The organism is Mucilaginibacter pineti, assembly GCF_900101875.1.
GTDB lineage: Bacteria > Bacteroidota > Bacteroidia > Sphingobacteriales > Sphingobacteriaceae > Mucilaginibacter > Mucilaginibacter pineti.
Window position 1 is genome coordinate 1 of sequence record NZ_FNAI01000009.1, and the last position, 57,671, is coordinate 57,671.

48 protein-coding genes, 2 tRNA genes and 1 pseudogene (1 of these 51 running past the window's edge) are annotated in these 57,671 nt (G+C 43.1%); 29 read left to right on the forward strand and 22 right to left on the reverse strand.

Annotated features, from left to right (window positions below):
- The 4 genes from BLS59_RS32040 to BLS59_RS18315 all read left to right on the forward strand — a co-directional run.
- Positions 1-290, forward strand: a 290-nt coding sequence (locus BLS59_RS32040; protein WP_205411305.1) for a hypothetical protein, incomplete at its 5' end; no start/stop codon positions are given.
- Positions 291-440: 150 nt separating this feature from the next.
- Positions 441-902, forward strand: coding sequence for a hypothetical protein (locus tag BLS59_RS18305; RefSeq protein ID WP_091151275.1), 462 nt, complete (start codon positions 441-443; stop codon positions 900-902).
- Positions 902-3,832 carry a type IV secretory system conjugative DNA transfer family protein gene (locus tag BLS59_RS18310; RefSeq protein WP_091151276.1) on the forward strand — a complete coding sequence of 977 codons (2,931 nt, stop codon included), beginning with the start codon at positions 902-904 and terminating at the stop codon, positions 3,830-3,832. Before BLS59_RS18305 ends, BLS59_RS18310 begins: the two co-directional genes overlap by 1 nt.
- Positions 3,833-4,039: 207 nt before the next feature.
- Positions 4,040-5,146, forward strand: a complete 1,107-nt coding sequence (locus BLS59_RS18315) for a hypothetical protein (RefSeq protein ID WP_091151278.1) — start codon at positions 4,040-4,042, stop codon at positions 5,144-5,146.
- A gap of 162 nt (positions 5,147-5,308) precedes the next feature.
- Here the strand turns inward: BLS59_RS18315 and BLS59_RS18320 are convergent, their stop codons facing one another.
- Positions 5,309-5,668, reverse strand: coding sequence for a helix-turn-helix domain-containing protein (locus BLS59_RS18320; RefSeq protein ID WP_091151279.1), 360 nt, complete (start codon positions 5,666-5,668; stop codon positions 5,309-5,311).
- A gap of 137 nt (positions 5,669-5,805) precedes the next feature.
- On the opposite strand from BLS59_RS18320, the gene BLS59_RS18325 reads away from it, so the two are divergent.
- From BLS59_RS18325 to BLS59_RS18355, 8 genes are all read left to right on the forward strand, one after another.
- Positions 5,806-6,231, forward strand: a complete 426-nt coding sequence (locus tag BLS59_RS18325; RefSeq protein WP_091151281.1) for a hypothetical protein — start codon at positions 5,806-5,808, stop codon at positions 6,229-6,231.
- A gap of 665 nt (positions 6,232-6,896) precedes the next feature.
- The gene (locus BLS59_RS31260) at positions 6,897-7,298 is read left to right on the forward strand and encodes a hypothetical protein (protein ID WP_143014163.1); all 402 of its coding nucleotides are present in this window, start codon (positions 6,897-6,899) and stop codon (positions 7,296-7,298) included.
- 175 nt (positions 7,299-7,473) lie between these two features.
- Positions 7,474-7,692 (forward strand): hypothetical protein, encoded by a 219-nt coding sequence (locus tag BLS59_RS18335; protein ID WP_091151284.1) that lies wholly within the window; start codon positions 7,474-7,476, stop codon positions 7,690-7,692.
- Between the two features lie 335 nt (positions 7,693-8,027).
- Positions 8,028-9,614, forward strand: a complete 1,587-nt coding sequence (locus BLS59_RS18340; protein WP_091151286.1) for a vitamin K epoxide reductase family protein — start codon at positions 8,028-8,030, stop codon at positions 9,612-9,614.
- A 488-nt stretch (positions 9,615-10,102) separates the two neighbouring features.
- A complete protein-coding gene (locus BLS59_RS18345; RefSeq protein WP_162842688.1) occupies positions 10,103-10,276 on the forward strand; it encodes a bacteriocin-like protein in 174 nt (57 codons plus the stop codon).
- Between the two features lie 107 nt (positions 10,277-10,383).
- Positions 10,384-10,548 carry a bacteriocin-like protein gene (locus BLS59_RS32710; RefSeq protein WP_143014165.1) on the forward strand — a complete coding sequence of 55 codons (165 nt, stop codon included), beginning with the start codon at positions 10,384-10,386 and terminating at the stop codon, positions 10,546-10,548.
- Positions 10,549-10,635: 87 nt separating this feature from the next.
- Positions 10,636-12,813: a peptidase domain-containing ABC transporter gene (locus BLS59_RS18350; RefSeq protein ID WP_091151289.1), complete on the forward strand. Its 2,178-nt coding sequence runs from the start codon at positions 10,636-10,638 to the stop codon at positions 12,811-12,813.
- A gap of 107 nt (positions 12,814-12,920) precedes the next feature.
- On the forward strand, positions 12,921-14,099 hold the full coding sequence (locus tag BLS59_RS18355; protein WP_205411306.1) for an HlyD family secretion protein: 1,179 nt from the start codon (positions 12,921-12,923) through the stop codon (positions 14,097-14,099).
- Between the two features lie 110 nt (positions 14,100-14,209).
- Here the strand turns inward: BLS59_RS18355 and BLS59_RS32715 are convergent, their stop codons facing one another.
- Positions 14,210-14,686, reverse strand: a complete 477-nt coding sequence (locus BLS59_RS32715) for a helix-turn-helix domain-containing protein (RefSeq protein WP_143014175.1) — start codon at positions 14,684-14,686, stop codon at positions 14,210-14,212.
- Here BLS59_RS32715 and BLS59_RS18365 point away from each other — a divergent pair.
- Both BLS59_RS18365 and BLS59_RS18370 read left to right on the forward strand, forming a co-directional pair.
- A pseudogene (locus BLS59_RS18365) lies at positions 14,674-15,159 on the forward strand (magnesium chelatase subunit ChlI family protein); the annotation flags it as partial. The gene BLS59_RS32715 and the pseudogene BLS59_RS18365 overlap by 13 nt on opposite strands.
- A 4-nt stretch (positions 15,160-15,163) precedes the next feature.
- Positions 15,164-15,484: a MafI family immunity protein gene (locus BLS59_RS18370; RefSeq protein WP_091151295.1), complete on the forward strand. Its 321-nt coding sequence runs from the start codon at positions 15,164-15,166 to the stop codon at positions 15,482-15,484.
- 39 nt (positions 15,485-15,523) lie between these two features.
- Here the strand turns inward: BLS59_RS18370 and BLS59_RS18375 are convergent, their stop codons facing one another.
- Positions 15,524-17,299, reverse strand: coding sequence for a cellulase family glycosylhydrolase (locus tag BLS59_RS18375; RefSeq protein WP_240315274.1), 1,776 nt, complete (start codon positions 17,297-17,299; stop codon positions 15,524-15,526).
- Between the two features lie 180 nt (positions 17,300-17,479).
- Here BLS59_RS18375 and BLS59_RS18380 point away from each other — a divergent pair, with 180 nt between their 5' ends.
- Entirely contained in the window at positions 17,480-17,854 is a 375-nt protein-coding gene (locus tag BLS59_RS18380; protein WP_091151297.1) for a response regulator, read from the forward strand.
- A 67-nt stretch (positions 17,855-17,921) separates the two neighbouring features.
- Here BLS59_RS18380 and BLS59_RS18385 read toward each other — a convergent pair whose 3' ends face one another.
- Both BLS59_RS18385 and BLS59_RS32620 read right to left on the reverse strand, forming a co-directional pair.
- Positions 17,922-20,855: an outer membrane beta-barrel protein gene (locus BLS59_RS18385; RefSeq protein ID WP_091151299.1), complete on the reverse strand. Its 2,934-nt coding sequence runs from the start codon at positions 20,853-20,855 to the stop codon at positions 17,922-17,924.
- Between the two features lie 211 nt (positions 20,856-21,066).
- A complete protein-coding gene (locus tag BLS59_RS32620; protein WP_091151301.1) occupies positions 21,067-21,858 on the reverse strand; it encodes a collagen-like domain-containing protein in 792 nt (263 codons plus the stop codon).
- Between the two features lie 197 nt (positions 21,859-22,055).
- Here BLS59_RS32620 and BLS59_RS18395 point away from each other — a divergent pair, with 197 nt between their 5' ends.
- Positions 22,056-22,328, forward strand: a complete 273-nt coding sequence (locus BLS59_RS18395; RefSeq protein WP_091151303.1) for a hypothetical protein — start codon at positions 22,056-22,058, stop codon at positions 22,326-22,328.
- A gap of 135 nt (positions 22,329-22,463) precedes the next feature.
- Here BLS59_RS18395 and BLS59_RS18400 read toward each other — a convergent pair whose 3' ends face one another.
- Both BLS59_RS18400 and BLS59_RS18405 read right to left on the reverse strand, forming a co-directional pair.
- Positions 22,464-25,097: a zinc-dependent metalloprotease gene (locus BLS59_RS18400; protein ID WP_162842691.1), complete on the reverse strand. Its 2,634-nt coding sequence runs from the start codon at positions 25,095-25,097 to the stop codon at positions 22,464-22,466.
- A 91-nt stretch (positions 25,098-25,188) separates the two neighbouring features.
- Positions 25,189-26,436 carry an aspartyl protease family protein gene (locus BLS59_RS18405; protein ID WP_091151305.1) on the reverse strand — a complete coding sequence of 416 codons (1,248 nt, stop codon included), beginning with the start codon at positions 26,434-26,436 and terminating at the stop codon, positions 25,189-25,191.
- 58 nt (positions 26,437-26,494) lie between these two features.
- On the opposite strand from BLS59_RS18405, the gene BLS59_RS18410 reads away from it, so the two are divergent.
- Positions 26,495-27,820, forward strand: a complete 1,326-nt coding sequence (locus tag BLS59_RS18410) for a D-alanyl-D-alanine carboxypeptidase (RefSeq protein WP_091151306.1) — start codon at positions 26,495-26,497, stop codon at positions 27,818-27,820.
- 93 nt (positions 27,821-27,913) lie between these two features.
- Here BLS59_RS18410 and BLS59_RS18415 read toward each other — a convergent pair whose 3' ends face one another.
- Both BLS59_RS18415 and murQ read right to left on the reverse strand, forming a co-directional pair.
- Entirely contained in the window at positions 27,914-28,480 is a 567-nt protein-coding gene (locus BLS59_RS18415) for a hypothetical protein (protein WP_091151308.1), read from the reverse strand.
- Between the two features lie 90 nt (positions 28,481-28,570).
- The gene (murQ, locus tag BLS59_RS18420) at positions 28,571-29,377 is read right to left on the reverse strand and encodes an N-acetylmuramic acid 6-phosphate etherase (protein WP_091151309.1); all 807 of its coding nucleotides are present in this window, start codon (positions 29,375-29,377) and stop codon (positions 28,571-28,573) included.
- A 509-nt stretch (positions 29,378-29,886) separates the two neighbouring features.
- On the opposite strand from murQ, the gene BLS59_RS18425 reads away from it, so the two are divergent.
- Positions 29,887-31,068: a S41 family peptidase gene (locus BLS59_RS18425; RefSeq protein ID WP_240315288.1), complete on the forward strand. Its 1,182-nt coding sequence runs from the start codon at positions 29,887-29,889 to the stop codon at positions 31,066-31,068.
- 198 nt (positions 31,069-31,266) lie between these two features.
- On the opposite strand, the gene der is transcribed toward BLS59_RS18425, so the two are convergent.
- Positions 31,267-32,568, reverse strand: a complete 1,302-nt coding sequence (gene der / locus BLS59_RS18430; protein WP_091151312.1) for a ribosome biogenesis GTPase Der — start codon at positions 32,566-32,568, stop codon at positions 31,267-31,269.
- Between the two features lie 133 nt (positions 32,569-32,701).
- Positions 32,702-33,577, reverse strand: coding sequence for a GTPase Era (gene era, locus BLS59_RS18435; protein WP_091151314.1), 876 nt, complete (start codon positions 33,575-33,577; stop codon positions 32,702-32,704).
- A 144-nt stretch (positions 33,578-33,721) separates the two neighbouring features.
- Here era and BLS59_RS18440 point away from each other — a divergent pair.
- Positions 33,722-33,794, forward strand: a tRNA-Met gene (locus BLS59_RS18440).
- A 111-nt stretch (positions 33,795-33,905) separates the two neighbouring features.
- Here BLS59_RS18440 and BLS59_RS18445 read toward each other — a convergent pair.
- Positions 33,906-35,327: a carboxylesterase family protein gene (locus BLS59_RS18445; RefSeq protein ID WP_091151316.1), complete on the reverse strand. Its 1,422-nt coding sequence runs from the start codon at positions 35,325-35,327 to the stop codon at positions 33,906-33,908.
- Between the two features lie 570 nt (positions 35,328-35,897).
- Between BLS59_RS18445 and BLS59_RS18450 the strand changes: the two genes are divergently transcribed.
- Positions 35,898-37,046, forward strand: a complete 1,149-nt coding sequence (locus BLS59_RS18450; RefSeq protein ID WP_091151318.1) for an acyltransferase family protein — start codon at positions 35,898-35,900, stop codon at positions 37,044-37,046.
- Positions 37,047-37,049: 3 nt separating this feature from the next.
- Here the strand turns inward: BLS59_RS18450 and BLS59_RS18455 are convergent, their stop codons facing one another.
- The 6 genes from BLS59_RS18455 to BLS59_RS18480 all read right to left on the reverse strand — a co-directional run bounded on the left by BLS59_RS18455 (position 37,050) and on the right by BLS59_RS18480 (position 42,570).
- On the reverse strand, positions 37,050-37,439 hold the full coding sequence (locus BLS59_RS18455) for a hypothetical protein (protein ID WP_091151320.1): 390 nt from the start codon (positions 37,437-37,439) through the stop codon (positions 37,050-37,052).
- Positions 37,440-37,676: 237 nt separating this feature from the next.
- A complete protein-coding gene (locus BLS59_RS18460) occupies positions 37,677-39,329 on the reverse strand; it encodes a M1 family metallopeptidase (RefSeq protein ID WP_240315275.1) in 1,653 nt (550 codons plus the stop codon).
- A gap of 70 nt (positions 39,330-39,399) precedes the next feature.
- Positions 39,400-40,200: an MlaD family protein gene (locus tag BLS59_RS18465; protein WP_091151322.1), complete on the reverse strand. Its 801-nt coding sequence runs from the start codon at positions 40,198-40,200 to the stop codon at positions 39,400-39,402.
- A gap of 1 nt (position 40,201) precedes the next feature.
- Positions 40,202-40,987: an ABC transporter ATP-binding protein gene (locus BLS59_RS18470; RefSeq protein ID WP_091151324.1), complete on the reverse strand. Its 786-nt coding sequence runs from the start codon at positions 40,985-40,987 to the stop codon at positions 40,202-40,204.
- A gap of 1 nt (position 40,988) precedes the next feature.
- Positions 40,989-41,765: an MlaE family ABC transporter permease gene (locus BLS59_RS18475; RefSeq protein WP_091151326.1), complete on the reverse strand. Its 777-nt coding sequence runs from the start codon at positions 41,763-41,765 to the stop codon at positions 40,989-40,991.
- A 94-nt stretch (positions 41,766-41,859) separates the two neighbouring features.
- Complete coding sequence (locus tag BLS59_RS18480) at positions 41,860-42,570, reverse strand: pirin family protein (protein ID WP_091151328.1); 711 nt, start codon at positions 42,568-42,570, stop codon at positions 41,860-41,862.
- An 84-nt stretch (positions 42,571-42,654) separates the two neighbouring features.
- Here BLS59_RS18480 and BLS59_RS18485 point away from each other — a divergent pair, with 84 nt between their 5' ends.
- The 5 genes from BLS59_RS18485 to BLS59_RS18505 all read left to right on the forward strand — a co-directional run bounded on the left by BLS59_RS18485 (position 42,655) and on the right by BLS59_RS18505 (position 49,262).
- Positions 42,655-43,311, forward strand: a complete 657-nt coding sequence (locus BLS59_RS18485; RefSeq protein WP_091151330.1) for an oxidoreductase — start codon at positions 42,655-42,657, stop codon at positions 43,309-43,311.
- A complete protein-coding gene (locus BLS59_RS18490) occupies positions 43,308-45,167 on the forward strand; it encodes an ABC-F family ATP-binding cassette domain-containing protein (protein ID WP_091151332.1) in 1,860 nt (619 codons plus the stop codon). Before BLS59_RS18485 ends, BLS59_RS18490 begins: the two co-directional genes overlap by 4 nt.
- The gene (locus BLS59_RS18495; RefSeq protein ID WP_091151334.1) at positions 45,168-45,413 is read left to right on the forward strand and encodes a CBU_0592 family membrane protein; all 246 of its coding nucleotides are present in this window, start codon (positions 45,168-45,170) and stop codon (positions 45,411-45,413) included.
- A 230-nt stretch (positions 45,414-45,643) separates the two neighbouring features.
- Positions 45,644-47,506, forward strand: a complete 1,863-nt coding sequence (gene mnmG / locus BLS59_RS18500) for a tRNA uridine-5-carboxymethylaminomethyl(34) synthesis enzyme MnmG (protein WP_091151336.1) — start codon at positions 45,644-45,646, stop codon at positions 47,504-47,506.
- 115 nt (positions 47,507-47,621) lie between these two features.
- A complete protein-coding gene (locus tag BLS59_RS18505; RefSeq protein ID WP_091151338.1) occupies positions 47,622-49,262 on the forward strand; it encodes an Ig-like domain-containing domain in 1,641 nt (546 codons plus the stop codon).
- On the opposite strand, the gene BLS59_RS18510 is transcribed toward BLS59_RS18505, so the two are convergent.
- Positions 49,252-49,764, reverse strand: a complete 513-nt coding sequence (locus BLS59_RS18510) for a gamma carbonic anhydrase family protein (RefSeq protein WP_091151339.1) — start codon at positions 49,762-49,764, stop codon at positions 49,252-49,254. The two genes, BLS59_RS18505 and BLS59_RS18510, sit on opposite strands and share 11 nt — an antisense overlap.
- Before the next feature lie 71 nt (positions 49,765-49,835).
- Here BLS59_RS18510 and BLS59_RS18515 point away from each other — a divergent pair.
- Positions 49,836-49,908: transfer RNA gene (locus BLS59_RS18515), tRNA-Gly, on the forward strand.
- 112 nt (positions 49,909-50,020) lie between these two features.
- On the opposite strand, the gene nadB is transcribed toward BLS59_RS18515, so the two are convergent.
- Positions 50,021-51,613 carry an L-aspartate oxidase gene (nadB, locus tag BLS59_RS18520; protein WP_091151341.1) on the reverse strand — a complete coding sequence of 531 codons (1,593 nt, stop codon included), beginning with the start codon at positions 51,611-51,613 and terminating at the stop codon, positions 50,021-50,023.
- A gap of 408 nt (positions 51,614-52,021) precedes the next feature.
- On the opposite strand from nadB, the gene nadA reads away from it, so the two are divergent.
- Positions 52,022-53,014, forward strand: a complete 993-nt coding sequence (gene nadA / locus BLS59_RS18525) for a quinolinate synthase NadA (RefSeq protein ID WP_091151343.1) — start codon at positions 52,022-52,024, stop codon at positions 53,012-53,014.
- Between the two features lie 423 nt (positions 53,015-53,437).
- On the opposite strand, the gene BLS59_RS18530 is transcribed toward nadA, so the two are convergent.
- The gene (locus BLS59_RS18530) at positions 53,438-54,889 is read right to left on the reverse strand and encodes a DNA/RNA non-specific endonuclease (protein ID WP_240315276.1); all 1,452 of its coding nucleotides are present in this window, start codon (positions 54,887-54,889) and stop codon (positions 53,438-53,440) included.
- A 180-nt stretch (positions 54,890-55,069) separates the two neighbouring features.
- On the opposite strand from BLS59_RS18530, the gene thiL reads away from it, so the two are divergent.
- A complete protein-coding gene (thiL, locus tag BLS59_RS18535) occupies positions 55,070-56,116 on the forward strand; it encodes a thiamine-phosphate kinase (protein WP_091151346.1) in 1,047 nt (348 codons plus the stop codon).
- A 128-nt stretch (positions 56,117-56,244) separates the two neighbouring features.
- Complete coding sequence (locus tag BLS59_RS32300) at positions 56,245-56,355, forward strand: GIY-YIG nuclease family protein (protein WP_240315277.1); 111 nt, start codon at positions 56,245-56,247, stop codon at positions 56,353-56,355.
- Positions 56,356-56,583: 228 nt separating this feature from the next.
- Here the strand turns inward: BLS59_RS32300 and BLS59_RS18545 are convergent, their stop codons facing one another.
- A protein-coding gene (locus tag BLS59_RS18545) for a DNA recombination protein RmuC (RefSeq protein ID WP_091151348.1) crosses the window boundary here: on the reverse strand, positions 56,584-57,671 show its 3' portion. The gene runs 283 nt beyond the window's last position; only the last 1,088 of its 1,371 coding nucleotides appear in the window; its start codon lies beyond the right edge, outside the window — the gene reads right to left on this strand; its stop codon occupies positions 56,584-56,586.

A 57,671-nucleotide genomic window follows, 5' to 3' on the forward strand; every position in this document is an offset into this window, starting at 1 on the left:
GTTATGCTTTCTTAGCATTTGCTGCACTTCTATGCCAGCAAAGAGGTGGTCAATTTTGCCACGGAATAGGGTGTAACATATGCCCGGAACTTCCAATCAAGACGGCAATTCCCGAGATACGGAACGGCAGGGACCTGATCGACCACGCGACAGCGCTCTATCCGGTGCTGGCATCGGAGAGAGAAAGGGAGATTGCCAGCCGGAACAAGTACCACGACAGGATGTTCGAGGCGGTAATCGCAGCCCACCTCCACAGGCAGCGCGTTACACCTCCTAAGCCCCTTAACTAAATATCGTTACTTCGACAGCCTCGTAAAGAGGCTGTTGTTTTTTATTCCGCATAATCACCGATAAAATACCGTTAAAACACCGATTGACAGCCTCGGAGTCCGCCACGATATTTATATTCCAATTAGTTGTGAACCTAAATCCCTATCAACATGTCAAAGCCAACCGTCCGCACCCATTCCTACCAGCATTTCGAAGACCTGCAGCTTTCCTCGAAGGAGTTTTACTCCGCCCTCGAGAACCTGATCAAGGGCTACCAGTATCCCGACGTCACCCTTTCCGTCGTCGCAAAAAGGGAAGGGGGAATCGCATCAAGCAGCCGCGAATACTTGCAGGTCAGCAAGGCCCCGTACAACTTCCTGATCTGCGCCGCGCCCTTCGGCAGGAGCTTCTTCGTCAGCTGGTGGATGGAGGACGGCGACGACTGGCTTACCGCGTTCTTTCAGCGCCTTCCCCTGATCGGGAGGCTGTTCGGCCCCTACGCCAAGTCGTACTACCAGGTCGACACCGAGCTCATATTCACCCAGAGCATCGACGCCATAGTCAGGGCGGCGGTAGGAAAGCTGGCGGCGGAGCACGGGTACAGGCAGCCCGACATGAAGCTGGCAGAATAATGGCACTCTCGCTTTCGCATCGGCTCACCGCCAACTTCTACCGCTGGGAGCGGCACGGTCGGGGCTGGCACATTGCCGACCGTATTGTCGAGCTCGAGCCGCCCTTTCAGCCGTTTAGGGGGCATGAGATCGATACGCCCTACATTGACGACGGCAAGCGCCATACGGCACTAAGCACCGTTGCAAGCTGGTTCAAGGCCCAGCAAGCGGTGTCGATTCCGCCCGCTGTCAAGGACGACGCTGCGGCATACCCCGATACAGACGGGGAGCCGGAACTGGCGGTCTATTCGATAGCGCTCGCGAGGAACTTCGCGGCAAGGCCCGAACCAATGGAGCACTGCCTGACCATGCTGGCCTCGATCAGCCTGCCGATGTCGTTCGAGCTGATCGCGGAGCCGGCCGCCGTCACGATTCAGGTTACCTGCCGGCAGGCCGTCGCCGCATTCGTATACGCGCAGCTGACCGGCTATTTTCCCGAACTCTCCATACGCCGGGCCGATGCGGATGCGCTGCTTGAGTGCATAGCGAGTGCCGAAGCGGTGCATACGGTCGATATGGGGATAGGGGACGAGTTCATGCGCCCCGTTGCTGCGTTCGGCAAAAGCGGGCCTGATCCGTATACGGCACTTTTTGGCACCCTTAACCAGCTGCGCAACGGCGAGGCCGTCGTCGTGCAGGTACTGTTTTGCGGCGCGCAAAATGCCTGGGCAGAAAGCATCATGGCGTCGGTGACCGACGATCGGGGAGGTTCGTTCTTTACGGACGCGCCCGAGATGCCCGGACTGGCGAGGGAAAAGGTTTCCCGCCCGCTGTTCGGGGCGACGATTCGAATAGCCGCGTTTGCCGACCATGCAGATGAGGCAAGCGAGCTGCTGCGGCATAGTGCCCTCGCGCTGATCGTCGCATCAAGGTCGCCATCCAATGCGCTCATCGGCTTGGACGCTCCCGAATACGCGATAGAAATGCGGCTGAGCGATCTCGTCATGAGGCAGACGCACCGCGTCGGCATGCTGCTCAATACCAGGGAGCTTGCGACGTTCGTTCACTTTCCGCCGGCACAGCTGTCAAAAAAACTTATGCCGAACCACGCCGCGACCAAGCGCGCCCCCGCGTTCTTGTTCAGCCAGCCATACGTGTTGGGAATCAACGAGCACCAGGGGCAGCGGGCGGAAGTCGGGATCGATACCGAGCAGCGGCTGAAGCACCTGCACGTCATAGGCGGTACGGGCATGGGCAAGTCAACGCTGCTGCACAGCCTTGTCGGCCAGGACATGGCGCGGGGCATCGGCTGCTGCGTGCTGGACCCGCACGGGGACCTGATCGACGCAATATTAAGATCCGTTCCGCAGGAGCGCATACAGGATGTCGTACTTATCGACCCCTCGGATGGCGGGTACCCGGTCGGCCTGAACATATTGCAGGCGCACAGCGACATCGAGCGGGAACTGCTGGCCTCCGACCTGGTGGCGCTGTTCAGGCGCTTCAGCACCTCGTGGGGCGACCAGCTCCACAGCGTCCTCGCAAATGCGATCATGGCGTTCCTGTACAACACCAAGCCGGGGCACATCGGCGACCTGCGGAAGTTCCTAATCGAGCCCTCCTTTCGCGCAGCAATCCTTCAAGGCTGCGCCGACGAGGAACTCGCGTACTACTGGCAGAGGGAATATCCGCTGCTGAAGACGTCCTCCATCGGCTCGATCCTGACGCGTCTCGACAGCTTCCTGAGGCCCAAGAGCATCCGCGCGATGGTCTGCCAGCACCAGGGGCTGGACTTTCACGGGCTGATGAACGGCGGCAAAATAGTGCTGGTCAAGCTCGCGCAGGGGCTGATCGGAAGCGAGAACAGCTACCTGCTGGGCGCGCTGATAGTCGCCAAGCTTCAGCAGGCGGCGCTCGCCCGGCAGCAGCAGCAGGCAAGCAACCGCACTCCGTTTTTCTGCTACATCGACGAGTTCCACCACTTCATTACCCCGTCGCTCAATACCATCCTGAGCGGCGCCCGAAAGTACGGGCTGGGACTGGTCTGCGTCCACCAGGACATGCAGCAGCTGCTCCGCGTCGACGGCGACATCGCGAGCTCGCTCATGTCCAACGCCGGAACCCGAATCTGCTTCAGGCTGGGGGACGCCGATGCCAGGCGGATGCAGGAGGGGTTCAGCGGCTTCGGCGCGGAGGACTTCCAGAACCTGAACGTCGGTGCCGCCATTGCGCGGGTCAATACCGCCGACGCGGACTTCAATCTCTTTGTACTTCCAAGAGAGCCGCAAGGCGAGGACCGCACCACTGATATCATCGCAGCATCGCGTGAGCGCTACGGCGTGCCGGTAGCGCCGCAAGGGCCGATCCCGCCTCCGCCCAGCGCACCGCCTCCGCAAGAGCCCCCTGTTCCGCCACCGGCACCATCGCCAACCGTCGCACCGAGGCAAAGGAAGGCGGCAGGCGAGCAAGGGCCCGATACCGAGCACCGGTACCTGCAGAGCCTCATCAAGGCCATGGGCGAGCGGCACGGGTACAGGGCCAACATCGAGGTGCCGACGAAGGACGGGAAGGGGCAGATCGACGTCTTGCTCTCCAGGGATGATGAACGGATCGCGTTCGAGGTTTCAATTAATACCGATGCGGACTGGGAGATGCACAATATCGCCAAGTGCCTGGCCGACGGCTGCACGAAAGTGGCGGTATGCTCGGGCAATGCAAGAAGGCTCTCGCAGATCGGGAAAAGGGTGCGGCAAGGCTTTCCGCCCGCAGAGCAGTCAAAAATACATTTGCTAAGTCCTGATGACCTGCCGCGTTTTTTCAACGCGGCGCAGGCAGCGAAAGAGCAGGCTGCAACGATGAAGGGGTATCGGGTGAAGGTCACCTATGACCAAAAAGGTTCAAACGGCGATGCGGAAAGCGTCATCAAGCGGATTGCAAGGGGCGGGAAGTAGCTAATTAGGCAAAGCGGGATAATTTTATTTTGAAACAAACGGATTTTCCGGGTCCCCTGGACAATTTGCCCTAACGGAATGTTGCAGTATCGACCGGTATCGTTAGCGTGATTGCACACAGCTGTCAATGTGTTTTTATTTGCAAATAATTAATAACCAATTGATAACGATACGCTTTTTAATTATATTTGGTAAAACCTTATCAAAATGAAAAAGCTGCTTATTCTTTTAATTTTAGGACATTTTACTGTCTTTGCCTTTAGCCAAGGCAAAAAACCAAGCAAAGGAAGCGTTGGAATTCTTCCTTCAGATGGACAGATCGCAAAGCCCAAAAATGGCGGGGGTAAACCACCTGACGAAACCCCTGTGTATGTCCTCGACCTTTCGCAGCCAATCTTTAGCGAAAACTACCAAGTAGAGGGCGGTGAAAAGTTCAAAATTAAGATAATAAACATGGTGCCCGGTATGCGCTACACTATTAACGGCAAAACGGAGCCCAAGGTAGAACCAGCTGTAGAGAATCCAAACTTCGCGGATGACAAGAAAAAAGGGTGCATAGACCTTGCTGCCAAATTAACTGATGCTAAAACAGAGACTGCTTTTGGATTGTTAATGGAAGAGGCAAAAGACAGTTGCCGCATGGTCTATAATAGCTTTTTAGCCCTATCGTCTAAAAGCTATAAGTCTATCGAACTCCACAACGAAACTTACACGGTCAAAGTAACCAACTTACTCTCTACGACCACTTGGACATATACATTTGAAACCAAAAGCAAGGGCAAGGTCTTGACGACCTACGGATTCACTTATATTCCCTACTTGCTTTCAAAATCGCACACCTACTACGCGAAGCAGCAGGCCTCGACCACAACGACGGGTGGAACTCCATCGACATCTACCGTCTATAATATCACCCCGTATTCCTGGAATAGTGAAACTCATGCAGAGTTTGCTCCGACTATAATGTTCCATTTCCTTGCGTATGCGGATGAGAAATGGAACGCAAGTTGGACAGCGGGGCTGGGGGCAAATTTCAGTACTGTCGGAGGAAATAGCGTCTCCCCATTAGTCCTATTTGGCAGATCATTTATTTACCACCAAACGTATGGATTCAGTTTTGGTATTGCAGGACACACGGTCAACAATCTGAAAGGAAACTACAGAACAGACACGCCAATCGGCACAAATTTAGAAACAAGCGACTTGATACAAAAGCAAATTGCTTTCAATCCATTTATATCGGTAACGATCAGGTTTGCTTCGGATCCAAATAAAAAGAGCGTGGCCGACAACAAGCTTGTATCAGAACGGTGAATTAATTAGGTTAGCGATAATAAAATTGTCACACCTGTGCTTAATGTGCGGTTGTTATGAAAAAGAATGAGTAAATAAAAACACACTATAAAGGGCGTTAAGGGAAAAGTTTGGGAAGATTTTTCCAAACTTTTCAATAAGTTGTTTATTCTCCAAGTGTGCCTACCGCTTCGCCAGCAGCTTCTCGATGATCCTGCTCAGCCGCGCGATTTCCTCGTCCTTTCCGGCGATGAGCTTGTCGTACAGCTCCCTCTGTCCCGTCACCACGCTCTCAACGTAGCCGAACGACTGCTGGGTGCCCTTGTTGGACTGGAAGTTGACTATGGCGGGCTGGCCGGAAAGGATGTCCATCGGGGACACTCCCAGCACCTCCGCGAGCTTCACCAGCATGGCCGAATCCAGCCTGGTCTGGTTTGTTTCGATGCGCGAGTATGCGTTCTGCGCTATGCCGAGCTTCGCGGCGACGTTTTCCTGCGAGAACCCGCGCAGCTGCCGAATCATCTTTATCTTTTCTCCGAACATATGGTTTTGCGATGCGTTCCGTAAAGGTATGAAAATAGCGGATAATTTATCCAGGAAGCGGATAACTTATCCGCTTTACGGGTGGGAGGGACGGCGGAGCTTTCGGAAATTTGTTCCATACCAAAACCCGAAATAGCATGAACGCAAAACTACTAACGGCCGCCCTCGCGGCAGCATTATTGACCGCCCTTGCGTCCTGCAAGAAGGACGCGAACGGCCCGAGCTCGAAGGAAAAATACCTGACCACGGGAACGTGGACGCTCCAGAAGATAGAGTACCAGACGCAGGACGGCGGCTGGGTGCCCGATCCCCATGCCGCCGACATGGACCATATTGCGCTTTCGTTCCATACCGACAAGAGCGTGACCGCCGTCGACGGAAGCAGCAGCGCGATAGACCTGTGGGAGGCGACGGACGACTTCTCCCAGCTGACTGTTTCGCCCAAGTCCGGCGGCGCAGTCACGTACGGCGTCTCCGAGCTTACCGGCTCGACCATGGTGCTCGTTCCGGCGGGCGGATACTCCTCGTACTACAAGGGGGAAAGGGACACGTACGCGCATTAGCCAGCAGCCACACTATGCCTGCTTATCGGCACAAAATGGCAGAGCAGAAATCAAAATATCGGCTCTGCCATAAATCGTTGAACTTTTGAAAAGGTTGGTTAGAATTTCTCGGGTATCTCCTTAGAAATGCCTTTGGTCTTCAGTAAGCACTTTCCTGAAGACCTATAGTTGCCTAAATTATTCCATCCGGCGATAAGTGTGGGCAAGGCGGTTAATGTTGCCATCAAGTCCTTAGGCCTCATTAAGGTATTCCCATACAGGATTAGTAGTAATGTGTTTATGTGAAAGTCAGAGACATACTAACCATTTACTTTAATTTTTTACGAAAAGCCGTTCAGTGTTGGTTACATAGTGATTTAGCTGACGCTCAGGTCCGAATCTTAGCTTGATCAAATTGCGAAACTAAAATGTTTTTTAAGCAATACAATCTATGGCCGTGGCCGTGAAGTTTCTTTGGCTTTAAAGGGGTGCGCTATTTGCTACGAATAACGTAAAGTACAAGATTAGGAGCTACAACCTTTGAAACTTTTCGGAATGAATTCCAACAAGCTCCGATGTTTTGTGATAATACAGACATCTTTAATAGATATATAATATCATGCCAATAGTTATCTTTGGTAAAGTGAATTTCAAATGTTTAACCGAAACGTAACAACTCTGTTATCATGAAAAACCCATCAATTAGAAAGTTTTCACTTCAAATTGTTTTTTTATTGTTCTCGATTGTGGGGTGTGAAAAGGACAAGGCTGAAACGAATCACAATAACGTCGTTAAACCGGTAGTTGTGACTTTACCCGCTTCCAATGTCTATCAAATGGGAATTAGCTGCGGCGGCAAAGTTTCCTATGATGGAAACGCATCGATAAGCGCGGCCGGCCTATGCTGGGCCACGCACTCTATTCCTTCCATTGACGATTACAAAACCATAAAGAAGCTTGGGGTAAACAACGACTTTTTTATCGATATATCCGGACTCAGCACCAAGACTGTTTATTATATACGCTCTTTCGCCATCAACGAAGCCGGAACCAGCTACGGAAACCAAATCATCGTCAAGACGCTTTAAGCGCAAAACGGTGCCCCTTTAATGTAGCCCTATACCATAATTATTGAAGATATCAAAGAAGGTCAATTTGAATTAGTAGATACGGGTTAAACATTTTATCAGATATTCTGCAGTCGAACATCGTTTCAATCATTATATTTGTTAAAAGCAAGTAAGAATACAATCGTTTAAGCAGATGGAAGAGGAATTTTTTTTTGAACTTCTTAGAAAGGTGAGGACTAATCAGGCCACCAAGCAGGAAACTGATTTTATCGATGCTTACTATCGCTCTTTCGAAGCAAGGACCGACCCTACCACGGTACTCACAATGCCCGAGATCAATGATTTGAAAAATGATATAAAAGAGGGCTTAAAAAGTCGAATCCTTTTGCATACCACCAAAAAACGTAATTAATTAACATGTTGAACTATTTTGAGGGTTTTCTACACGCCTCGATGTGGTGGTGGTACAGTTTTGAGTGTGGCAAGCCATATTTAAATTTATGGCTCATGCATATTTCTTGACGAACAACCAACCTTAATAACCGCTAACATATTAACCGAAACCGCGCGCCGTTTTCGCCTGAAGAAATTCTGTTGCCCCGGACAAATGGGATTGTCGCGAAAGTTGCTAAAGTCATCCATCGGGTTATTTTTTTTTATTTTTATTTAAGTATTTGTTTTTTATAATAATATCTGCTTATATTTGATATAAGCCACGAATTAACCTAAACCAATGGCTTGTAGATTATGAAGAGGGATAATATTACCACTGTTCTGTCGAAATTCGCAAAGCTACTTCACCTGCCTGTCACAGATCAAACCTTTTATGAACAGCTACTGATTCATCCGGAATATCCGAGCTTGCTGGCCGTGAGTGATATCTTATCGGCATACAATGTTGATAACTCAGCCTACCGCGTTGGCCCCGAGGAATTAAAGAACGTGCCTACGCCGTTTATTGCACACACCACAATAAATGAAGGAGATTTTGTGCTGGTAAAATCTCGTGAAGATGAGCAACTCGTCTTACATAGCGAGAAGTTTAACGGTAGCAAGCTGAGTTTAAAAGAGTTCTCTGAAATATTTAACGGCGTCGTCCTTGTTGCCGAACCCCTGCCCGCTTCTGAAGGAAAAGGGACTGTTGTAGAAAATCTGAAGGGCGCTAAGAGCCTGTTAATTGGCTTTTCCGCGTTTCTGGTTTTGATTTTGGGTCTTTGCTACCACACAACTTTTTTTCACAATCTCGAATGGGCAACAACCGCGCTTGTGCTTTTTAAAATCATTGGTCTTTGTACATCAGTGTTGCTTCTTATCCAGTCGATAGATTTTGCCAATCCCCTTGTTCAAAAGCTTTGTCAGGGAGGCGGCAACTCCGATTGTAACGCCATACTTTCCTCGAAAGCGGCGAAGGTATTTGATTGGCTAACGTGGAGCGAAGTCGGCTTTTTTTATTTTTCAGGGACATTGTTGTTTGTTTTGTTTGACAACTCCGGCGCGGAAAAGTGGCACCTAATGACGCTCCTGACTATCGCAAGCCTTCCATTTACCGTGTACTCGATCGTTTACCAGGCAAGGATAGCCAAGCAATGGTGTGTCCTGTGCTGCGCCGTACAGGCCATACTGTGGCTGGAATTAATGCCGTTGCTGTCAAATAGCCCTAATTTTTGGAATCTAAGGGGTTTGCAAGATGCCGGCCTGCTAAGCAGTGCGCTAATCGCATTCTCCATACCTGTACTTCTTTGGGTATCGCTCAAGCCCTATTTAATACAGCTGCAACAGCTACATCCGCTCAGGCAACAATTGCAGAAATTCAAATACAATTCGGACTCGTTCAATCAGATGCTGACGAGCAGCCCCAGGTTCGTACAGCCAGATGAGGACTGGTCTATTGTGCTCGGAAGCAAAGATGCCAACAATGTGTTGACAATGGTGTCCAATCCATATTGCCCTCCCTGTGCGGCTATGCATAGAGAACTACACCAATTAATAGCTCAAAAGCCGGATCTCCAGGCACGGATCGTATTTACCGCCAACAACACCGACGAAGACCGGCAAACTGCGGTCAGCCGGCACATGATGACCTTAAATGGGCGTTCCGACAAAACCCTGGTTCAAAATGCATTACTTGATTGGTACGATCAGAAGCAGAAAAGCTACGATGCTTGGTCCAAGGTATATCCAGCTGAAATCAACGAAGACGACTTTAACAAATTGGAAAAGCAAAAAGAGTGGTGCCGGATGGCGGAGATAAATGCGACCCCAACGATACTACTAAACGGCTATCCGATTCCGGAGTATTATGAATTAACGAACCTCAAGTACATGCTCGATTAGCACATGATGCAAAAATAGTCTGGCATTCCATTTTGGCTAAGCTCAAATATTCAATTCACAATTAAAAGATAGTATATGAAACGTGTTCCAAAAATGACGAGAGAAGAAATGAAAACAATTAGGGGCGGAAAATCCGAGGCCTGTCTTCCGGACGGATCCCCGTGTGTTACGAATTCCCAATGCTGCGGAATGAGGTGCCTTACAAATGTCGGCGGCCCCTTAAACAACAGGTGCTTCACTTAGTCTTTGCGATTTCTTGAAGGTAATCAAGGTGATAGCAAACAAGTGCCAATATAGATTAATCCGAATTACTCAAAAGACCTTCTACTGCTGTTGAATTTCAATCCCATGAATTCACATCGCTGTCCAAGGAGGGCTTTATAGTGTTTAAGAAACTTTTCGCGAAAGTAAAGGAGCATGCACTTTAATAATACATGCCGCTAAATTATCGGGGCGTAAATCCGGAACAAACCATACAAAAACATATTATGAAAAAGTTCGAAAAACTCACAAAAAATGAAATGAAATCAGTTAAAGGCGGCGGTGCATTAGCTTGTTCGCCTGTTGGCGCACCATGTACTGGTAATGTGCAGTGCTGTAGCAATGTATGCTTGACCGGTCAGGGTGGACCCACCGGCGCGAGATGCGTTTCTGCTAAATAGTGTTTCCCCCGTTGTATTTAGATCAAATATGACGGGGGGTACTTTTATTTCCACCTAAGTTACTGGGGTGATCTATTCAGTAATGCAACAGACTTTAAAAGATCAAAATGAAAAACTTTAAAAAACTCAGCAAAGAGGAAATGAAAAAGGTAACCGGCGGTAAGGTTGCGGGATGCAAAGTCTTAGGCTCCCCATGTCTGACCAACGCTGAATGCTGTCCAAATTTTTGCAAGCCAATCGCGCCAGGGCAGGGCGTTTGCGCAAACCCTTAGTTAAGGTATGCTCCGCTCAACTGCAATCAGTTGAGCGGAGCATTTTTTTAAGAGTTTCTTAATCAATTTCTACCGCACATCTGAACTATGAGTTTCCCCTTTTATAAACAACCCGATCAAATGGATTGCGGCCCGGCGTGCCTACGTATGGTGTCTAAGTATCACCGCCGCAATATCAAACTGCAAACCTTGCGTGACCTTTGCGAGATCGATAGAGAGGGCGTATCGTTATTCGGGATAAGTGATGCTGCCGAAAAAATTGGCTTCCGTTCTTTGGGCGTTAAAATTAGCGCCTCAGAAATAAGGGAGGCCGAGCTGCCGTGCATTCTTCACTGGAGGCAGAATCATTTCGTGGTTTTATATCGCATAAGAAATAAACGATATTATATTGCTGATCCCGGAGCGGGGCTAATCGTCCTTAGCGAAATCGAATTCACCCGGAATTGGCTGGAAATGGCGGACAACGATCTCGGTATCGCCTTGTTGCTTGCTCCAAGTCCGCAGTTCTACGAACAGGACGATGAAAGGGAACCCAATATAAACTGGACGTTTCTAATGCGTTATCTCGTTAGTTACCGTAAGCTGGCTTTTCAATTGTTATTCAGTTTGGGAATAGGGAGTTTATTTCAGTTGATAACGCCATTTTTAACTCAGTCCATTGTGGACGTCGGTATTAATACCCGTAATCTGAGCTTTGTTTACATTATTATCATTGCGCAATCCGCGTTAATCGTTGGCCGTGTAAGCTTAGAATTTATTAAATCATGGATTTTGCTTCATATCAGTACAAGGGTTAATATTTCCATACTTACGGATTTTTTGATCAAGCTCATGAAGCTTCCGATCAGTTTCTTTGACAGCAAAATGACGGGTGACATCATGCAGCGTATGAGCGATCAACGGAATATTGAGATCTTTTTGACGGGCTCAACCCTTCCGGCAGTGTTTTCTATGTTCAACCTATTGGTATTCTCTGTTGTACTCGCCCATTATAACTTATATATCTTTCTGGTCTTCGTCATCAGCAGCTTTCTATACATCGGCTGGATTTGGCTTTTTTTAAATCAACGTCGGATATTAAACTACAAAAGTTTTGAGGTCATGTCCCGCAACCAGAGCAGCATGGTGCAGTTGATAAACGGAATGCAGGAGATTAAGCTTAATAACTGCGAGCAGCAAAAGCGTTGGGAATGGGAGCACATTCAGGCGCGCCTATTCAAATTCAACGTGAAAACACTCGCCCTTAACCAGTACCAGCAGGGAGGGGCCACTCTAATTAACGAAGGGAAGAATCTTTTAATCACCTTTTTAAGCGCAAGTGCGGTCATTCACGGGAATTTGACCCTGGGAGCTATGGTTGCAATTCAATATATCGTCGGTCAACTGAGCACACCCATCGAGCAGATGTTAGCGTTTATTCAGGATTTCCAAAGTGCGAAGATAAGTTTAGAGCGGCTCAATGAAATCCACCAGATGCGGGACGAGGAGCCCATAGAAAAGCTTTTCAATCACCTGATTCCGGAAAACAAGGGAATAAGCATTAATAAGTTAACATTTCGCTATCCGGGAGCGGGAAATGATCCGGTATTGGAAAACATCAATTTATATATACCACAAGGTAAAACAACGGCAATAGTCGGAATGAGCGGAAGCGGTAAAACGACAATTCTCAAGCTACTATTGCGCTTTTATGAACCTCAGGAGGGCGATATTAAGGTTGGCAATCAACTTATAGGCAACATCAGTTACAAAACCTGGAGAAACCAGTGCGGTGTTGTGATGCAAGATGGATTTATATTTTCGGATTCGATCGAAAAAAACATTGCGGTAGGCGATGAACATCCAGACCGGAGCAAACTGGACCATGCTGTGAAAGTTGCAAATATCGAAAGCTTCATCAGCGGCCTCCCGTTAGGGTTTAACACAAAAATAGGTGCGGAAGGAAACGGCCTAAGTCAAGGTCAGAAACAACGGCTACTTATTGCACGCGCCGTCTATAAAGATCCACATTATATCTTTTTCGACGAGGCAACCAATGCCTTAGATGCTAATAACGAAAAGATAATCATGGATAATCTTACTAAATTCTTCGAGGGCAGGACGGTAATAATTGTTGCCCACAGGTTAAGTACCGTAAGCAACGCGGACAATATCATCCTTCTTAATAACGGAAGGATATCTGAGCAGGGTACACACCTTCAACTCGCGGCATTGAAAGGCGAGTATTATAACTTAGTAAAAAACCAATTACAACTTGACGGATAGACATGCCAGCAACCAATTCGGAACCACGACATACAGAGGACATACAGGATATCATCACAGCAGTACCGTCATGGATACTCAGGTGGGGAACTACGCTTTTTTCAATTGTGCTATTATTGCTTATCGCCTTTTCTGCAATTATACGTTACCCGGATATTATAACCGTACAGCTACAAATTGTTTCTCCAAATTCTGCAAAGCCAATAGTTTCAAAAACAACAGGAAAACTAATCAAGCTTTTGGTTGGCGACGATAAGAATGTCAAAAGCGGCCAATCTTTGGCCTTCATGGAAAGCACCGCTAAACATACAGCGGTATTAGATTTGATCGAGGGCCTTAAACGAATACAGTATCAGGTTTTACGTGATGAAGCGTTTGACAGCCGGGTTTTTAATCGCGATGAAAACCTTGAATTAGGAGAAATACAATCTGCTTATCAGTTGTTTTTTGAGGAATACCAGAATTATATTTCAACGATTAACAGCGGTTTTTTGTTAAAGCGGAAACTCTATCTTCAGAACGATCTCGCAAATCTCGTTCAAATGAAGCATAAACTAACGGTTGAAAAAGGTTTTAAAGAGCGCGATTTGAACTTGGCAGCGGAAGAATTCGAAATGCATAAAAAACTGGAAAACTCCAGGGTTGAAACACAGGCGGAATTTCGGCAAGAGGAAAGTAAATACCTGGCAAAAAAAACCCCTTTGCTGGAAATTGAATCGGCTATAATTAGCAGCAGTGACAACTACACTTCTAAACAAAAGGAAATTCTGGAGCTCGAAAACGAGATACAAAATTCAAAAGGGAGGTTTCTACAGGCTTTGAATAGCTTTATAAGCGTGGCGGAGGACTGGAAAAGCAAATACATTTTAACAGCATCACAATCCGGAAAATTGTCATACATCGGAATTGTTCAAGAAAACCAAGTAATAGCTACCGGCCAAGAGGTGTTTTTTGTCAATCCGGGTGACGAACAATTTTTTGGAAAAATTTCAATACCTCAAAACAGCATCGGCAAAGTCGATGAGGGTCAATCCGTGCTGATTAAAATGAAAGGATTTCCTTTTGAAGAATTTGGCTTTCTCAGGGGAAAAATTAAATACATATCGAACGTACCGTACAGGGATAGCGTCTTTATAGCAAAAGTTGACCTATCACTTAATAACACGACAGATTTGAAAAAATCGATACATTTAAAACAAGGCATGACGGCTGATGCAGAAATTATAACGCAAAGCGCCACGATATTGGAAAGGATAGGAAGAAATATATTCAATAACACGCGTTAAATGTAACGGAGGGAACGAGTTGTTTTCACCTCCATAGGATCGCTGTCGAATGTAGCCTCTGCCCGCCTCGCTCGCGGCGGTAATCAATTTGTCAATGTAAAACACCGCTCTTATGAGCGGTGTGAGGGTAGCCGGTTAGGCAAATGTTGCCATGCGCGTTCGATTAGCAGTCGGGTCTTGGGATGGGCCACGGGCCTGCCCCGTTCCCACCTTCTCGCCCCGTCCTCCGAGACGCACAGCAGCGATGCGCACGCCCTGAAGCTCAGTCCGCAGCAGTATCGAATCTGCGTGAGCATTCCCGCGAGCGATTCCGTCTCGTGATCGAAGGGGTAGTAGCCGAGAAACCGGATGATTGCGGGGTAGTGGCGGACCTGCGGCGCGCTTCTCCCGTTCTCCCAGTACGTTACGCAGTCCTCGGTGACGCCGAGCGATTTGGCCGCCTCTTTCTGAGACAACCCGCCCTCGATCCTCTTCTTCCGGATGTGCCCGCCGACCGTATGCGGATTCTCATTGTATTGCTTCGTTCCGCGGTTCCTGAACGCCTTCGTGCCCGGGAGAAATGTGTACGGATGAATGTCCCTGTGGATATTATAATCATCCCGAAAAGGAGTGCATTTGCCCGCCGGGAATGGTGCAAAAGTATCTAAGCAAGATCTCGGGCCCGCTGTTGGATAGGATAGACCTCCATGTAGAAGTTACCCCGGTAAACTTTAATGAACTCTCGTCAGACAGGGCAGCCGAAAAAAGCGAGCTGATCCGTGAACGGGTAATAAAAGCGCGAGAGATACAAATTGAACGTTTTGGTGAACGCCCCGATCTGCATGCTAATGCACAAATGAGCCCACAAATGGTGCGCGACCTTTGTAAAATAGACAGTGCAGGCCAAATCCTGCTCAAAAAAGCGATGGAAAAGCTTGGCCTCTCTGCCCGTGCTTACGACCGTATCCTGAAAGTATCCCGTACTATCGCCGATCTTGCGGGCAGCGAAGATATTAAATTGGAACACCTTGCCGAAGCCATCCATTTCAGAAGTTTGGATAGGGAAGGATGGGCTGGGTAGGGATATGAAGAAATTGAAAAGCCGGATACTCTCTTTGATTGAAATAGCGAGATTATTAAAACTGAATGATCGAGATATAAACGTTTCATTGGAGTACATGGAATATAACGAACAAGGTTTGGCTTTCGATCAAATTATTACGCAGATGCACGAATATGATATCGAAATAGGCAATGACGTATACGCATTGATTCAAGATATTGCCGACATGATGCAACTGCCGGCTAAAGACTATTATTTTATGCGCGAATTAATTCGATCAGAAAATGAGATTCCAAAACCCGTCATGGATGAGATTGGAAAAATTATAGCAAGCCTGAAATAGATTTCAGTTAGTTATCTACCTAACCACAAATCAAAAAGATTATTTCCCGGCTATAATCTGTAAACTATAAAAAACGTACCCTCCCTTTTTCGCAAACACCCTCACCTTATTAATTCCTGTTTTTAACGGTAAACCATCAACAGGAATAATCTGACGGGTATTAGCACCTTTGTTGGGGATTACGACAGTATGTTCAACGCCGTTAACACCAACCGTTAATTCGGCATTATCAACACCGGATGCCACTGTTAGCTTTACCGCATATTTACCGGCCGTTTTTGCTTTAACGGTATACTGTAGCCATTCGCCCTCTTCAATATTATCTATATAGTAACCGTTTGCGCGGGTTGAATCTTTGCTGATATCCACACCATCATTGCGGTATACCCCGCCGGCGTTGCCTTTGCCGTATTTGCCGGTAGATATATGGTAATCTGCCGTGTCGGTATCAAAATAAGCAAAACCGTTGCGGCCCATATCGTAATCAACGGCATTTATGCTACTTCCGTTGGCTATATTGTTTTTAAATGGTTTTGTAGCAGTAGTAAATGGCTGCCTTAAAATAGCATCTATTACATCATGGTGAATAATGGCGTTTTCCAGCTTGGCATGTTTGGCCAATTCCATAGTGCCCGCGTAGGTTGTGGCGGCATCTGGTTGCTGTTTGCCGGTGTTCATATAGTTCGCAACCGCATCGTAATTGGGGTTTGACGGTATTTCGATTGGGTTGTTGTTGCCCATTTTTTTCAGGGGCCAAAGCGCCCAGCCAATATTATTCTTTTCCAATAGCCGGATAGCCTCGGTTAGCCACACATTGGAGTTTTCCCCGGTTTCGCCAAGCCATACGGGGATATTGTATTGATTACGTGTGCTGAGGATGTTTTTTATGGATGCCTCGTCATTATAGTTCCAGTATTTGTGGAAACTCAGCACCATGTTGTTGTCCCATGCTGGTAAAATGCCATTATAGTTATTACCCCAGCCATTGCCTTCAATAATGATAATGTGTTTTTTGTCAGCCTCGCGAATAGCAGTAGTTATATCCACCATTAATTTTCTGAGCGGCGCGTTAGTTTTTTCATTCAGGCCGTTCTTGTCTTTTTCGGGATCGTCGAAACCCCAGTTGGGTTCGTTGATGATATCATAACCGGCAATATTCGGTTCGTTTTTGTAGCGTTCGGCCAGTTTACGCCAAAGGGCAATCATTTTTTGTTTATTAGCTTCACTATTCCATAACGATGGATTATCGGGGTTCCTGTCGGATATATTCATGTCATTGCCCTGGCCGCCGGGTGTGGCGTGCATATCAAGGATGAGGTACATATGATTGGCTTTGCACCAGGCCAGCAGCTTATCGGTCATTTCAAAACCCTTATTTATCCAGGTGTTTTTCCCTGCAACGGGTTCTTTTTCAACCGGCAGGGTATACAGGTTATAATGCATGGGAAGCCTGATGGAATTAAAGCCCCACCGACGCATCGAATCCACATCAATTTTGCGTGTTCCATTTAGTAGCCACGCATCATAAAACTCCTTTGTTTTGGCAGCACCCATCAGCACTTCCAACCTTTCCCTAATACGATACTGGCGACTATCCTCATTAATATGCAGCATATAGCCCTCTTGTAGCATCCAGCCACCAAGGCCCATGCCGCGCAGTAATACGTTTTTGCCGTTTTGATTCACAATGGTTGTGCCCTTGGTTTTTAAAAAACCTTGCGCATTACTTTGGATTGAAAATATCAAAACAAATAAAAGCATCAGCAAGCCTTTTGCCGATTGCTTAAACAGGGTTGTTTTAAGCATAGGTGCCATAATACGGGCGATGATAATTGGTAAAGTAAATTTATAAATAAAAGTGTAAAAGGTACACCAAGAAGATTTTTAAATTAACGGCGAATAATACAGCCCCTTTACGCAAGGAGTCATTTAATTAGAAACTTAAAATATTTGGTTTTATTAAAAATAATTAATAGTTTCACTTGCACTATCCGCATGAAAGAGCACAATAAAAAGATCATCATTTTTGATGATGACGAGGACATCCTTTCCATTTGCAGTTATATTTTAGAAGAGCAGGGTTGGGAGGTTCATACCTATACCGACTGCAATAATATAACTGAAAAAGTTTCCGGTATTTTTCCGGATGTTATATTAATGGATAACTGGATTCCCGACGCTGGCGGAATTATTGCCACGCAAACCCTTAAAAAATCCGAAGAGCTAAAAAACATCCCCGTAATCTATTTTTCGGCCAATAGCGATATTCAGATCCTGGCAAACCACGCGGGTGCACAAACTTACCTGGCCAAGCCATTCGACCTGGAAGAGCTGGAGCGTGTTATCAATACCGTATTGGTAGCCGATTAAAAAATCAAAATAAAATATTTATCCAACAAAAAGCCCCATCTGTCAGATGGGGCTTTTTGTTAAATGATTAAAATCCTCCTCCCGGAGGGCCACCCTGGCCACCGCCGCCAGGCCTGCCGCCGCCATCGCCACCCGGACCGCCGCCATTTCTTGGGCCGCGCTCCTCATTTTGAGTTGGGGCTTTTCCTGCAAATTTTTGCAGCCTTAGCGAGAAGGTCAGCAGGAAATACCTGGCAAGCCTGTTTACACTTGATTGCGTGATTGAGCTTGCTGTAGTAGATGAAGTAAAGCCGGTATTCTGGTTAAATAAATCAAATGCTGAAGCGCGAATTGTGGCCACTTTGTTTTTCAGAAACCTGCGCTCAACATACACGTTCAGGATGTTTGGGTTGGTTATTTGAATGTTTGAAGCATAGCCGTAATTGTTTGCTTTGGTATAATCATAGCTAAATACCCAATCGCCAAAGTAATTTTTTCCGTTAAGGCCAATGTTCAGTGTTCTTACATTTGAAAGCGCTTGGGTCAGCTGGTTGTTGATAGAATTGCTGGTTTTATTGATAGAGTAGTTGGTTAAAAACTGTACATCAACTACATTTGGAATATCAACCCTGAAACGGAACTCCGGAGTGAAAACCAGGTTTTTGGCTATATTCTTTTCACGTGCAGCATCAATTTCCTGTTGCGATGCAAGCAGCGGGTCTTCATTTACAACGCTTAAATAACCAATGTTGTTATTATAGGTTGCTGTTCCGTTAAGGGTAAGTGAAAACTTACGTTCGGCCCAGGGTTTTACATAGGTTAAACGACCGGTAACATTATAAAAACCGTCGGCATTAAGATATTGTGTTAGTATCCTGTTTGATGTGTTGGACGAAATACTGTTTGTTACTACCTGGTTTTGAATTTTTTGGAAATTGAAATTTGCGAAAAATACATTACCTGTAGCAAAACTGAAATTATTATACCTTATAGATACATTGTTGGTGAAAGCCGGGTTCAGGTATGGATTACCTTGAACAGGATAATACGCGTTGGACTGATCAACAACCGGTTGTATCTGGGTAAATGTCGGTGCGGCATTAGACCCGTTATAGTTAACACTAAATGTTTGACTGCGCGAAAAATTATAAATAAAGCGGGCTGTTGGTATAAAATTGAAAGTGTTTTTATGTGTTGAAGCACCTGTGTTTTCAGAGAAACCGTCTAACGTTGACGGTTGCACGGCAAGTCCTAACGTATAGTTGTATTTTTTTTCTATAAAACGATAGTTTAATCCAAACCGGTTTGTTGTAAAGGTATAGTTGTAACGATTGCTCAATAAACTATCCCTCATGAAACTAAACTCAATAGGGTTGAATAGCGTATCGGTTTCTTTATTATTATTGGTTGTAGAGTAGTTAAGCGCATAATTAAATTCAAAGTAGGAGCGCTTGCCAAGTGGTTGGAGGTAAGACACGTTGGCCCCGTAGCTGTTAGTACGACTATAGGTAGCGATAGACTGATTTTCCGGAGCCGTATGCTCGGTATTTGGTGCAAAATTATAAATAGGGTTTTGGTATGACCAGCTTGGGGCCGAATTTGCATTAACCAAAATGCTTAGATTTCTGCGTTGTTTAAATTTATGGTTATATAAACCGGTGATACCGTATGTTGGCGATTGAGAATCTCCATTGGTATTGGATGTATATGCAGATGATACTGTACCTTTCCTGGTGAGACTTACGCTATCGGATTCAATGGTATTGGTACCAGCGTATGAAAAACTTGGTGTAAATTTAAAGTAATTAACCGTATCGGGTTTATACTCCATATTCCAGTTAAAGCGGTGGTTTATCTTCTCATCCTGTTCAAGGCTAAGCTGGTGTTGCTCGCTTGGGTTTGCCGATGAAGTATTTTGCTGAAAAATGTTATTGCTGGTATTGGTGGTGTTATCTGCAAAGCTGTAGCTTCCATAAACAGCAAGGTTTTTACCCCATTGATCGCGGAAGTTAAGGCCGATTGATTTTGCATCGGTGATACCGTTTTGGGTAGTTATCAGGCTACCAGTAGCGCCACCGCCACGTCCGGCGTTTCCACGACCGCCGCCGCCGCCAAAGTTGCCGCCTCCACCACCAGAACTACCGAACGAAAAAGTATTTACATTGGTGTTATTTATACTTCCCTGAACAGCAATTTGCTGATCACCTTTAAAATTGAAAATATTTAAAGAGCCTAAATAACGGTTTTTATTGGGTACGCCCTGGTCCTGCGGTAATGCGTCGCGTCCATCGCCAACAGTTCCTTGAGCCGTGTAGCCATAGTTTTTATCTTTTCTGATAGTGATGTTCAGGATCTTGTCGGGCTCGCCAGATTTAACACCGGTTAAATTTGCCTGATCACCGTAATCGTCAATCATCTGTATGTTTTCGATTATATCTGCGGGCAGGTTTTTGGTAGCACTTTGAACATCGCCGCCCATATAATCTTTGCCGTTGATACGCACTTTTGTAACCTGCTTACCCTGTGTTGATACGTTGCCGTTTACATCAACATCTACACCCGGTAGCTTTTTTAGCAGGTCTTCTGCAGGCGCATTCGCCCTTACTTTATAGGATGATGCGTTATATACAACGGTATCTTCTTTAAGCGTAATAGGGTTTGGCGCGCCCACTATGTTCACCTGGTTAAGCATATTGGTTTCTGCTTTCAGGACTATCGAACCCAGGTCAACAGGTTTGTTGTTATCATCAAGCGCGAAATGTTTTATTAGCGATGTGTAACCAATAGATGATATGGTAAGTGTTATTTTAGAACCCTTAACGGCCGAAAAAGTAAATTTTCCGTCGGCATTGGTGATCGATATTGTGCTATCGCCGGTGTTCGACACTAATTTAATACTACTACCCGGAACAGATAGTTTAGTGGAGTCGATAACTGTTCCGCTAATGTCGCGTGCAGTCTGCGCTTTTACGCCGAGGGCGCTTAAAAAGGTAAAGGTTAAGATTAATAAAAGGGGCTTCATAGTGATATTTAAAACGTACAATTGTTATCGAATTTAGCTATAAGACGTAATTCGAACGCAAATGTTCAACTTATAACGTAACAATTACTTAATAAGCATACAATTGTTACACATATAGCGGCTAAACATCTATCAATCATGTTATTGTTACATATCATAAATGCAAAAAGCCGGTTTTTGCCGGCTTTTACAATGATAAGGTTATTGTTACTTAGTTTATGTGCAGGGCCGCTGCAACGTCGCTATAGTTTTTAAGGTTAAGGCCCGGATGTGTGGTGCCTAATGTTACAACTGTTCCGCCCGGTATAACTACAACTTTAAAGTCATAACCAGGTGAGTTAAAATTGGCTGTTATACGCACAGCCCCAACACTAACATCAGACTGATATATGGCATTTGTTGTAACCACATACGGCAATGATGAAAATGAAGTTGTACCTGAAACTCTTACATATACTATAACAATGCCTCCGTTAACAATTTCCTGTGTAATTGCCGGTACATTTAACGTAAGCCCTTGCGGAGTGCTGTTAACAGACTTGTTGTTAAGGATATAGCTTTTAATGTTAGTTGTTCCATCTTTTCCGTCGGCACCATTAGCACCAGTTGGTCCTGCCGGCCCCTGTGCGCCTGTGGCCCCTGTTGTACCAGTAGCTCCTGTGGCCCCTGTTTGGCCTGTTGGCCCCGCCGGACCTTGTGGGCCGGTAGCTCCCGTTGCGCCGTTGGTTCCATTGCTTCCATTAGCGCCTGCTGGTCCCGCCGGTCCTTGTGGGCCTGTGGCTCCTGTTGCACCCGTTGCACCGTTAGCTCCTGTTGGTCCGGGTATGCCGGTAGTTGCGCCCTGGGGGCCTTGTGCGCCGGTATCGCCTTTGTCGCCTTGCGGGCCTTGAGCACCATCGGCGCCGGTAGCGCCTGTTGGCCCGGGTGTTTTATCCTTTTTACAAGCATTCATGCTAAACATGCATAAAAGTAAAACAGGAAATAAAAGTCGTAGTCTTCTCATAAAAATATGATTTTAGTTATAGTGACTTATTACGGATGTGTTGATAATTAGTTTCATAAAATATTGATAGAAACACAAATTATTACTATCGACGCCACTTTTGACTGTAGTAATCAAGATATTTATTTAACAAATGTGTGTAAGTGACGACAACAAAACGCATAAAAATTTCGTTGTACTTAAAAATAAATTAACCCATGAACAAGATCGGCAGTACACTACACTCAAAAGTGCATAATTGGATAGATGCAATTGGTTTCCGGCTCAACGCCTCACAAACCGATGGTAAAAATAATATTACCACCAATCATTATTTTTTTGAAACCTTCAATTTTTTTGAAAAAGCGAAGAGAAACCATCCCGAAAGCAGTAAGTTCCTATGTTTTGATGCTTATGGTGAAAAGATAAACGTAAAATCGCTGCTTGATTTACAGGTTGCATTTTTTGAGAATATTAGCCAGCTGAAGTAGTTTTTATTGCCAATCCTGTTCAGGTAATTCATTCATCTATATAGCTCCAAGCCGCTTCATGGCTTCTTCAAAATAAAAGAACCCGCTTAAATAAAATTTAAGCGGGTTCTTTGCAGTAAAAATTAGTGGTTAAGCTTAATAGTTATCCACATTTGTTTTTGGCCAGCAATTCATATAGCCGGCACCGGTTACGTCTTTAATATCGGGGGTGTTGATGCCGCGACCACCTGCAGGCAGGTTAACAATTGGGCGGGTTGGGTTTAACGTTTCTTTTATCCGCAGGTGCAAATCTGCATAGTGTGCAGCAGTTAATGCATCGCCACCTTTAGGTAAGCCGGCATCAATTTTCTTTAACTCTACGCGCACCATCGGTCTGATATCAGATAGGCTCATGTTTATAGGAGTAAGCCCAATAGATGCCAAAAGTTGTGCAGGGAAACCAGGATATCCTCTGAAATCGTCTGTTAACAGGCTTTTCAAGTTATCAATATAACCACGTTGCAGGTTACGGCTATAGGCATCTGGTTTGGCACCTACAAAAATGCTTCCCCGTACATCATTAAATAGTTGCGATACGGTATAAGCATTTGCACCATTTTTTGCTTCGTTATCATACATACGCGCAAGTCTTGACTGGCTGAATAAGTTAGTCAGGATTGAAACCTGCATACCTTTAACGCGGTTGATCATAACACCATTGTCGAACTTGCTCAGTTCTTGTTTGTTGATCAGCCAAAGCGGGGTTGTAAATACCTGTTTATTAAGGAACGCTACAGCATCATGCTGAAGATCTTTGCTCACAAAATCATACACGGCGCCTTTTTGATCATAGGTTTTAAAATTCTCGTTCATACCGCCTACGTTGGTAATTACGTGGCCTGCATAACGGTAATACTGACCTAACACTTCGTTATAAAGTTCTTCAACTTCGCTATAATCCTCTCCTTTTTCGTAGCTCCATTTTTCAAGGTTAGGTAATATACGTTTCAGGTTGGCAATACCATAGGTGTTTGCTTTCATCGCGTTATCGCCCAAATCTTCGTTTTGTAAGCGAGGGTCGATAGAAGTGCCTTGTCTGCCAAAATAATAAAGTGGGTTTCCTGCTCTTTTTGTTGTCCAGTCGCCCAGGATCTCTTTTTCCTGATCGGGAGTTTTATTGCCCGGGAACCAGCTGTAGCCCCATTTCACTGACCACAAATCATATTCGCCAATTTGCGGATACAGGTGTGTAACACCATCGCCCGGTTGAGCAATGTAATTGAAACGGGCATAATCCATAATTGATGGCGCTGTACCATGTTTGTCGGTAAACGTTTTTGAACGCAATGAATCAACAGGGTAAGCGTAGCTTGAACCAAAGTTATGCGGTAAACCTAAAGTATGGCCAATTTCATGCGATGATACAAAGCGAATAAGTTCGCCCATTTGCTCATCGGAGAATTGCGCTTTATGTACTGCCGGGTTAACAGCTGCGGTTTGGATAAAATACCAATCGTGTAATAAGGTCATTACGTTGTGATACCAGCCAACATGGCTTTCCAGTATTTCGCCGGTACGTGGGTCAGATACGTGCGGGCCATAAGCGTTTTCCACATCTGATGCAAAATACCTGATCACGCTGTAACGTGCATCTTCGGTGCTAAATTCAGGGTCTTGTTTGGCGGTAGGGGCTTCTTTGGCAACAATAGCATTTTTAAAACCGGCGGCTTCAAAAGCTTTATTCCAATCGTTTACACCGGCTATAAGGTATGGTACCCATTTTTTAGGTGTAGCGGGGTCAATGTAGTATACTATTTGTTTTTTAGGTTCTACAAGTTCGCCTTTGGCATAAGCGGCAGGGTCTTTTGGCTCCAGTTTCCAGCGATGGATATAAGCCGTAACATCTGATTTTTGTTTCCCCGTGCCGAAATCTGTTTGCTGCTGACCAAAAAAGCCAACCCTTGCATCCATTAAACGCGCTTTCATGGGCACCTTAGGAAGCAACAACATCGAAGTGTTTAATTCAAAAGTAACCGCGCCGTTGCTGTTATCGGTAGGCGATTCGCCAGAACGATAGGTTTTTAAAGTGCGGGCTTCGGTATTTATAGGGAAGCTTTTAATCGTATCAATATATGATCTTGAATTATCAACACCCATAACCTTGTACGCTTTTTTTACATCGTCGCTTAGGCCAATGGCTGCAATATCGCCGTTGAAAAAATCGGTAACATCAATTAAAACACCTGTAGTATCTTTATTAAATGCTTTAATATCAAACGATGCCAATACTGCATCAAGGTTTGAGTTTTTTACAGATTCATACATATCTGATGTACTATCGGCACGTATGGAGTAGCTGGGCACGCGTATAAACACCTGCTTATCGTGTTTTTCCCATTTCCAAACCTGCTGGTTTAGTTGTTCGCCGCCATACTGCTGTCCAAAAGTTCTTAACCCGGTTGGGGTTTTAACGTAACGGGTTACCACCAGCATTTCGCGGTTAAGTAACGAGTCGGGAATTTCATAGTAATATTTACCGTCTACCTTGTAGGTATTAAAAAGTCCGGAATCGGCCTTTGTTTTGTCGGTAATTACTTCACTAAATTTTTTGATCCCCTCTTTTTTAGGGCCGCCAACGGTAGCAGTGGCTGTTGCACCGCCCGGGCCGGTAGTTTTAAGTGTTAGGGTTTGATTTGCTGCGTGTTTTTTACTGGCACATGAGCTGGCCAAAACAGCTAACATAAATGCAGCGCCACGTAGGTAATGGCCTGCTACAGGTGTTTTTTTCATTGATTAATAATAGTTTAAACGTAAACTTATACAAAATTCTCCGTTTGATAACACGGAAGCGCTTTTGTTACATAAAAAAGGAGTATTTATGTTAAATACGGCGCTTTAGGGTAAGTACAACCTTGTCCAGTTTTTTATCGTGATATACATCAAGTAAAAGACTGCGATCGTCTTTTGATTTTAGCAGTTCATCAATTTCCTGCATGCTCATCTGTGCTACAGACTTGAAGTTTATGGCTACTATTTCGTCATCCCGTTCCAATCCAACCTCGTCGGCTGCCGATCCCGGCTCAACCCTATTAATGATAATGTGTTCAAGATGGTCGCCGGCGGCGTAATATTCAAGCCCGCTCATATCGTGCTCAAACGGTTCTTTAAAATTAGAGTTGGGTTTCAAGTACATTGCATTAGCCGCATAATCAAATATTACCGAAAACCGCTTAAGTATACCTATTCCAAGGTTGCCATCTCTTTTTACAGATAGCTCTGCCTGATTTTTGTTTATCTCAGGGAGAGAGGCAATAACATTTTTTATTTTAAACTTGCCAATTTCAAGTGCACCTAATCTTATTATATAGCCGTTAATTTGCCCATTAAGACCAACACCAAGGTTGGCTGCGGCTATGAATTTTTGTGGAAGGCCATAATGCTGAACGATATTTTCTAATGAAACCGGGTGCCCTGCCCCCAAGTCAATTATCAATTTGCTGTTTACAACCTGGCCGGTTTGTAAGGATACCTTTGAGTCAACATATGGTTTTCTGTCTTCAACGGTTATGGGCACGAGGGAGCCTTTTCTGAAAACCTTTAAATCTTTTGGGCGACTAACAGATATGGTGCTATCCTGAAAATCTATTTTAACAGCCAGGTTGTTAAAAAACTCGTAACCCAATAGCCCATGAATTGGCATCCCGGCATAGCTCGACAGGCTAAAAAGATCGGTTTTAAGTATGGCCGCCGCCACATCATAACTTACAAGCCCGGGTATATCAATATTTAATGATGATGTTACGTAGGCTTCGGTGTCTTCTCCTTCGCCAAGGCCGGGTATTTTTAACGTGCGTTTGTTAGGAATGCTAATGGAATCAACTAATTTGGGGTCGGTTATAATCATGAGGCCCACACCGGTATCCAACACAAAATTAAAGGGACCTTTATTATTGATGTTTAATTTTATGATGATAAGGTTACGAACAAGCTTAAATGGGATATTGACCTTTTTTTTACGGGCATCCAAATCAAAGTATTGGGCACTTGCAGATATAAAGCAGAACAGCAGTAAAAAGGTTAGCCCAAATGCCCGGAATTGTTTTGTTTTATGATATTGTGTAAGTAACAAGTTATTATAATTGGTATATTAAATTTACAACATTAATTGGTTAATTAAATAAATATTTATGCTTAAGGCAACATTTGCGTTTATGATAATAATTGGCGGGTTATTACTTGGTAGTAATACCGTTTATAGCCGTTCAATTAAAAAACGTAAGGTAAAAAAACTGTTTAAGCACTCGCAAATAATGAAGGATCATTTTACCGGCTTTGCGCTGTATGACCTCGACGAGAAGAAAATGATATTTGAACGGAATGCAGATAAGTATTTTACTCCGGCATCAAACACCAAGCTATTTACCTTTTATACCTGCCTTAAAATACTTGGGGATTCGATACCCGCTTTGCGGTATGTGGAACATGCCGATTCGCTAATATTCTGGGGTACTGGCGATCCTTCATTTTTGCATAGCAGCCTGAAGGGGGTAAATGGACTGGCATTTTTACAGCGCAGCAATAAAAAACTTTATTATTCAACCGCTGGTTTTACAAATGAACTATTAGGGCCAGGATGGGCCTGGGACGATTATAACGATTACTACCAGGCCGAGCTTACCGCCCTGCCAATTGAAGATAACGTAGCCCTGCTATATGCCGATAAAGATGGTAATTTGCAGGTAAAGCCCAATTACTTTAAACGATTCCTGAACCCTGACGCTAATTATAACCCCATCGCATTTAAAGTTAAACGCGATGTTGCCGGAAATAATTTTACTTACCCGGTAATACCGATCCCCGAAGGATACAAACAGGAGATTCCCTGGAAAACAAACCGGGAACTTACCATTGCCTTGTTGCAGGATACGTTAAAGAAGCCGGTATGGCCCGTTAACCTGCCGATGACCGCCAACAGTAAAACAATTTATAATACCAATGCCGATTCTGTGTATCGCCAAATGTTGCAGCCGAGCGATAATTTTATTGCTGAGCAGTTGTTGCTGGTATGTTCGTCGGTAAAGTTTAACATGCTTAATACCGATTCGGTTATTAGTTATTCAAAGACCCATTACTTAAACGATTTGCCGGATGCGCCCAAATGGGTTGATGGCTCTGGCCTATCGCGCTATAATTTGTTTACACCCCGCAGCATCGTGGCGCTATTGTGCAAAATTAAAGATGAGGTAAAAGATGAGCAGTTATTACACAGCATGATGCCGGCTGGCGGCGTATCGGGGACTATTAAAAACGCGTATAAAACCGATAACGGGCAAGTCTTTATCTGGGCTAAAACAGGCAGCATGTCAAACAATTATAACCAGAGCGGCTACCTGGTAACCCGTAAAGGCAAGCGCCTGGCATTCTCGTTCATGAACAATAATTTCATCAGGCCAACAAAAGAGATCAGGGACGAAATGGTGAGAATGATGACTTATATACATGAGGAGTTTTAGGAAGCCCCATAAAAATAAATTCGCAACCTATGTTTGCGTAGATTGCAGACTTACGAAGTTTTTAAAGCTTCATAAGTCTTTTGGTACCTCAAATTAACTCAACCGCTTTACCAGTTGTTCTTCAACCAATTTAAATACCTGTATGGGCTTTAAACTGCGCCAGCCGAGGTTATCAAGCACCCCGCCGAAGTTGATGTAGTAATCAATATTATTGCTCTTAAACTCATCTATTACATGATCGCGGAAGTTGATACCGGCTATCCAGCCATCTTCCACATCCTGAAACCATTCTTCGTAATAACAATCATCAGAAGAGTGAAAATTGAGTACGTTTTCGCCTATCAGTATAAAATGGTTGATGCCGTTATCAATCATTAGTTCCAGGATCTCGCGTTTAAGCAGCATGATATCATTGTTGATGGCATCATTCCATTCGCCAATGAGTTCAATTATGGTATAACCCTTTTCATAATCAGCAAAAAGAACTTTCAGGTATAAGGTGTTTGATCCGAATGAATCCCATTGCGGGTGCAGCAGATAGTTATATACCTGCTTGTCAAACTCAAACTCACTATACTCCGTAGCATAAAAGGGCGAATACTCGTCCTCGGCTGCTATGTAATCGTCCCGCCAGCGGTAATATGGTTCTATCTCGTGCATATCTTGGATTTCAAATGTGCAGATATGCAGATTTCAGATAGATAGAATAATTTGCATATCTGCACATCTGAAAATCTGCACATCAAAAAATTATTTATTAAACGCTTCTACCGCATTTCTTACACTTCCGTATTTTTTCAATAGCGCTTCGGCTTCGATCTCGTTAAGACCCGTTTCATCCATCACCATTTTGACTCCGCGATGAACCAGTTTGTTATTGCTTAACTGCATATCAACCATTTTATTTCCCTTAACACGGCCAAGCTGTATCATAACGCTGGTGCTCAGCATATTTAAAACCAGCTTTTGCGCAGTACCGGCCTTCATTCTTGTGGATCCAGTTAAAAACTCGGGGCCGGTAACTACCTCAACCGGGTATTGGGCTACTACTGCAACCGGGCTGCCGCCATTGCATACAATGCAGCCAGTAACAATATTTTGCTGATTAGCTTTCTTTAGGCCGCCAATAACATATGGCGTAGTGCCCGAAGCGGCTATACCTACTACCACATCCTTATCATTTATATCGAATGCTAAAAGATCTTTCCAGGCTTGTTCGGTGTTGTCCTCAGCAAATTCAACGGCTTTGCGTATGGCGGTATCGCCGCCGGCAATAATGCCTACCACCATATCAAATGGTACCCCAAAAGTAGGAGGGCATTCTGATGCATCAACCACGCCAAGCCTGCCGCTGGTGCCTGCACCTATGTAAAACAAGCGACCGCCAGCCTTCATACGGGCCGCGGTTATAGCTGCCAGCTGCTCAATTTGAGGCAGTGCTTTAGCTACAGCAAGTGGAACAGATTGATCTTCCCGGTTAATGTTTTCCAGGATTTCCCGTACCGATTGCAGCTCCAGGTTTTTATAGTGCGATTCCCTTTCGGTAGTGGTTTCCATTTAATGTAAAATAGTTTATAACAAAATTCGGTAAAAAACATCAAATGCAAGGGTGATGATAAAAATTATTGATACTGCAATGATTAACTTTGTTTGCGTAATATGAAAAAGACTGCGGGTGTTATTTTCCGGACATTGATACTGTTGCTGTTAGGGATTACTATTGGTATGCTGATAGGCGATAAAAACTTTGCCGACCGCAACCTTGGCTTTTCATTCTCGGGCGCCGATAAGATCTCGAAAGTGCTGCAGCTGGTTGACGAAAATTATGTTGACAGTGTTAATATCGACAGTATAGAGGGAGCATCGGTTAATCAATTGCTCCAAAACCTCGATCCGCATTCACTTTATCTTCCGCCTCAGCAGGCGCAATCCATTAATGAACGTTTGGATGGCGGTTTTAACGGTATCGGTATCGAATACCAGTTGCTGCGCGATACGCTGATAATTACCCAGTATATGCCGGTGGCCCCGCAGCAAAGGCAGGTTTATTTGCCGGGAACCGGGTTATTAATGTTGATAATAAAAAATTCTCGGGTACTAAACTCACCAACAATAAGGTTGACAAAATTTTTAGGGGCGATAAGGATTCACCGATTGTTATGGAGGTTGAAAACCCTGCCGGTAAAGGGACAAAAACACTTACCATTAAACGCGGCCGGGTTGATCTCAGCAGCGTAGATGCGGCCTATTTGGCCAATGCAAACACAGGCTATATCAAAATAAGCAAGTTTGCAGCCACTACTGATGTTGATTTTAAAGTGGCTTTAAAAAAGTTAAAAATAAACGGAATAAATAAACTGGTGCTTGATTTACGCGGCAACGGCGGCGGCTACCTAAGTGCCGCAACATCCCTGGCCGACGAATTCTTGGACAAGGGTAAGCTGATTGTTTATACCAAAGGTGTTCATGAACCGCGCACAGATTACTTTGCTACAGATTCCGGCTTGTTTCAGCAGGGTAAGGTTACTGTGCTTATAGATGAGTATTCTGCATCGGCAAGTGAGATATTGGCCGGCGCGTTACAGGATCTGGATAGGGCCACTATTGTTGGTCGCCGGTCGTTTGGTAAGGGGCTGGTACAACAGCAATATCCTTTTGGCGATGGATCGGCCGTTAACCTAACCGTGGCAAGGTATTACACACCATCGGGCAGATCAATCCAGAAATCATATAAGGGGGGATTAGATAGTTATCGTAATGAACTTGCGCAACGCATGCGCAAAGGCGAATTATTCTCTGAGGAAAGCAACCGGAAAGACACACTGCTTTTTAAAGGCTCGTCGTTCCACACCAGCAGCGGCCGAAAGGTTTACAGCGGGGGAGGTATAATGCCCGATGTTTTTGTGCCGGCCGATACTACCGAAAACTCAATGGTGGTACAAAACCTGAACGATCTGCAACTTTTTACCGCATACGTGATAGATAAAATGCTGCCCGTGTTAAACAAATATCCAACCAGCGACGAGTTTGTAAAAAACTTTACAGTGAGCGACGATGAGTTTGATAAGTTTATCCTGTATGCGTCCAAATCATTAAAAGAAATGGATTCGCGCGAATTGCTGGTATCTAAAAACTATATCAAGAGTATCCTGAAAGCCAATGCTGCCCGCTTTAAATGGGGCGACAACGCATTTTTTGAAGTGATGAACGTGAATGATGTAGCGTTTAAAAAAGCATTGGCTCAATAGGATAGATGTGCCGATTTCAAATGCGCAGATATGCAGATGAAAGCCGGTGTAATTGGAGTCACAAAAAACATAAGTAAAAAAGAAGCGTCATTCCTTTTAGAGAATGACGCTTCTTTTGTTTTAAAACAGCTTCCGAAAATTAGATAATCAAAAAGTCATCTGCATATCTGCACATTTGAAATCTGCACATCCGAAGCTTTATTTCTGCCTGAACCACACCTGTATTGGTGCGCCGGAAAACTCAAAGTTCTCTCTTAATTTATTCTCAATAAAGCGGTAATACGGTTCTTTTACATACTGTGGTAAATTACAGAAGAATGCGAACATGGGCGATGTACCGGCAATTTGAGTGATATATTTAATTTTCACGTATTTACCTTTAATAGATGGCGGCGGATAGTTTTCAATTATCGGCAGCATTATTTCGTTAAGTTTTGAAGTAGGGATTTTGCGGGCGCGGTTTGCATAAACCTGGTTGGCTACGTCAATCACCTTCAACACTCGTTGTTTTTCGGTAACAGATGTAAATACAATAGGCACATCGGTAAATGGCGCTATCTTTTCCCTTATCATTTCTTCAAAAACCTTAACGGTTTTGTTGTTCTTCTCAATTAAATCCCACTTGTTCACCACTACCATAATGCCTTTCTTGTTCTTTTCGGCAAGGTGAAAAATGTTGATATCCTGCGATTCGATACCCTCAACAGCATCAATCATCAGGATGATCACATCTGCCTCTTCAAGGGCCTTAATAGTACGCATAACCGAGTAAAATTCGATATTCTCCTTTACCTTGGTTTTTTTACGCATCCCAGCAGTATCGATCAGCATAAAATCATGACCGTACTGGTTGTAGTGTATGTGGATAGAATCGCGGGTAGTACCTGCTATCGGGGTAACAATGTTACGGTCTTTACCAATAAGCGAGTTAATGATAGATGATTTACCCACGTTAGGCCTGCCAACAATGGCGTATTTGGGGCGGGTGTTTTCTTCCAGCACCTCGTCATCAAAATTCTTAACAACATCATCAAGTAATTCGCCGGTTCCAGAGCCTGTCATTGATGAGATACTGTAGATCTCGCCCAGGCCCAGGCTATAAAACACCATGGCATCGGCTACCTGGTTATTATTATCAAGTTTGTTTACCACAACAAAAACGGGTTTTTTGCTTTTACGCAAGCGGCTGGCTATCTCATCGTCAAGGTCGGTAATGCCAGTAGTAACATCAACTACAAATAAAATAACGGATGCTTCTTCAATAGCTATATCAACCTGCTCGCGTATGGCGGCCTCAAAAACATCTTCGGAGTTGGCTACATAGCCGCCGGTATCAATAACGGTGAACTGGTGGCTCAGCCACTCGGCAACACCGTAGTGTCTGTCGCGGGTTACACCGCTAAAATCGTCGACAATGGCTTTACGGGTTTCGGTTAAGCGGTTATATAAAGTTGATTTGCCTACGTTGGGGCGGCCAACTATGGCTACTATATTACTCATGCTTTGTTTAGATTTGAGATGTGAGATTTGAGATATGAGCCCATTCAGCCCAGCAATTCAAATCCACATCAAAATTATTTGATTAATTTATAAATACCAGATTTATCTCAAATCTAATATCTCACATCTGTGTTTATTCGTATCCGAATTTTTTAAGATAATTTTTTTTGCTGCGCCAATCCGGGATCACCTTTACAAACATTTCCAGGAATACCTTCTTTTGAAAAAACTCCTCCATATCCCGGCGGGCGTATGTGCCTACAATTTTAAGCATGCTGCCTCCCTGACCAATGATGATGTTTTTTTGCGAATCGCGTTCAACAATAATTTCGGCGCTGATGCGGTGAAGCTTTTCGCCTTCAACAAACGCGGTTACAATAACCTCGGCACTATAAGGGATTTCCTTTTTGTATTGTTTAAGCAGTTGCGCACGGATCATTTCTGAAGCAAAGAAGCGGTCGTTTCTGTCTGTAAGGGCATCTTTTTCGTAATATGCAGGGTGTTCGGGAAGGTTATCCACAACAAAATCCATAATGGCTTTAACGTTGTGACCTAACAGGGCCGATATAGCGAAAATTGCTTTAGGCTGCAGCTTTTCGTTCCAGAACTCAACTTTCTTTTTAACAGTTTCCTCGTCACTTTGGTCTATTTTGTTGATGAGTACCGCAATTGGGGCCAATGAGCCTTCCAGTTTTTTAAGTACATCGGTTTCATCAAACTCTTCATAGATGTCGGTAACCAGCAAAATAAGGTCGGCATCTACAATAGATCCATCAACCTGGTGCATCATGCTTTCGTGCAGTGCATAGTGCGGTTTAATAACTCCCGGGGTGTCTGAAAACACGATTTGGTAGTCGTCTGTATTAACCATTCCCAAAATACGGTGACGAGTTGTTTGCGCTTTTGGGGTGATGATTGACATTTTTTCGCCAACAAGCGCGTTCATAAGGGTTGACTTACCTGCGTTTGGCTTACCAATTATGCTTACAAAACCTGCTTTGTGACTCATATAAAAATAATTAAAAATATATTTGGACTGCAAAGAAACGAATTATATCTTTGCAGTCCAATTAAAACGGAGTGCAAATTGCATTTTGACAATTGGAAGGAACTTTCCGAAGTTATGACGGATCGCAACATATAAGAATAACAGTGCGGGATGGAGCAGTTGGTAGCTCGTCGGGCTCATAACCCGAAGGTCGTAGGTTCGAGTCCTGCTCCCGCTACCTGATCAAAGTAAAAGCCTCAAGTCGAAAGATTTGAGGCTTTTACGTTTAGAGTGTTTTCAGCTGATCCTGTATGATCTAGATAAGGATATTACTAACGATAATTAACAGTTATTGATTGCGTTTCTGGGCAAAAAGCCAGTCCCATAGGCCCGGGGTGATACTAACCTGGTACCAAATGTTATGGCCTTCATTTGGAAACTCGGTGTATTTGGGATTTCCGCCTGCTTTCCTCATCGCTTCGATCATGCCTCGTGAACCGCTAACCGGAACGTTTTTGTCTTTAGCACCGTGAAATGCCCATACGGGGATATTAACGATCCTGGAGGCAAGTTTAGGATCTTCACCCCCACTAACAGGTATTGCGGCGGCAAACATATCCGGACGGGTACAGATAAAATGCCAGGCTCCGTAACCTCCTCTTGATAAGCCAGTAACGTAGCGTCTTTTTACATCTATTCCGGGTTCTTTATCCAGTGAGCTAATGGCTTCATAAACTAATGAATCTACAGATGGATAATTAGGAATACCTCCCCACCCAGATCCGGGCGGGCAATTTGGTATAAAAAGGAATGCAGGATAATTTGTTCTATTAATATTGGTTGATAATACCTCAGCTGCCACAGCGCCTTCCATTTGCCTGACCTTATCAGTAGCGGGTTGGCCACCATAAGGCAGACTTACAACCAAAGGATACTTCTTTGCGGGATCGAAATTTAATGGCTTTAGTAAATGATAAAATAAGGTATCGCCTTTACTGTTTACAAAGGTGCGGGACTCAAATAATTGAGCCATTCTTTGGGTGCTTTCAAAATTTACATTCTCCCAATATTTTGACGAATTACCTTCGGAAGTTAGCATCACTCCGAGAATTAATACCACAATTAAAGCGAATGCTCGAACAATACCCAGTGTAACTTTAAAAGACTCTTTAACAGGACTCGTGTTTTCCGTATTTAATAGCTTAATCTCACCTAAAAAATGTATCATAAATGGGATAGGAACCAAACCGCCAGCCATTGAGGCCCATTGGGCAACTTTTGCTAATATGCTATTAAGTTGAACATCTTTGGATAGCAGGGACCAGCCAATGGAGGGGGCTAAAATCAAACCTAATACTAAGATGTAAGCGCCGCCTATCCTTAACCAAGTTTTTTTTCCGGTACCAGAAAAAATAAGGATCAGCGCATATATAATGGTGATACATAAAGAAATAAGAATTGCAGGTACATAATAGTTGCTTGATGATCTTGATAATAACATTGTCAAAAAAATAACATTATAACCAAGGCTTGCTATCGTTGCCATAATTCCTGTATAGAAAGCCGCCCAATACTTCTGATAGTGATAGTATTTCAACACGATTATCACTCCTGTTGTTGCAACAATATGCATCATTAAAAACCAGGCAATAAATGAATTCTGCGTAAAAAGTGAAGCTCCAAAAAGCAATTGAAATATTCCCTGAGCCAAGCCGCAAGCGACAGTTAATCCTAAAAAAAAGATCCCAAAATGATAAAGACTTTTATTCATAGTTATTCTGTTTTGGATGGTTTAATTATATCTGCAAGATGTTGGGGCGGGCATCTCAAAACAAACGGCATTGCGTTGCATTTAATGAAATTTGTGAACTAATTTAAAGTAAAATATTTATTAAAAGTTTAAGACCATTAATAAATGGTTGAGGAGGCTACCTGATAAAAGTAAAATCTCGATCCGAAATATTTGGTAACTCGTCGATCCCCATATGTTGGGTAGCTAACGGATGTTCAATTCTTTCTATCACTACGATTAGATTTGGGATAATAAAGCGGCTTTACGTTAAATTTTGGTGCCCGTAAATCGCTATCGTAGCTGTTGAAATTATTAAATTAGCGAAAAACTCATGCTATGCTACGCAATCTCCTTCTGGTTACCTATCGCAATTTGATCAAAAATAAATCATATACCTTAATTAATGTGGTAGGTAATTAATGTGGTAGGTTTAAGTTTGGGGCTTGCAGCATTCATCTTCATATAATATCTGGGCAGTAAATAATTTACTGCCTGGTGGCAACCATTGTATAAACCCCGGCGTAATCATTTCACCGGCCGGCACACTTTATGAACAATCCGCTATCGAAATTTAAAAATATACTTACAATTGATTTCGATAAAAACAGGAATTATGGGCTGGATATTTTAAGGGCCCTGGCTATCTTTTTTGTGCTTAACGTACATAGCGCACATTTTTTTAATCCAAACTCCATGCTGTCTAAAGTACTTTTGAAGCTTAACCTCGATGGAGTAACGCTCTTTTTCGTGCTCAGCGGATTTTTGATCGGCGGTATTTTGATCAGAACTTTCGAAAAAGAAAAGATCTCCTTTAAAACGCTTTTCAATTTTTGGAAAAGGCGCTGGTTCAGAACGCTTCCCAACTATCTTTTAATATCATTTATACTATTGCTCCTGGGCACGCATTCCAAAACAATAACGGGCTTTGAACAGGTAAAAAGCTACTTTTATTTCTACGCAAATTTTAAAGAGCCCCTGCCCGACTATTTCTTCCCCGAATCATGGTCGCTTAGTATCGAAGAATGGTTTTACCTGCTGATACCGGTTTTCCTGTTTATAATGACGGCTGTTTACTGGTTTAGGCCCAAAGCATCTATCTTGCTAGTCGTGCTGGGGGTAATAGCGTTTTCCACCTGGTTCAGGTATTACAGGTATAGTTGCTGGCCGGATATTGTACCGGAGCAGATTGATGCTAATTTCAGGAAACAGGTGATTACCCGGCTGGATAGTTTGATGTATGGGGTATTAGGAGCTTTTTGTGCCGCCTACTATCCTGAAATATGGAAGCGCTATAAGAAAACGCTTTTTATAACGGGAATTGCCCTATTATATATCGGTTATCTCCAATACATAACAGGGCAATGGGTTCCTATTTATCGTCTGGTAATTTACTTCAGCATTCAACCTATTGGCTTTTTATGCCTGATACCATTGGTAACGGAATTAAAAACCGGCGAGGGGTTTATCTATCGGGTAATAACCCGGTTCAGCATAATCTCATACGCTGTATACCTCATTAACTACTCGCTGATTAAAACTTATGCGATTGGCTTTCTGGATAAATGGCTGTTTAACAACATTTCGCCAGAGCATTTAGCCCCTATTAATTATTTCTCTTTTTGGTTTTTAACTATTGTAATAGCCGCGCTGCTCTATAAGTACTTTGAAAAACCCTTTACAGCACTTCGCGATCTTTAGGGCTTATTTACTTATAAACAGCAAAAATACGCAGGAAACCATTACACAAACCATTAGCATTACCGACCATGTGTTTTGGTTATTTTTGCTCATTTTTTCGAACGCCACATTAAGTTTTTTGAAGCGCCCATTATTCAGCAGAATGAAATAATTTAACAGCAAAGCACCTGCCGCACCCAGCAACATGTAAATACCTGATGTAGCATTTACGCTAAACCACCTTGCATTTAAACAAAGCTGCGCCACCATAAGCAAATTAGTAAGCAAAATAATCATCAGGAAACTTACGCCAAACAGCGAGTTGAACTTAGGTAAACCACCTTGTCCAAAATTTTTGTAGCTCCATCTGTAAGCAGTTACATAAACGGATTTTGAGATTTCTGCGGCTTTCATAGCGTTATGGTTTTAAGGTTAATAGTTAAATAATTACCGTAGTAATTATATGTTATTTTGTTAATAACGCAATGTGCCAAATTTTATTGTGAATATTTAACAAATAGTTGTTTTTTCACACTTTTAAAATATTGGTAATAAATACCTTTGTCCGTTTTAAAATTTCCTGCGGAGTGGTTTAATTATTGACTTTTTTACAGCTAACTCATTTTATCTCTATCGATGCATGGCTTCAGATTACTTAGCTACTACATCAAATGATGCCAGCAGGTTAACATCCGGGTCAATAACTACCGATTCAGGTTTTGTTTTTGATGGCAGAAGCACGGTTGTCGTTTTATTTTTTATGCTGATGTTGTGCAACTGGCCATCAATTGCTATCTGCAGGGTAAGGTCATATAGGCCGGTTTGCTTTTGATCCACAGTTACATTAACCACGGCTTTTGCCGCATCGTATGTCCAGCTGATTCCCAGATCAGGATGGCCGGCAGTACGGAGCCATTGCTTAAAGAACACTTTCAAATCCTGACCGCTGGTTTGCTCCATTATACGGCGCAGATCATCTGTATTGGCATTGCCGCCGTTGTATTTAGCATAGTAGTTACTTACCCCTTTCCAAAACAATGCATCGCCCAGTTTTCGCCTGAGCATATGAAGCGCCCAACCCCCTTTTTGATAGCTGTTGGCATTAAGTAATTGCATGTACTGGCCTTTAACCACGGTGTCAACAACAGGTGTAAACCGCTCTTTTTCAAAACCGATAACCTTTTCCCGTTCGGCTGTAAGGCGTTTTTTCAGCGTGTCTGGGCCATATTTATTTTCGAGGTATAGGTGCGTCATATAGGTAGCAAAGCCCTCGCTCAACCATAGGTGTGCAAAACTTTTCTCGCTTGCTGCATCGCCAAACCACTGGTGGGCTATTTCATGGGCCATCAGTTCTTCAATATCCGGCGTTTTGTATGATTCTTCGAAGTAAAAGATAGCGCTTGCATTCTCCATGCCGCCAAATATGGTTTTTGATTGCACATTGGCCAGTTTTTCATATGCAAAAGGCCCAACCTTGCTGATATAAAAAGGTAGGATATCCTTGGCAATAAAATAGTTTTTGAAGCCCTGGTCTTTATTTTCAGGAAATACATATGTATAAACCGGGATGCCTTTAACGTCGCCGGTGTGTTCAATGGCAAAATCGGCTACACCTATAACCATTACTTTGGTTGGCAATACCGCGTTTTCCTGCCAGTGGGTAAGTTTTAAATGGTTAGGCTGCGCCATTTCCTCCAGCTTTAGCCCGTTTGAAACCACTTGGTAATGATCGGGCGCGGTAACAATGAAGTCTACAGTTGCTTTATCTACCGGAGCATCAACACAAGGCAGCCAGTTATGGGCGCGATTGGGCCAGTTATCCCCAAAAAAAGTACGGTGTTTATAGTTATTGGTAGATATAATCAACCCATCGGCGGGTATGCCCTCATAAGTGATCACATAGCTGCGCCTGTTGGTTGCTCTTGCTGCATCGTAGATCTTTACTGTTGCGCTATCCTGCTCAAACTTAAGCTTCTTGCCTTTCTCGGTAATTTCGGATACCAGCATCCCCTTGTCCGAGGCATTCCTTTTTACCAGGTCGAGGTTAAAGGATGTGGCATCCTTTATAAATTTAATATCTACCGTCGCCTGTCCTTTAATATTATTATTATCATCGTTAAGCTGCAAAGCAAATGTGTAATGCTGAACATCAATTGATGCGCCGGGAACCTGTGCCTTTGCAGCTAATGCAGCCGAAACCAGGGCAACTGTTAATGCCTTGCGGATAGATGGGGTAAAAATCATACGAAACAGATAAAAAGTAAAGTTTATAAAAATACCGGGATTTACGCCTTTTTGCATCATTATTTTTATAATCTATCACTAAAAAGGAAGGCCCCGGTAAATTATCAGGGGCTTACTTTTTAAACCCCTTTTACTGCTTATCCTTATCCGCTTTATCTGCCTTATCTTTTGTGGCTTTATCTTTGTCTTTTTGTTGCTGCTCCTGTACCTTTTTAATAGAATCCTGTTTGGCCTGGGCGGCTTTTTTCTTTTTGTTGAAGAAGCCCCTCAGCAGGAAGTTATGCTGCGCTGCCGTCAGGTCCTCATTAAGGGTGTTGGTAGTGGCGTGTACCGTTTTCATGGTGGTTTGTGCCTGTTTCACGGTACTTTCCAAGTTTTTGGCCATATTATCGTTATTGAGTAAACGACCGATACTACCCTTGCCGTTGTTGATCTTCCCAACAATTTGCGACAGATCGGTGGTTAATGATTCGGCGTTATCCGCAACTTTGGTGAGCTTAGTAATTATCTTATCTACATCAACCGGGTTAATAGAGCCTAAGCGGCCTCCATTTTGAATTTCTTCATGGCTGGTTATACCACCTGGGGCAACTACAACCAGTTTATCGCCCATCAATCCATCGCTGCCTATACTTAATTTTGAATCGGTTTTGATGAATTTTTTTACGCTGTTATTCAACGTAAGATCAACCCTTACTGAGCTATCGGTTACTATGTTGATGGATTGTACCACGCCAACATTGATACCTGCAAAGCGCACGTTATTACCTACCTGCAAGCCACTTACGTTTTTAAAGGTACCGTAAACGTTAAAGGTAGAGCTGAACATGCTTTTTTGATTCCCGATAAAAAATATCGCCAGCACCAATACCACTAACCCGGCAAAGGTGAACAGACCAATCTTTATTTTTTGTGATGATGTGGTTTTCATATTATTCGTTAAAAAATGATCTTACAATTTCGTTATCAGACTTTTGCAGCTCTTTGAAAGTGCCTTCTGCTATATATTCACCCTCGTTCATTACAACAATACGGTCGGCGGTTATGCGGGCGCACTCCATATCGTGGGTAATTATGATGGATGATGTTTTATATTTCTTTTGCATATTGAGGATCAGTTCGCTGATCTCGCGCGACGTAATGGGGTCTAAACCTGTTGTCGGCTCATCGTAAAGCATAATCTCCGGGTTAACAATAAGCGTTCGTGCCAGGCCAACACGCTTGCGCATACCTCCGGAAAGATCTGACGGTAATTTGTCGATCGCATCTAACAACCCTACCCCGTCCAGCACCTCTTCTACTTTCTTGCCGATTTCTGATTGATCGGTAAGTTTGAGAACGCGGGTTAATGGAAACTCCAGGTTTTCGCGAACGGTCATGCTATCATACAGTGCCCCGCTCTGAAAAAGGAACCCTATTTTAATCCGGAGCTGTTTCAGCTCATCGTCATTCATTTCGGCTACGTTTTCACCAAAAACATCAAGGGTGCCTTCATCGGGTTTAAGCAGGCCAACAACACATTGTATGGTAACCGATTTTCCCTGGCCCGATTTGCCCAAAACCACCATGTTTTCGCCCCGTTTAAGATCGAAAGTGATATTTTTAAGCACTTTTTTATCACCAAACGCTTTTTTTACGCCCTGGGCATGAATCACCACCTCATCCTTTTGTGCAGATGCTTTCTTTTTAGGTTCGATATGTTCTTTTGCAACTGCCATCTTATTTATAAAATAATAAACTGGTGATCTGAACAGCTATGGCATCAATAAAAAAGATCCATAAAGAAGCTGTTACCACTGCCGAGTTTGCGGCGATACCAACACTTTCTGTTCCTTTATTGGAGTTGTAGCCCTTATAACATCCCACAAAACCTATCGCGAAGCCAAAAAATACTGACTTAACTACCGCCGGTAAAAAATCCGAGAAATCAAGGGAAGCAATACACTTATTAAAGTAGAGGGAAAAGCTGATGCTGTCTGTAAAATTAAGGGCCAGGAAGCCGCCAAACAGGCCTATAGCATCGCCTATAATACATAGCAGCGGCACCATGAGGCTGGTGGCTAAAATGCGCGTAACAACCAAGTATTGAAGCGGATTGGCACCCGATACCTCCATGGCGTCGATCTGCTCGGTAACCTTCATGCTGCCCAACTCGGCACCTATGCTGGAGGCTATTTTACCGGCACAAATAATGGCAGTAATAACCGGCCCAATTTCACGGATAAAGGATACCGCAAGCGTTTTAGGCAGCATGCTTGCCGCACCAAGTTCAACCAATGATGGCCGCAGCTGCAGGATAAGCACCAGGCCCATGATAAAGGAGGTGATACCCACCAGCATCATGGACCGATAGCCTATTTCGTAACACTGCCGCACAAACTCCGACCACTCGAAGCCGCCGGCAAATATATTTCTGAAAAACCGGGCAAAGAAAACGCATTGCTCCCCAATGCCCAGCATCCACTTCCGCCATCCGGTGATTACTTGTTCTGCCATTTTTTATAGGATAATAAATTCGAGAGATACAACAATGTATCTTCAAAATGTTTTGCAGTTCAAGAAAAATCACCTTAAGGATCGGCTTGCAGGTTTATATCATTGGTACATCAATGATCAGGAAACGGGTAAGTTCTTCGGTTTCAATTGTAAATGAACTGGTATCATAAACACCAATGGCATCGCGTTTGTTTAAAACCGTGCTGTTTATTTTAGCTTTTCCGTCCAAAACAAAGATATAAGCACCATTACCAGCAGTTTTAATGTCATAATTTAACGGCTGTCCTGCTTCAAAGGTACCCATGCTAAAGGTAGCGTCCTGATGCAGCCAAAGGTTTCCCTCGCTTCTATCCGGCGATACCAGGGTGGTAAGATCATTTAATTTAAAATCGTTAGTAAAGCTTTTCTGATCGTACCGTGGGGTAACATTCCTTTCCTTCGGGAAAAGCCAGATCTGCAGCGTTTTGGCAGTATCCGTTGCCGAAGCATTGTATTCGGAGTGATAAACGCCTGTTCCTGCCGACATTACCTGTACATCGCCGGCATTAATAACGCCTTTATTACCCATGTTGTCCTGATGCTCTAAACCGCCCTCTAATGGAATGGTCACTATCTCCATATTATCATGTGGGTGTGATCCAAAACCCTTGCCGCCTGCTATAATATCGTCATTTAATACCCTTAGCGCACCAAAGTGAATTTTATCGGGGTTATAATATGGGCCAAAGCTAAAAGAGAAGTTTGCTTTTAACCAGCCAATATTGTTTTTGCCACGTTCATTTTCGGGATAAAATATTGTTTTCATGATGATTATCTATTTATATGTTTAAACATACAATATTCATTCCACAATTTAATATTATGTATTTTTGCAAAAAACTAATACCCAATGGCAAATAAAGCTATTATTGCAGGTTCAAGCGGACTAATTGGCAGTAAATTGCTGGACATTTTGTTGCAGGAGAAATTTTATGACGAAGTTTTAATTCTGGTCAGAAAAGAATTACCAATTCAGCATAAAAAATTAACCCAGCTTGTAACAAATTTCGACCAGTTGGACAACTATGCGCATGAATTAACAGGACATGCTGTTTTCTGCTGCTTAGGCACAACCAATGCAAAAACACCGGATAAGGCAATCTATCGTAAGATAGATCATGATTATCCTGTTCAACTGGCGCAATTAGCTCTTAAAAACGGCGTTAAACAGTATCACCTGGTTTCATCATTGGGCGCAAACGTGTCGTCGTCATTTTTTTATCCTAAAATTAAGGGTGAAACCGAGGCCGACCTGCAAGGGTTAAACCTTCCTGCTTTGCATATCTATCGCCCGGCGTTATTAACCGGCGACAGAAAAGAAAAGCGGGCAGGAGAAAAGCTTATAACAGTTATCTATAAACTTATAGATCCGCTGCTGTTTGGCGGATTAAAGAAATACAGGAGTATCCCTGCCGAAACCGTGGCTATGGCCATGTTTAAGCAGTCAACAAAACACAATACGGGCTTGTTTATTTATGAGTCTGATCAAATAAAACAACTATCGTGAGTACTTATCTATCTGCCGAGAACCTTGGCCATCAATTTCATGACAACTGGTTATTTAAAAATATAACCATAGGCATTAACCGCGGCCGCAGGGTGGCATTGGTTGGTGTTAACGGCGCCGGTAAATCTACCTTATTAAAACTTTTAGCCGGTTACATAAAACCAACTGAAGGCAAGGTGGTTCAGGCCCGCGACCTTAACATGGGTTACCTGGAGCAGGACCCCGGCTTTAAGGATGCAGTTACCATCAGCGATTATATTTTTCATGCAGATGATGTGCAGCAGCAGATGATCCGTAAGTATGAAGAACTTTTGGAAAACGACCCGGACAATGCCAAAGCCATTGAAAAGGTAATGGAGGAAATGAGCGAGGTTGACGCCTGGGAATATGAGTACAAAATAAAAACCATTTTAGGCCGCCTGGATATACATCACCTTAATCAGCATATCACTACCCTATCGGGCGGACAAAAGAAACGTTTGGCATTGGCCAAGCTGCTTATTGAAGATCCGGATATTTATATTTTAGATGAGCCTACCAATCACCTGGACATTGATACCATTGAGTGGCTCGAGAAATTATTGACCGATGGCTCAAAAACTATATTGATGGTTACGCACGACAGGTATTTCCTGGATAACGTATGTAACGAGATATTGGAGATAGATCGTGGTAAGATAGTTCCTTATAACGGCAGCTATGGTTATTACCTGGAGAAGAAGGCCGAACGTGATGCATCTGACGAAGCATCGTTTCAAAAGAACAGCAATTTATTACGCAAGGAATTGGAATGGATGCGCCGCCAGCCGCAAGCACGGGGTACCAAATCAAAGGCTCGTATTGATGCTTATTATGATCTGGAAGAAAAAACCAAGAGCGGCGGAATCCGTGAAAAAGTTGAGCTGAGTGTTAAAACGGCGCGTCAGGGTAATAAGATCATGGAAATGGAGCACTTGGGCAAAGGTTTTAATGGCAATACCTATATAGAAAACTTTAGCTACGTATTTAAAAAGGGAGACAGGATTGGTCTTGCCGGTAAAAACGGTACCGGTAAATCAACCCTGCTTAATTTAATTACAGGCTCATTACAACCCGATAAGGGAACCATTGTAAAAGGCGAAACTACCGTGATAGGCTACTTCCATCAATCGGGCATTGTATTTAAGGATGATGAACGTGTAATTGATGTGGTGAAGAATGTGGCCGAGTTTATAACTATGGCTGATGGAAAGATGATCTCGGCATCTGCCCTGCTTACGCTGTTCCTCTTCCCTCCTGCCAAGCAGTATGGTTTTATATCAAAACTTAGTGGTGGCGAAAAGAAACGCCTGCAACTGATGAGCATCCTGATGAAGAACCCTAACTTCCTGATACTGGATGAGCCTACCAATGATTTGGATATTGATACGCTGAATGTATTAGAGGAGTTTTTAACCAATTACTCGGGTATATTAATGATGGTATCGCACGATAGGTATCTATTGGATAAACTAACCGACCAGCTATTTATTATGGAAGGTAACGGCCATGTAAGAATCTATAATGGCAATTACTCATCATACAGGATAGAATTAGAGGAAGCCAAACAAAGCAAAAAAATAGCACCCTCTGTTGCCCCTGTAACGGCCCCTAAAAAAAGCAAGTTAAGCTTTAAGGAAACAAAGGAGTTGGAAACTATTGAGGCCGAAATAACTGTTATAGAAAACAGCATAAAAGATAAAACCGACCAGCTAAATAAGGTTGGCATTGAGCTTGTAAAGCTTAATGAAATTATGGCACAGATAGCTGATCTGAACACTAAACTGGATACTAAAAGTGCCCGTTGGATTGAGTTAACAGAACTAAAAGAAGCATAAATGAAAACATCAGATATCATAGCTTCTACAGGTGTTATTATACTTTTAATAGCATTTATGCTTAATTTGATGGGTAAGCTATCGTCAGAAAGCAAAGTTTATAAACTACTGAATTTTGCAGGCGCAGGCACCTGTTGCTATGCATCATACATGGTAAGTTTTTATCCTTTTGTGGTATTAGAGGCCGTTTGGGGCACTGTTGCATTGGTGTCATTATTCAAAGTTCCACGTGGAACATCAGTATAGGATAGCTAATTTTGTATCTATTCTATATATAATGCCATTGCGAAGAATGAAGCAATCTCATTAAACAAGTCCACTACTTATAAGGAGATTGCCTCGTCCCTCGCAATGATATAGTAAAATAATACACATGTTCCACGTGGAACATGTAATAAATTAAGCGTGATTATATGCTTAATTAAGCAAAATCAATAAGAATATTAAGTGTTCCACGGGGAACATGGAGGTATAAAATGTTTAGGAAATATAACGTTATTGTTGTTGGAGCCGGGCATGCAGGTTGTGAAGCTGCTGCTGCTGCCGCCAACTTGGGATCATCTGTTTTACTGATTACCATGAATATGGGAACCATTGCACAGATGAGTTGTAATCCTGCTATGGGCGGTGTTGCAAAGGGCCAAATTGTGCGTGAAATAGATGCTTTAGGTGGCTATTCGGGGATAATTACCGATAAAACCTCCCTGCAATTTAGGATGCTTAACCTATCAAAAGGCCCCGCCATGTGGAGTCCCAGAGCCCAAAGCGATCGTATGCGCTTTGCCGAAGAATGGCGTTTGGCTTTAGAAAGAACACCTAATGTAGACTTCTGGCAAGACACTGTTTCTTCCCTTTTAGTAAAGGGAAATACGGTCGCGGGCGTACGTACATCTATAGGTATTGAGATAGAAGCCGACTCAGTTGTGCTTACTAATGGAACCTTTCTGAATGGCATTATACATATAGGTGAAAAGAAATTTGGCGGTGGCCGTGCAGGTGAAAAAGCAGCTACCGGCCTTACCGAACAACTAACCCAATTAGGTTTTGATGCAGGCAGAATGAAGACTGGTACCCCTCCCCGTGTTGACGGTCGCAGCCTAAACTATAGCCTGATGGAAGAGCAATGGGGCGATGAAGATCGCGGTCGTTTTTCTTATACCGATGTAAAACAGATAAAGGAACAACGCTGCTGCTGGATAACCTATACCAATACCGATGTACATGAAACATTAAAGGAAGGCTTTGAAAAGTCGCCCATGTTTACAGGTAGAATTAAAGGTTTAGGTCCACGCTATTGCCCATCAATTGAAGACAAGATCAACCGCTTTGCAGAGCGAGAACGTCACCAGATATTTGTTGAACCGGAAGGTTTAAACACCTGCGAGATCTACGTAAATGGTTTCTCGACCTCCCTACCCGAGGATGTACAATACAAAGCGCTTACCAAAATACCTGGATTTGAAACAGCAAAAATGTTCCGCCCGGGCTATGCTATTGAGTACGATTACTTCCCGCCTACTCAGCTTGGCTTAACTTTAGAAACCAAATTGATAAGCAATCTTTACTTTGCCGGCCAGATAAACGGCACCACCGGTTATGAAGAAGCAGCATCCCAAGGCTTCATAGCGGGTATCAACGCACACCAAAAGATTAACGATAAACATGAGCTGATCCTTAAAAGATCGGAATCATACATCGGCGTTCTAATAGACGACCTGGTGACCAAGGGTACCGAAGAGCCCTACCGCATGTTTACTTCAAGAGCCGAACACCGCTTACTCCTGCGCCAGGATAATGCCGATATCAGGTTAAGCCCGATGGGGCATGAATTAGGATTAATCAGTGATGAACGTTTAGAAAAGGTAAACCAGAAGATAAAAAACTCCGATGATATTGTTGCCTATACCAAAAGCAAATCCATCGATCCGTCAAACGTAAACGGCTTACTTGCCGAATTGGGCACGAGCGCGATATCACAGGGAGCCAAATTATTTAATTTATTAAGCCGACCGCAAATTGGTTTTAATGACCTGAAAAAGGCCGATCCAGCCTTGACAGAATTATTATCGGCCTATGATAAAGAAACTATTGAGCAGGCTGAAATAAAAATCAAATATGAGAGTTACTTTATAAAAGAATTGGAAATTGTTGACCGGATGAAGAAAATGGAAGACCGGGAAATAAATCCAAATTTTGATTATCATACATTAGGATCATTATCAAAAGAAGCCCGCGAAAAGTTGATGAAAATAAAACCTCGCACTTTAGGCCAGGCTTCACGAATTTCTGGCGTATCGCCGTCGGATATTTCAGTTTTAATGGTTCATGTATCCAGATAGTATGTAACTAATTGATAACTAATACATTATAAAATATCGTTTTAAATCAATTATTTTAGAATTTTAATATTACCGTTCATAAAAACATAAAAATCGCTTATATCGCCTAAAAACCATGTTAAATAAAAAATTGGCCAATTTTCACAATTTTTCACTCTTAATAATTGTCGCTTTGTTCATTTATGGCTGCGCTGCGCAACAACCACCCCAGGGAGGTCCGCGTGACGTCACCCCTCCTACTTTGGTGAAGGCAGTACCGGCAAACAAAACCAGAAATTTTGCGGCCAAAGAAATCAACATGGAATTTGACGAGTTTATAAAACTCACCAATCAGTACCAGGAAATAAGCATGAGCCCGACGATGGAAAAACAACCGGAGTACTCTTCAAACAAAAGGAAGCTAAGGATTCAGTTTAAAGATACACTGCAAAAAAACACCACCTATGTCATAAACTTCGGCAAGGCCATTCAGGATGTTAACGAAAGCAACGTGATGAAAAATTTCACCTACGTTTTTTCGACGGGCCCGCATATAGATTCATTGAGTATTTCTGGCACCGTTACAAACACCGTTACCCAGGAAAAGGAAAAAGATGTTACGGTGATGCTTTTTCCTGTTAAACAGGATTCACTGCTATTTGGTAAAAAGAAGCCGAGTATTTTTACCACTACAGATTCAGTAGGGAATTTCAGTTTAAACAACTTACATGAAAACGAATACCGGATTTATGCTTTGAAAGAGGCAAGCCCTAATAAGATATTTGATAATGATCAGGAGTTAATAGGTTTCCTTAAAAAATCAATCAATCTTAAATCGGATACCAGTAACGTTAAACTAAACCTTTTTAAATCAGATCCGGATAAATTCAGAATCGCTGAAAAAAGATTTGATATCGATGGTAAAATGCTGTTTGTTTTTAACAAAGGTTTATTAAAACCATCAATTAAAATTATTTATCCGGATGGTATCGACAATCAAAAATATGCGAGCTTTAGTAAAACGAAAGATACCGCGTCTGTTTATGTAAAAAACATGAGTTTCGATTCTATACGGGTTGCTTTTTTTGATAACAGTAAACCAATTGATACTGTATACATCTTAAAGCAAAAGAAGGAGTCGTTTACGCGTGTTATATCTTTTAAATACGATATATCAAATGACAAACTAAAACCTGGCACCGACCTTATAATAACGCCCAACTTACCTACAGAAACGGTTGATAACTCGCAGATAACACTTAATGAAGATTCTGTAGCTGTTAATGATTTCACGCTTCAAAAGGATACGGGTAACGTTAAAACTTTCACCCTAAAAAACAGGTGGCGCGAAAATGTTAAGTACGAACTTATATTTAACGACGGTGCTTTTACTGATATATATGGCGATAAAAATAAAAGAGTTTCTAAAAAATTCACGTTAGATAAAATTGAGAATTATAGTAACCTCACCGTTAAAGTAACTGTGCCCGATACCTCAAAGGCTTATGTTGTAGAACTGTTAACGGCCGACAAGGTGGTGTTGCAAAGTACGCCCATCACTAAAAATACCGCTATCAGCTATAAAAATTACTTAACGGCTAAATACATGATCAGGGTGATATATGATGAAAACCGAAACGGAAAATGGGATAGTGGTAATGTAAAACAAAAACATCAGCCAGAAAATATATGGCTCTACGAAAAACAAATCTCCCTTAGGCCAAATTGGGAAGCCGAAGAACCTGTTACCATACCAAAAGAACCAATTACCTATTAAACCAACCGGAGTACATAATATAGTTATCGGGCAATTTAACGAGCATAGCTTTCTGTTCGTCGGTTAGTGGTTTTATCTTTTTAGCGGGAATGCCGGCATACAGATAACCTGACTCGCAAATGGTATTTTCCAATACTACAGCACCAGCTGCTATGATAACAAATTCGTTCACCACAGCATGATCCATCACAATTGCACCCATACCTACCAGCACATTGTTGTGCAGCGTACAACCATGTACAAGCGCGTTATGACCTATAGAAACATAATTACCTATATTAGTTGGCGCATTTAAGTAGGTAGCATGGATTACTGCTCCATCCTGTATATTGGTATTATCACCAATTTTAATGTAATGCACATCACCTCTAATTACTGCATTAAACCATACCGAACAGTTATTACCCATCACCACATCGCCAACTATGGTAGCATTAGGCGCTATAAAGCAATCATTTCCCCAGACCGGGCTTTTATCTTTTACAGGTAGTATAACAGGCATATATTTTAATTAGTGAGTTAGCGAATTAGTGATGGAACAAATTTTTTATTTATGTTTGAATACAAATTTAAGCGGAAATAGCTCAGCTGGTAGAGCATCAGTTTCCCAAACTGAAGGCCGCGGGTTCGAATCCCGTTTTCCGCTCAAAATTCTATTTCTCTACCACTTGTCATTCTGAGGTACGAAGAATCTACTCGTAGATTTGTATATCTAATAATAGATTCTTCGTACCTCAGAATGACAAAGTACCAGACTCCTAAAACACCGTATCTTCAACCTTTTCCGCATGTACAGGATAATCCGTAGTATAATGAAGTCCTCTGCTCTCTTTGCGTAACATAGCCGATTTTACTACGATAAAAGATACCTGTATTAAATTACGCAACTCGCAAAGCTTTACAGATAGCTTTGTCTTTTTGTAGAAGGATTCCGTTTCTTCATACAACAACCCCAACCTGCGCATAGCCCTTTCCAGCCTGAAATCAGATCGGACAATACCTACATAGTCATTCATCAGCTTTTGCATCTCGCGTACATTGTGGGTAACCAGGATATCTTCATTACTTAACTGTACACCATGCTCATCCCAGTCAGGTATATTTTCAGGAATCACATTTATTTCAAATTGCTTAATAGCATCTTTATAAATACGATGCGCGAAAACCAATGCCTCTAATAACGAATTAGATGCCAACCTATTAGCACCATGTAGACCGGTAGATGAACATTCGCCACAGGCATATAACCTTAATATAGACGATTGGCCAACATGATTTACCATTACACCACCACACATATAATGACACGCCGGCGCAACCGGGATCATATCCTTGGTCATATCAATACCTATCTCCAAACATTTAGCATATATATTAGGAAAATGCTGCAGGATATCTTTTTTACTGCGATGTCTTATATCCAGGTAAACAAAATCCTCCCCCGATTTTTTTATCTCGGCATCAATAGCCCTTGCCGTAATGTCCCTCGGCGCCAGTGATTTACGTGGATCATATTCCTGCATAAATTCTTCTCCATTGGTACGTCTTAGCACGCCGCCAAAACCACGTACAGCTTCAGATATCAGGAAAGACGGATACTCGCCAGGATTATATAAAGCTGTTGGGTGAAACTGAATAAATTCCATATTACGCACTTTACCTTTTGCGCGGTAAACCATCGCTATACCATCGCCAGTAGCAATGGTTGGGTTGGTAGTAATAGAATATATATGCCCGGCACCGCCTGACGCCATCACCGTAACCTTAGATAATATCTTTTCCACAACATTACTTTCGGTATTAAAGGCATAAATGCCATAGCAGGTAATATCAGTACTTGATTTACCAACCAGCTGGCCCAAATGGTGCTGAGTTATCAGATCAACCGCGAAATAATGTGTTAATATTTCAATATTAGGATTCTTGTGTATCTCCTCTAATAATGATCGCTCTATTTCTAACCCGGTTACATCTTTATAATGGAGTACACGAAATTCGGAGTGGCCACCCTCTTTCGCAAGGTCATAAAAGCCTTCATTTGTCTTATCGAAATTGGTTCCGTAATCAATAATTTCATTAATTCTTTCCGGTCCTTCCTTAACAACGGCTTCCACAACTTCGCGGTCGCAAAGGCCATCACCGCTTATTAAGGTGTCTTCAATGTGTTTTTCAAAAGAATCTTCCTTTTTATCCACAACCACGGCAACACCGCCCTGGGCATACTTAGTGTTCGATTCGTCTTCGTTTGATTTTGTAACTATCAGAACCTTACCATGCTTTGCCGCCTTGAGGGCAAAACTTAATCCGGCTATACCCGATCCTACGATCAGGAAATCAACAGTTCTGGTCATATTTTTTATATAAGTTGTGTAAAAGTACTACTTGTGTTAATAAGCCGTACAAAAGATGTTAATTTCGTGTAAACAAATAGCTAATAAATAGTGAAAGCGTTGATAACTCCCATTTGGGTGACAAAAATGAATAATTTTTGAGCGACTTTTGCGTCATTTAAACACTAAAGCTAACATTTTATACCATGCTAAAATATTAACATATAACTTTTACAACAAAAATTTGATTGTCATATAAATCACACAATCAACCTAATACAAAATGAAAAAGTGTGGATAACTGTTAATAAAAAGTAAAAAACAACTTTTACCACAAAACGTATCCCAACTTTTGCACATAACTAACACCTTAACAAGTAATAGTTTTATTTATATAAATAATTAGTTGTTATTAATTGAAATGTTGAAATGAATACCTTCGAAGAAATAAACGTTACCGGATTTGTGGACGAATACATCGACCCAACGCTTGATCTGTTTGATGAGATTGAAAAACTTAAAAAAGAAAAAAATGCAGTTGTTTTGGCCCATTACTACCAGGAACCCGATATTCAGGATATTGCAGATTATATTGGCGACAGCCTTGGATTATCACAACAAGCTGCAAAAACTGATGCCGATATCATTGTTTTTGCAGGGGTACATTTCATGGCCGAAACAGCCAAAATATTATCACCAAACAAAACCGTATTACTGCCCGACTTAAAGGCAGGATGCTCATTAGCAGATAGTTGTCCGCCACATTTGTTTAAAAAATTTAAAGAAAACTATCCCGATCACCTGGTAATAACTTATGTAAATTGTACCGCCGAACTGAAAGCTTTAAGCGATATTGTTTGTACATCAAGCAATGCGGTACAAATTGTAGAAAGCCTGCCAAAGGATCAAAAGATCATCTTCGGACCCGATAAAAACCTTGGTGCATGGGTAGCCAAAAAAACGGGTAGGGATCTGGTGTTATGGAATGGAGCATGTATGGTTCATGAGATTTTTAGTCGCGAAAAGATCACTAAACTAAAAGAAAGGCATCCCGGCGCTAAGCTGTTGGCCCACCCCGAATGTGAGGAAGTGATACTGCAAATGGCCGATTATATTGGCTCGACAACCGGGATATTGAAATATGCTGGCAGTCATGCCGATAAGGAATTTATAGTAGCTACCGAAGCAGGCATTTTACACCAGATGCAAAAAGAAAACCCCGATAAGGTTTTTATACCTGCACCGCCAAATAATAGCTGCGCCTGCAACGACTGTCCGCACATGAAGCGGAATACACTGGAAAAACTGTACCTATGCCTCAAAAATGGTACGCCAGAAATTACCGTACCTGCAGATATTATAGCAAGGGCGGTAAAGCCGATTGAAAGAATGCTGGAAATTTCGGCACAGCTGGGTTTATAACTATAGGGTAAATAATAAAAAAGCTTTGTCATTGCGAGGTACGAAGCAATCATTAAGCTATACAGAGCGGTAAAAGCAACCAATAAATCTTGTCATTCTGAACGTAGTGAAGAATCTATTCTTCAGCTTGTATTGGCGCTAATAAATCCTTCGTGCCTCAGGATGACAAGATGAAAAAGAGATTGTGCTTAGTCTTTCGCAATGACAAAAGGGGCTCTAAAATCTTAAAATTTTTCCGCCTACGGCGGTATTAAAGTATAAAGGTTGCGCCGGTTTCAAGGAGTTTTGTAAACTGGGCGTTAATCTCAAAAAAACTCTCCGCCTTCGGCGGTATAAAGCATAAGGTTACGCAGCAGAAAAAAGTAAAAATAATAAAGGCCCTGCAAAACTTGCAGGGCCTTTATTATTGGATGGGGCGATTGCCTACAAGTTATCTGCCTTGGTTTCAATAGCGTCCTGTACGCTTTGCGGTAGATTAGATAGCAGGTTATAACCCGTTGCTGTTTCAATTGATCGTACGGTAACGCGGTATTGTTTCCAGTCGGTACTGATGGAGTTAATGTTAGGTGTGTTAACCGCGATAACCCTTGTACTGCTTGTTACCCGACTTACATCGCCATTGCCTGCAGGTATTATTACAGCAACTTTCCATACATTGCTTGGTACATTTATATGTCCGTTATCTAAAGTAGTTATGCTGCTAAACGCGCCTTTGGAACCTGTACCGCCGGTGCCGTAGCTACCCATAATAATATAAACCTCGTTGCCTTCAACAACTTGTTCACGCAGATAGCCTTCTAAATTGTTCCAGGTCTGTTGGTTATTTTGTGGAGCCTGTGGTATCATATTAGTCATCAAAAATGTTGCGTCGTTAGCACCTTTTGAACTCGTTCTATCGGCCGACGGGCAGTTGTGGCCTCTGTCAAAACCGTATACGCTGGCCTGGTAGCTGTTGCTCTGTACCTGAAACCATCCGGTAGGTAAACCGCTAAACGCTGCAAAACTATCCTGGCGCGATGCTGCTCCGGTTATATTGGTTGCATCCAGGTGCCAGCTCACCCAGTTTGGTTCGCCTTTGGTGCTGTTGTATGATTCCGTGTAGTACCCCTGGTCAATAAGGTAATTATCCATCATAACTATGGCATTTTCTGCAGCCGAAGGATTACCTAACAGCAGATCGCTGTTATCGCCGCTTGCAGGCGGGGCATCTGTGCCAACGGTAACACCACGCGGGGTTGAAGCCGATCCGCTCTGGTCGCCTCCATCGTCGCCAGAATCGGGTGTGCCAGGGATAATGCCCGGTTCTCCGGTTCCTTTAAAGGTAATATCGTCGATATTTATGCGGGCCGTTCCTGTTTTTTTGATCTGGAAGCGTACTTTTTTGGTGGTAGTAACTTTGAATGAATCGGTTACAAGCACTGTGTTATTTTCGGCAATATCTGCGCCCAGCTGGGTAAAGGTTGTACCGCTATCTGTCGACATAAATAATTGCCAGGTTGATGCAGCGTCGGCCCCATATTTGGCATGTGAAATACTTATTTGTGTAACGCCGCTAATATCAAATTTCATGGTAATATCGCCGGTACGCAGTCGTACGCTTTTAGCACCGTCTTTAACATCTGTAGCTAAACTGCCTACTACGGCGTCGTTAAAGCTCCATACACCGGTAAGTAGCTGAACATCGGCTATAGCATAAGCGCCTTTTGTGCCCGATTCAAATGTTTCTGTAATGGCATAAGGTTTTGGAGTTGGGGTTACCACGGTATCACCAGGCATGTTTGGGTCAATGGAATGGTTGGCTGGCAAATCTTTTTTACAACCGGTAAGCACCAATGTTGCAAACCCCAGATACATAAGTAGTTTTCTTAATTTCATATAAATTTATTTAGATAGGCAAAACTCTGTATTTAATATTAATCGTGTGTTAATAAATTAACGCTATGAGAAATTATAGGCTTATCTATCAAAATATTTACAAAACCCATAATGCATTTATATTAAATGAGATTACCAAAATGTAATGTTTATTTTTGCACTATAAATTTGTGAGATAGCATGTTTGAAAACGAGGAAAGAACCAATTTAGAGGACTTAGGCGAATTTGGGCTGATAAGTCATTTAACTAAAAATATAAAATTGGGGCAGCCCAGTACAATAAAAGGCGTGGGAGATGACGCGGCAGTATTGGATTTTACCGGCAAAAAAGTGCTGATCAGCACCGATATGCTGTTGGAAGGTATTCATTTTGATCTGGCTTATACACCACTGAAGCATTTAGGATATAAAGCAATCCAGGTAAACCTGAGTGATATTTATGCTATGAATGGTATAGCCTCGCAGGTTACCGTTTCAATAGGCATGTCGAGCAAGTTTCCTTTGGAAGCTATTGAAGAATTGTATGAAGGCATTTACATTGCCTGCGAAAAATATAATGTGGATTTGATAGGCGGCGATACCACATCATCAAAACAAGGTTTGGTGATCAGTGTAACCTCTATTGGCTATGCAGATGAGGCCGATGTTGTTTACCGCAACGGTGCCGGCGAAGGCGACCTGATATGTGTATCTGGTGATCTGGGCGGCGCTTACGTGGGCTTGCAACTATTGGAACGTGAAAAACTGGTTTATCTCGAAAATCCCAACATTCAGCCCGATCTGGAAGGCAAAGATTACATAGTTGAGCGACAGCTAAAACCCGAAGCCCGCCGCGATATTGTGGAATTGTTGAAAAGCATAGCTGTGAAACCAACAGCGATGATTGACGTATCCGACGGTTTGGCATCGGAGATTCTGCACATCTGCAAGCAAAGCGACAAGGGCTGTAATTTGTACGAAGAGAAGATTCCCCTTGACCCTATGACCTACGAAACAGCCCGTGAGTTTAACCTTGATCCAACAGTGTGCGCCCTGAGTGGCGGCGAGGACTATGAGCTTCTGTTCACCGTTAAACAAGCCGACTATGACAAGATTAAGTTTAAAATGGACATCACCATCATTGGTCACATAACCGAACCCTCAGCAGGCTGTAACCTTATAACTACGTCAGGCAATTCGCACCCATTAAAAGCGCAAGGGTGGAATGCGTTTAAGAATGAGGAGTAAGGGCTTGAATGTTCATAGAAAATAAAAGCAGGGTCATGCCGAACTTGTTTCGGCATCCCACATGCAAGGTTTGCGTGATGCTCAACTAAGTTTACATTATGCTTTATAAGCAAGGTCACGTTTATATAATGTCTAACAAATATCGCACTACATTTTACATCGGTGTAACCAGCGATTTACGTACACGCGTTTGGCAACATATAAATGGCGAGGGTTCAATATTTGTAAAAAAAATATAATCTTCACGATCTTATTTACTATGAATACTTCGAAAGAATTACAGACGCCATTGACCGGGAAAAGCAATTGAAAAGATGGCACAAGGATTGGAAAATTAATTTAATAAAGACAGTAAATCCAGATATGCGGTCTTTAAATACTGAAGTGGAGAATTGGTAGCTGGATACCTTTCCTGTGAGATGCCGAAACAAGTTCGGCATGACTTGACATTGTTGATTTGCCGGCCCTTACTCCTCTCCCAAAAACTTCTGATCTATTTGCTTATCTGCCTTGGCACCTAATTTTTTAATCTTCTCGGCAGTGGTTGTTAAGTTCCCGCGGCCATCTGATAGTTTATTTAAGGCGCTGTTGTAGGCTGTTTGTGTTTGATGGATACCGCGGCTGATGCCATCCATATCGCCCAGGAAACCAACGAATTTATCGTACATATCACCGCTAAGGCGGGCAATTTCCAATACGTTTCGGTTTTGGCGTTCCTGTTTCCACATGCTGGCGATGGTACGCAGTGTGGCCAGCAAGGTAGACGGACTAACTATCACTACTTTTTTATCCCAGGCATAGTTAAACAGCTCGCCATCCAACTGTACTGCAATACTAAACGATGACTCGATGGGTACAAAAAGCAGCACAAAGTCTGGCGAGTTGATCTTGTAGAGGTCGTGATATTTTTTGGAAGAGAGGCCGCTGATGTGGCCCCGGATGGATTCGACATGGGCCTTGGCAAATAGCTTGCGGTCTTCCTCTGTATCGGCATTCACCAGGCGCTCATAGGCAATCAGCGAAACTTTAGAATCTATTACCAAATGTTTTTCATCGGGCAGGTCGATAATAACATCGGGCTGGTAGCGGGTGCCATCCGTTGCCTGCATTGCGGCCTGGATACGGTATTCCTGATCTTTAACCAACCCTGAGCGCTCCAGCACCCGCTCCAAAATAACTTCGCCCCAGTTACCTTGTTTTTTGTTATCGCCTTTAAGTGCTTTAGTGAGGTTTTGGGCCTCGTCACTGATCTGTTTATTCAGATCCATCAGCTGGGTAATAACGCCTTTAAGGGTATTGCGTTCAGCAGCTTCCATATTGTAAACCTTTTCTACCTTGTCCTCAAAAGCTTTTAGGTTTTCCTTTAGCGGGTTGAGGATCATATCCAGGTTATTGCGGTTTACGTCAATAAACTCTTTTGATTTTTCTTTCAGCAGCTTTTCGGCCACATTTTCAAATTCCCGCTGAAACTGTGTGCGTATCTGTTCTATCTCCACCTTTTGCTCCTGCATTTTTTCCTGCTGCGATTTATAGTACGATCGCGCGCTTTCCAAAG

Excerpts from the sequence above, each read along its gene's own strand:
- BLS59_RS18305 (WP_091151275.1), top strand. The coding sequence starts at position 441 with ATGTCAAAGCCAACCGTCCGCACCCATTCCTACCAGCATTTCGAAGAC.
- BLS59_RS18310 (WP_091151276.1), top strand. The coding sequence starts at position 902 with ATGGCACTCTCGCTTTCGCATCGGCTCACCGCCAACTTCTACCGCTGG.
- BLS59_RS18315 (WP_091151278.1), top strand. The coding sequence starts at position 4,040 with ATGAAAAAGCTGCTTATTCTTTTAATTTTAGGACATTTTACTGTCTTT.
- BLS59_RS18320 (WP_091151279.1), bottom strand. The coding sequence starts at position 5,668 with ATGTTCGGAGAAAAGATAAAGATGATTCGGCAGCTGCGCGGGTTCTCG.
- BLS59_RS18325 (WP_091151281.1), top strand. The coding sequence starts at position 5,806 with ATGAACGCAAAACTACTAACGGCCGCCCTCGCGGCAGCATTATTGACC.
- BLS59_RS31260 (WP_143014163.1), top strand. The coding sequence starts at position 6,897 with ATGAAAAACCCATCAATTAGAAAGTTTTCACTTCAAATTGTTTTTTTA.
- BLS59_RS18335 (WP_091151284.1), top strand. The coding sequence starts at position 7,474 with ATGGAAGAGGAATTTTTTTTTGAACTTCTTAGAAAGGTGAGGACTAAT.
- BLS59_RS18340 (WP_091151286.1), top strand. The coding sequence starts at position 8,028 with ATGAAGAGGGATAATATTACCACTGTTCTGTCGAAATTCGCAAAGCTA.
- BLS59_RS18345 (WP_162842688.1), top strand. The coding sequence starts at position 10,103 with ATGAAAAAGTTCGAAAAACTCACAAAAAATGAAATGAAATCAGTTAAA.
- BLS59_RS32710 (WP_143014165.1), top strand. The coding sequence starts at position 10,384 with ATGAAAAACTTTAAAAAACTCAGCAAAGAGGAAATGAAAAAGGTAACC.
- BLS59_RS18350 (WP_091151289.1), top strand. The coding sequence starts at position 10,636 with ATGAGTTTCCCCTTTTATAAACAACCCGATCAAATGGATTGCGGCCCG.
- BLS59_RS18370 (WP_091151295.1), top strand. The coding sequence starts at position 15,164 with ATGAAGAAATTGAAAAGCCGGATACTCTCTTTGATTGAAATAGCGAGA.
- BLS59_RS18375 (WP_240315274.1), bottom strand. The coding sequence starts at position 17,299 with ATGGCACCTATGCTTAAAACAACCCTGTTTAAGCAATCGGCAAAAGGC.
- BLS59_RS18380 (WP_091151297.1), top strand. The coding sequence starts at position 17,480 with ATGAAAGAGCACAATAAAAAGATCATCATTTTTGATGATGACGAGGAC.
- BLS59_RS18385 (WP_091151299.1), bottom strand. The coding sequence starts at position 20,855 with ATGAAGCCCCTTTTATTAATCTTAACCTTTACCTTTTTAAGCGCCCTC.
- BLS59_RS32620 (WP_091151301.1), bottom strand. The coding sequence starts at position 21,858 with ATGAGAAGACTACGACTTTTATTTCCTGTTTTACTTTTATGCATGTTT.
- BLS59_RS18395 (WP_091151303.1), top strand. The coding sequence starts at position 22,056 with ATGAACAAGATCGGCAGTACACTACACTCAAAAGTGCATAATTGGATA.
- BLS59_RS18400 (WP_162842691.1), bottom strand. The coding sequence starts at position 25,097 with ATGAAAAAAACACCTGTAGCAGGCCATTACCTACGTGGCGCTGCATTT.
- BLS59_RS18410 (WP_091151306.1), top strand. The coding sequence starts at position 26,495 with ATGCTTAAGGCAACATTTGCGTTTATGATAATAATTGGCGGGTTATTA.
- BLS59_RS18415 (WP_091151308.1), bottom strand. The coding sequence starts at position 28,480 with ATGCACGAGATAGAACCATATTACCGCTGGCGGGACGATTACATAGCA.
- murQ (WP_091151309.1), bottom strand. The coding sequence starts at position 29,377 with ATGGAAACCACTACCGAAAGGGAATCGCACTATAAAAACCTGGAGCTG.
- der (WP_091151312.1), bottom strand. The coding sequence starts at position 32,568 with ATGAGTAATATAGTAGCCATAGTTGGCCGCCCCAACGTAGGCAAATCA.
- era (WP_091151314.1), bottom strand. The coding sequence starts at position 33,577 with ATGAGTCACAAAGCAGGTTTTGTAAGCATAATTGGTAAGCCAAACGCA.
- BLS59_RS18445 (WP_091151316.1), bottom strand. The coding sequence starts at position 35,327 with ATGAATAAAAGTCTTTATCATTTTGGGATCTTTTTTTTAGGATTAACT.
- BLS59_RS18450 (WP_091151318.1), top strand. The coding sequence starts at position 35,898 with ATGAACAATCCGCTATCGAAATTTAAAAATATACTTACAATTGATTTC.
- BLS59_RS18455 (WP_091151320.1), bottom strand. The coding sequence starts at position 37,439 with ATGAAAGCCGCAGAAATCTCAAAATCCGTTTATGTAACTGCTTACAGA.
- BLS59_RS18460 (WP_240315275.1), bottom strand. The coding sequence starts at position 39,329 with ATGATGCAAAAAGGCGTAAATCCCGGTATTTTTATAAACTTTACTTTT.
- BLS59_RS18465 (WP_091151322.1), bottom strand. The coding sequence starts at position 40,200 with ATGAAAACCACATCATCACAAAAAATAAAGATTGGTCTGTTCACCTTT.
- BLS59_RS18470 (WP_091151324.1), bottom strand. The coding sequence starts at position 40,987 with ATGGCAGTTGCAAAAGAACATATCGAACCTAAAAAGAAAGCATCTGCA.
- BLS59_RS18475 (WP_091151326.1), bottom strand. The coding sequence starts at position 41,765 with ATGGCAGAACAAGTAATCACCGGATGGCGGAAGTGGATGCTGGGCATT.
- BLS59_RS18480 (WP_091151328.1), bottom strand. The coding sequence starts at position 42,570 with ATGAAAACAATATTTTATCCCGAAAATGAACGTGGCAAAAACAATATT.
- BLS59_RS18485 (WP_091151330.1), top strand. The coding sequence starts at position 42,655 with ATGGCAAATAAAGCTATTATTGCAGGTTCAAGCGGACTAATTGGCAGT.
- BLS59_RS18495 (WP_091151334.1), top strand. The coding sequence starts at position 45,168 with ATGAAAACATCAGATATCATAGCTTCTACAGGTGTTATTATACTTTTA.
- mnmG (WP_091151336.1), top strand. The coding sequence starts at position 45,644 with ATGTTTAGGAAATATAACGTTATTGTTGTTGGAGCCGGGCATGCAGGT.
- BLS59_RS18505 (WP_091151338.1), top strand. The coding sequence starts at position 47,622 with ATGTTAAATAAAAAATTGGCCAATTTTCACAATTTTTCACTCTTAATA.
- BLS59_RS18510 (WP_091151339.1), bottom strand. The coding sequence starts at position 49,764 with ATGCCTGTTATACTACCTGTAAAAGATAAAAGCCCGGTCTGGGGAAAT.
- nadB (WP_091151341.1), bottom strand. The coding sequence starts at position 51,613 with ATGACCAGAACTGTTGATTTCCTGATCGTAGGATCGGGTATAGCCGGA.
- nadA (WP_091151343.1), top strand. The coding sequence starts at position 52,022 with ATGAATACCTTCGAAGAAATAAACGTTACCGGATTTGTGGACGAATAC.
- BLS59_RS18530 (WP_240315276.1), bottom strand. The coding sequence starts at position 54,889 with ATGAAATTAAGAAAACTACTTATGTATCTGGGGTTTGCAACATTGGTG.
- thiL (WP_091151346.1), top strand. The coding sequence starts at position 55,070 with ATGTTTGAAAACGAGGAAAGAACCAATTTAGAGGACTTAGGCGAATTT.
- BLS59_RS32300 (WP_240315277.1), top strand. The coding sequence starts at position 56,245 with ATGTCTAACAAATATCGCACTACATTTTACATCGGTGTAACCAGCGAT.